The organism is Kosakonia sp. PSU_27, assembly GCF_039409795.1.
Taxonomy (GTDB): Bacteria; Pseudomonadota; Gammaproteobacteria; order Enterobacterales; family Enterobacteriaceae; genus Kosakonia.
Genome location: NZ_JBCIVK010000012.1, coordinates 1 through 55,452 on the forward strand (window position 1 = coordinate 1; position 55,452 = coordinate 55,452).

At 52.4% G+C, this 55,452-nt stretch carries 61 protein-coding genes, 1 other RNA gene and 1 pseudogene (1 of these 63 only partly in view); 30 read left to right on the forward strand and 33 right to left on the reverse strand.

Annotation, left to right across the window (positions count from 1 at the left end):
- Positions 1 to 21: 21 nt before the first annotated feature.
- The 8 genes from AAIG26_RS22315 to fliE form a co-directional block, all read right to left on the reverse strand.
- The gene (locus AAIG26_RS22315) at positions 22 to 429 is read right to left on the reverse strand and encodes a flagellar protein FlhE (RefSeq protein ID WP_343182141.1); all 408 of its coding nucleotides are present in this window, start codon (positions 427 to 429) and stop codon (positions 22 to 24) included.
- 85 nt (positions 430 to 514) lie between these two features.
- On the reverse strand, positions 515 to 2,617 hold the full coding sequence (gene flhA, locus AAIG26_RS22320) for a flagellar biosynthesis protein FlhA (protein ID WP_020454842.1): 2,103 nt from the start codon (positions 2,615 to 2,617) through the stop codon (positions 515 to 517).
- Positions 2,617 to 3,762 carry a flagellar biosynthesis protein FlhB gene (flhB, locus tag AAIG26_RS22325; protein WP_269231937.1) on the reverse strand — a complete coding sequence of 382 codons (1,146 nt, stop codon included), beginning with the start codon at positions 3,760 to 3,762 and terminating at the stop codon, positions 2,617 to 2,619. Before flhB ends, flhA begins: the two co-directional genes overlap by 1 nt.
- A 33-nt stretch (positions 3,763 to 3,795) precedes the next feature.
- Positions 3,796 to 4,455 carry a protein phosphatase CheZ gene (gene cheZ, locus AAIG26_RS22330; protein WP_343181513.1) on the reverse strand — a complete coding sequence of 220 codons (660 nt, stop codon included), beginning with the start codon at positions 4,453 to 4,455 and terminating at the stop codon, positions 3,796 to 3,798.
- Positions 4,456 to 4,458: 3 nt separating this feature from the next.
- Positions 4,459 to 4,848, reverse strand: coding sequence for a chemotaxis response regulator CheY (gene cheY, locus AAIG26_RS22335; RefSeq protein WP_020454839.1), 390 nt, complete (start codon positions 4,846 to 4,848; stop codon positions 4,459 to 4,461).
- Between the two features lie 41 nt (positions 4,849 to 4,889).
- The gene (locus AAIG26_RS22340; protein WP_044489461.1) at positions 4,890 to 5,936 is read right to left on the reverse strand and encodes a chemotaxis response regulator protein-glutamate methylesterase; all 1,047 of its coding nucleotides are present in this window, start codon (positions 5,934 to 5,936) and stop codon (positions 4,890 to 4,892) included.
- 5 nt (positions 5,937 to 5,941) lie between these two features.
- On the reverse strand, positions 5,942 to 6,769 hold the full coding sequence (locus tag AAIG26_RS22345) for a CheR family methyltransferase (protein ID WP_110093674.1): 828 nt from the start codon (positions 6,767 to 6,769) through the stop codon (positions 5,942 to 5,944).
- A 211-nt stretch (positions 6,770 to 6,980) separates the two neighbouring features.
- Positions 6,981 to 7,316 carry a flagellar hook-basal body complex protein FliE gene (gene fliE, locus AAIG26_RS22350; protein ID WP_020454836.1) on the reverse strand — a complete coding sequence of 112 codons (336 nt, stop codon included), beginning with the start codon at positions 7,314 to 7,316 and terminating at the stop codon, positions 6,981 to 6,983.
- A 241-nt stretch (positions 7,317 to 7,557) separates the two neighbouring features.
- On the opposite strand from fliE, the gene fliF reads away from it, so the two are divergent.
- The 14 genes from fliF (at position 7,558) to AAIG26_RS22420 (ending at position 18,995) form a co-directional block, all read left to right on the forward strand.
- A complete protein-coding gene (gene fliF / locus AAIG26_RS22355) occupies positions 7,558 to 9,261 on the forward strand; it encodes a flagellar basal-body MS-ring/collar protein FliF (RefSeq protein WP_343181514.1) in 1,704 nt (567 codons plus the stop codon).
- The gene (fliG, locus tag AAIG26_RS22360; RefSeq protein ID WP_020454834.1) at positions 9,258 to 10,244 is read left to right on the forward strand and encodes a flagellar motor switch protein FliG; all 987 of its coding nucleotides are present in this window, start codon (positions 9,258 to 9,260) and stop codon (positions 10,242 to 10,244) included. Before fliF ends, fliG begins: the two co-directional genes overlap by 4 nt.
- Complete coding sequence (locus AAIG26_RS22365) at positions 10,231 to 10,944, forward strand: flagellar assembly protein FliH (RefSeq protein WP_044489458.1); 714 nt, start codon at positions 10,231 to 10,233, stop codon at positions 10,942 to 10,944. The genes fliG and AAIG26_RS22365 overlap by 14 nt, the downstream gene beginning before the upstream one ends.
- On the forward strand, positions 10,941 to 12,308 hold the full coding sequence (gene fliI / locus AAIG26_RS22370; protein WP_343181515.1) for a flagellar protein export ATPase FliI: 1,368 nt from the start codon (positions 10,941 to 10,943) through the stop codon (positions 12,306 to 12,308). The genes AAIG26_RS22365 and fliI overlap by 4 nt, the downstream gene beginning before the upstream one ends.
- Positions 12,309 to 12,323: 15 nt before the next feature.
- Positions 12,324 to 12,767: a flagellar export protein FliJ gene (gene fliJ / locus AAIG26_RS22375; protein ID WP_343181516.1), complete on the forward strand. Its 444-nt coding sequence runs from the start codon at positions 12,324 to 12,326 to the stop codon at positions 12,765 to 12,767.
- Between the two features lies 1 nt (position 12,768).
- The gene (locus AAIG26_RS22380) at positions 12,769 to 14,028 is read left to right on the forward strand and encodes a flagellar hook-length control protein FliK (RefSeq protein ID WP_343181517.1); all 1,260 of its coding nucleotides are present in this window, start codon (positions 12,769 to 12,771) and stop codon (positions 14,026 to 14,028) included.
- 153 nt (positions 14,029 to 14,181) lie between these two features.
- A complete protein-coding gene (fliL, locus tag AAIG26_RS22385) occupies positions 14,182 to 14,685 on the forward strand; it encodes a flagellar basal body-associated protein FliL (RefSeq protein ID WP_020454829.1) in 504 nt (167 codons plus the stop codon).
- A gap of 5 nt (positions 14,686 to 14,690) precedes the next feature.
- Positions 14,691 to 15,695: a flagellar motor switch protein FliM gene (fliM, locus tag AAIG26_RS22390; protein WP_020454828.1), complete on the forward strand. Its 1,005-nt coding sequence runs from the start codon at positions 14,691 to 14,693 to the stop codon at positions 15,693 to 15,695.
- 7 nt (positions 15,696 to 15,702) lie between these two features.
- Positions 15,703 to 16,104 carry a flagellar motor switch protein FliN gene (gene fliN, locus AAIG26_RS22395; RefSeq protein ID WP_020454827.1) on the forward strand — a complete coding sequence of 134 codons (402 nt, stop codon included), beginning with the start codon at positions 15,703 to 15,705 and terminating at the stop codon, positions 16,102 to 16,104.
- Positions 16,104 to 16,508: a flagellar biosynthetic protein FliO gene (fliO, locus tag AAIG26_RS22400; protein ID WP_020454826.1), complete on the forward strand. Its 405-nt coding sequence runs from the start codon at positions 16,104 to 16,106 to the stop codon at positions 16,506 to 16,508. Before fliN ends, fliO begins: the two co-directional genes overlap by 1 nt.
- A 101-nt stretch (positions 16,509 to 16,609) precedes the next feature.
- Positions 16,610 to 17,266: a flagellar type III secretion system pore protein FliP gene (gene fliP / locus AAIG26_RS22405; RefSeq protein WP_238328398.1), complete on the forward strand. Its 657-nt coding sequence runs from the start codon at positions 16,610 to 16,612 to the stop codon at positions 17,264 to 17,266.
- Positions 17,267 to 17,276: 10 nt separating this feature from the next.
- A complete protein-coding gene (fliQ, locus tag AAIG26_RS22410) occupies positions 17,277 to 17,546 on the forward strand; it encodes a flagellar biosynthesis protein FliQ (RefSeq protein WP_044489457.1) in 270 nt (89 codons plus the stop codon).
- A gap of 2 nt (positions 17,547 to 17,548) precedes the next feature.
- Positions 17,549 to 18,328, forward strand: a complete 780-nt coding sequence (gene fliR / locus AAIG26_RS22415) for a flagellar biosynthetic protein FliR (protein WP_020454823.1) — start codon at positions 17,549 to 17,551, stop codon at positions 18,326 to 18,328.
- Positions 18,329 to 18,395: 67 nt separating this feature from the next.
- On the forward strand, positions 18,396 to 18,995 hold the full coding sequence (locus AAIG26_RS22420; RefSeq protein WP_020454822.1) for a LuxR C-terminal-related transcriptional regulator: 600 nt from the start codon (positions 18,396 to 18,398) through the stop codon (positions 18,993 to 18,995).
- A gap of 117 nt (positions 18,996 to 19,112) precedes the next feature.
- On the opposite strand, the gene flhC is transcribed toward AAIG26_RS22420, so the two are convergent.
- Both flhC and flhD read right to left on the reverse strand, forming a co-directional pair.
- Positions 19,113 to 19,670: a flagellar transcriptional regulator FlhC gene (gene flhC / locus AAIG26_RS22425; protein ID WP_052332815.1), complete on the reverse strand. Its 558-nt coding sequence runs from the start codon at positions 19,668 to 19,670 to the stop codon at positions 19,113 to 19,115.
- A gap of 14 nt (positions 19,671 to 19,684) precedes the next feature.
- Positions 19,685 to 20,032 carry a flagellar transcriptional regulator FlhD gene (flhD, locus tag AAIG26_RS22430; protein ID WP_020454820.1) on the reverse strand — a complete coding sequence of 116 codons (348 nt, stop codon included), beginning with the start codon at positions 20,030 to 20,032 and terminating at the stop codon, positions 19,685 to 19,687.
- Positions 20,033 to 21,288: 1,256 nt separating this feature from the next.
- Between flhD and AAIG26_RS22435 the strand changes: the two genes are divergently transcribed.
- Complete coding sequence (locus AAIG26_RS22435) at positions 21,289 to 24,405, forward strand: inverse autotransporter beta domain-containing protein (RefSeq protein ID WP_343181518.1); 3,117 nt, start codon at positions 21,289 to 21,291, stop codon at positions 24,403 to 24,405.
- A gap of 515 nt (positions 24,406 to 24,920) precedes the next feature.
- Here AAIG26_RS22435 and AAIG26_RS22440 read toward each other — a convergent pair.
- Genes AAIG26_RS22440 through AAIG26_RS22450 form a run of 3 tightly spaced genes read right to left on the reverse strand, consistent with a single transcriptional unit; the run spans position 24,921 to position 27,541 of the window.
- Complete coding sequence (locus tag AAIG26_RS22440; protein WP_343181519.1) at positions 24,921 to 25,940, reverse strand: hypothetical protein; 1,020 nt, start codon at positions 25,938 to 25,940, stop codon at positions 24,921 to 24,923.
- Positions 25,941 to 25,952: 12 nt separating this feature from the next.
- Positions 25,953 to 26,936 (reverse strand): tyrosine-type recombinase/integrase, encoded by a 984-nt coding sequence (locus AAIG26_RS22445; RefSeq protein ID WP_343181545.1) that lies wholly within the window; start codon positions 26,934 to 26,936, stop codon positions 25,953 to 25,955.
- A 35-nt stretch (positions 26,937 to 26,971) separates the two neighbouring features.
- The gene (locus tag AAIG26_RS22450) at positions 26,972 to 27,541 is read right to left on the reverse strand and encodes a phage repressor protein CI (protein WP_343181520.1); all 570 of its coding nucleotides are present in this window, start codon (positions 27,539 to 27,541) and stop codon (positions 26,972 to 26,974) included.
- Between the two features lie 151 nt (positions 27,542 to 27,692).
- On the opposite strand from AAIG26_RS22450, the gene AAIG26_RS22455 reads away from it, so the two are divergent.
- From AAIG26_RS22455 to AAIG26_RS22485, 7 genes and pseudogenes are all read left to right on the forward strand, one after another.
- Positions 27,693 to 27,881 carry a hypothetical protein gene (locus AAIG26_RS22455; RefSeq protein WP_343181521.1) on the forward strand — a complete coding sequence of 63 codons (189 nt, stop codon included), beginning with the start codon at positions 27,693 to 27,695 and terminating at the stop codon, positions 27,879 to 27,881.
- A 60-nt stretch (positions 27,882 to 27,941) separates the two neighbouring features.
- Positions 27,942 to 28,142: pseudogene (locus AAIG26_RS22460) on the forward strand (P2 family phage major capsid protein); the annotation flags it as partial.
- 3 nt (positions 28,143 to 28,145) lie between these two features.
- Positions 28,146 to 28,847, forward strand: coding sequence for a phage terminase small subunit (gpM, locus tag AAIG26_RS22465; protein ID WP_343181522.1), 702 nt, complete (start codon positions 28,146 to 28,148; stop codon positions 28,845 to 28,847).
- Between the two features lie 96 nt (positions 28,848 to 28,943).
- Positions 28,944 to 29,396: a head completion/stabilization protein gene (locus tag AAIG26_RS22470; protein ID WP_271458968.1), complete on the forward strand. Its 453-nt coding sequence runs from the start codon at positions 28,944 to 28,946 to the stop codon at positions 29,394 to 29,396.
- Entirely contained in the window at positions 29,393 to 31,441 is a 2,049-nt protein-coding gene (locus AAIG26_RS22475; protein ID WP_343181523.1) for a phage tail protein, read from the forward strand. Before AAIG26_RS22470 ends, AAIG26_RS22475 begins: the two co-directional genes overlap by 4 nt.
- A 28-nt stretch (positions 31,442 to 31,469) precedes the next feature.
- Positions 31,470 to 31,796: a hypothetical protein gene (locus tag AAIG26_RS22480; protein ID WP_343181524.1), complete on the forward strand. Its 327-nt coding sequence runs from the start codon at positions 31,470 to 31,472 to the stop codon at positions 31,794 to 31,796.
- 324 nt (positions 31,797 to 32,120) lie between these two features.
- Positions 32,121 to 32,828: a hypothetical protein gene (locus tag AAIG26_RS22485; protein ID WP_343181525.1), complete on the forward strand. Its 708-nt coding sequence runs from the start codon at positions 32,121 to 32,123 to the stop codon at positions 32,826 to 32,828.
- Positions 32,829 to 33,069: 241 nt separating this feature from the next.
- On the opposite strand, the gene ssrA is transcribed toward AAIG26_RS22485, so the two are convergent.
- Positions 33,070 to 33,433: a transfer-messenger RNA gene (gene ssrA, locus AAIG26_RS22490) on the reverse strand.
- A gap of 438 nt (positions 33,434 to 33,871) precedes the next feature.
- Complete coding sequence (gene smpB / locus AAIG26_RS22495; RefSeq protein WP_017459912.1) at positions 33,872 to 34,354, reverse strand: SsrA-binding protein SmpB; 483 nt, start codon at positions 34,352 to 34,354, stop codon at positions 33,872 to 33,874.
- A gap of 158 nt (positions 34,355 to 34,512) precedes the next feature.
- Here smpB and AAIG26_RS22500 point away from each other — a divergent pair, with 158 nt between their 5' ends.
- Entirely contained in the window at positions 34,513 to 34,950 is a 438-nt protein-coding gene (locus tag AAIG26_RS22500; RefSeq protein WP_197539470.1) for a type II toxin-antitoxin system RatA family toxin, read from the forward strand.
- Positions 34,940 to 35,233, forward strand: coding sequence for an RnfH family protein (locus AAIG26_RS22505; RefSeq protein WP_045513749.1), 294 nt, complete (start codon positions 34,940 to 34,942; stop codon positions 35,231 to 35,233). Before AAIG26_RS22500 ends, AAIG26_RS22505 begins: the two co-directional genes overlap by 11 nt.
- A gap of 136 nt (positions 35,234 to 35,369) precedes the next feature.
- On the opposite strand, the gene bamE is transcribed toward AAIG26_RS22505, so the two are convergent.
- The 3 genes from bamE to nadK form a co-directional block, all read right to left on the reverse strand.
- Positions 35,370 to 35,711 carry an outer membrane protein assembly factor BamE gene (gene bamE, locus AAIG26_RS22510; RefSeq protein WP_017459915.1) on the reverse strand — a complete coding sequence of 114 codons (342 nt, stop codon included), beginning with the start codon at positions 35,709 to 35,711 and terminating at the stop codon, positions 35,370 to 35,372.
- A gap of 147 nt (positions 35,712 to 35,858) precedes the next feature.
- A complete protein-coding gene (gene recN, locus AAIG26_RS22515; protein WP_343181526.1) occupies positions 35,859 to 37,520 on the reverse strand; it encodes a DNA repair protein RecN in 1,662 nt (553 codons plus the stop codon).
- Positions 37,521 to 37,607: 87 nt separating this feature from the next.
- Positions 37,608 to 38,486 (reverse strand): NAD(+) kinase, encoded by an 879-nt coding sequence (gene nadK, locus AAIG26_RS22520; RefSeq protein WP_020454803.1) that lies wholly within the window; start codon positions 38,484 to 38,486, stop codon positions 37,608 to 37,610.
- Between the two features lie 123 nt (positions 38,487 to 38,609).
- Between nadK and grpE the strand changes: the two genes are divergently transcribed.
- Positions 38,610 to 39,206, forward strand: coding sequence for a nucleotide exchange factor GrpE (gene grpE / locus AAIG26_RS22525; RefSeq protein WP_147271691.1), 597 nt, complete (start codon positions 38,610 to 38,612; stop codon positions 39,204 to 39,206).
- 46 nt (positions 39,207 to 39,252) lie between these two features.
- On the opposite strand, the gene AAIG26_RS22530 is transcribed toward grpE, so the two are convergent.
- Positions 39,253 to 40,539, reverse strand: a complete 1,287-nt coding sequence (locus AAIG26_RS22530) for an HlyC/CorC family transporter (protein WP_025263874.1) — start codon at positions 40,537 to 40,539, stop codon at positions 39,253 to 39,255.
- A 17-nt stretch (positions 40,540 to 40,556) separates the two neighbouring features.
- Positions 40,557 to 41,345, reverse strand: a complete 789-nt coding sequence (locus tag AAIG26_RS22535) for an inner membrane protein YpjD (protein ID WP_020454801.1) — start codon at positions 41,343 to 41,345, stop codon at positions 40,557 to 40,559.
- Positions 41,346 to 41,511: 166 nt separating this feature from the next.
- Here AAIG26_RS22535 and ffh point away from each other — a divergent pair, with 166 nt between their 5' ends.
- The 5 genes from ffh to rplS all read left to right on the forward strand — a co-directional run bounded on the left by ffh (position 41,512) and on the right by rplS (position 45,133).
- Positions 41,512 to 42,873: a signal recognition particle protein gene (gene ffh, locus AAIG26_RS22540; protein WP_017459922.1), complete on the forward strand. Its 1,362-nt coding sequence runs from the start codon at positions 41,512 to 41,514 to the stop codon at positions 42,871 to 42,873.
- A gap of 257 nt (positions 42,874 to 43,130) precedes the next feature.
- Positions 43,131 to 43,379 carry a 30S ribosomal protein S16 gene (rpsP, locus tag AAIG26_RS22545; RefSeq protein ID WP_017459923.1) on the forward strand — a complete coding sequence of 83 codons (249 nt, stop codon included), beginning with the start codon at positions 43,131 to 43,133 and terminating at the stop codon, positions 43,377 to 43,379.
- 18 nt (positions 43,380 to 43,397) lie between these two features.
- Positions 43,398 to 43,946 carry a ribosome maturation factor RimM gene (rimM, locus tag AAIG26_RS22550; protein WP_343181528.1) on the forward strand — a complete coding sequence of 183 codons (549 nt, stop codon included), beginning with the start codon at positions 43,398 to 43,400 and terminating at the stop codon, positions 43,944 to 43,946.
- Between the two features lie 30 nt (positions 43,947 to 43,976).
- The gene (gene trmD / locus AAIG26_RS22555; protein WP_020454799.1) at positions 43,977 to 44,744 is read left to right on the forward strand and encodes a tRNA (guanosine(37)-N1)-methyltransferase TrmD; all 768 of its coding nucleotides are present in this window, start codon (positions 43,977 to 43,979) and stop codon (positions 44,742 to 44,744) included.
- Between the two features lie 41 nt (positions 44,745 to 44,785).
- Positions 44,786 to 45,133, forward strand: coding sequence for a 50S ribosomal protein L19 (gene rplS / locus AAIG26_RS22560; RefSeq protein ID WP_004104634.1), 348 nt, complete (start codon positions 44,786 to 44,788; stop codon positions 45,131 to 45,133).
- 427 nt (positions 45,134 to 45,560) lie between these two features.
- Here rplS and AAIG26_RS22565 read toward each other — a convergent pair whose 3' ends face one another.
- From AAIG26_RS22565 to AAIG26_RS22625, 13 genes are all read right to left on the reverse strand, one after another.
- Positions 45,561 to 45,755, reverse strand: a complete 195-nt coding sequence (locus AAIG26_RS22565; RefSeq protein WP_020454798.1) for an ogr/Delta-like zinc finger family protein — start codon at positions 45,753 to 45,755, stop codon at positions 45,561 to 45,563.
- A gap of 78 nt (positions 45,756 to 45,833) precedes the next feature.
- Positions 45,834 to 46,970 (reverse strand): contractile injection system protein, VgrG/Pvc8 family, encoded by a 1,137-nt coding sequence (locus AAIG26_RS22570; RefSeq protein ID WP_313627431.1) that lies wholly within the window; start codon positions 46,968 to 46,970, stop codon positions 45,834 to 45,836.
- Positions 46,970 to 47,428: a phage tail protein gene (locus AAIG26_RS22575; protein WP_343181530.1), complete on the reverse strand. Its 459-nt coding sequence runs from the start codon at positions 47,426 to 47,428 to the stop codon at positions 46,970 to 46,972. Before AAIG26_RS22575 ends, AAIG26_RS22570 begins: the two co-directional genes overlap by 1 nt.
- Before the next feature lie 14 nt (positions 47,429 to 47,442).
- Complete coding sequence (locus AAIG26_RS22580) at positions 47,443 to 49,215, reverse strand: phage tail tape measure protein (RefSeq protein ID WP_343181532.1); 1,773 nt, start codon at positions 49,213 to 49,215, stop codon at positions 47,443 to 47,445.
- Positions 49,208 to 49,327 carry a GpE family phage tail protein gene (locus AAIG26_RS22585; RefSeq protein ID WP_017459930.1) on the reverse strand — a complete coding sequence of 40 codons (120 nt, stop codon included), beginning with the start codon at positions 49,325 to 49,327 and terminating at the stop codon, positions 49,208 to 49,210. The genes AAIG26_RS22580 and AAIG26_RS22585 overlap by 8 nt, the downstream gene beginning before the upstream one ends.
- 32 nt (positions 49,328 to 49,359) lie before the next feature.
- Entirely contained in the window at positions 49,360 to 49,641 is a 282-nt protein-coding gene (locus AAIG26_RS22590) for a phage tail assembly protein (RefSeq protein WP_020454794.1), read from the reverse strand.
- A 60-nt stretch (positions 49,642 to 49,701) separates the two neighbouring features.
- Positions 49,702 to 50,220 (reverse strand): phage major tail tube protein, encoded by a 519-nt coding sequence (locus AAIG26_RS22595; RefSeq protein WP_020454793.1) that lies wholly within the window; start codon positions 50,218 to 50,220, stop codon positions 49,702 to 49,704.
- Between the two features lie 12 nt (positions 50,221 to 50,232).
- Entirely contained in the window at positions 50,233 to 51,414 is a 1,182-nt protein-coding gene (locus AAIG26_RS22600; protein ID WP_343181533.1) for a phage tail sheath protein, read from the reverse strand.
- Between the two features lie 324 nt (positions 51,415 to 51,738).
- Positions 51,739 to 52,179 (reverse strand): tail fiber assembly protein, encoded by a 441-nt coding sequence (locus AAIG26_RS22605; RefSeq protein ID WP_343181534.1) that lies wholly within the window; start codon positions 52,177 to 52,179, stop codon positions 51,739 to 51,741.
- Between the two features lies 1 nt (position 52,180).
- Complete coding sequence (locus tag AAIG26_RS22610; RefSeq protein WP_343181535.1) at positions 52,181 to 53,131, reverse strand: phage tail protein; 951 nt, start codon at positions 53,129 to 53,131, stop codon at positions 52,181 to 52,183.
- A 131-nt stretch (positions 53,132 to 53,262) separates the two neighbouring features.
- Positions 53,263 to 53,859 carry a tail fiber assembly protein gene (locus tag AAIG26_RS22615; protein WP_343181536.1) on the reverse strand — a complete coding sequence of 199 codons (597 nt, stop codon included), beginning with the start codon at positions 53,857 to 53,859 and terminating at the stop codon, positions 53,263 to 53,265.
- Entirely contained in the window at positions 53,859 to 54,950 is a 1,092-nt protein-coding gene (locus tag AAIG26_RS22620; protein ID WP_343181537.1) for a phage tail protein, read from the reverse strand. Before AAIG26_RS22620 ends, AAIG26_RS22615 begins: the two co-directional genes overlap by 1 nt.
- A gap of 155 nt (positions 54,951 to 55,105) precedes the next feature.
- Positions 55,106 to 55,452: the 3' portion of a phage tail protein I gene (locus tag AAIG26_RS22625; protein WP_269232004.1), read on the reverse strand. The gene runs 262 nt beyond the window's last position; the window shows 347 of its 609 coding nt (coding positions 263-609); its start codon lies off the right edge, out of view — the gene reads right to left on this strand; it ends in the stop codon at positions 55,106 to 55,108.

Here is a 55,452-nt window from a genome sequence, read left to right on the forward strand (position 1 = left end):
ATAGCCTTTCGTTTTTTCTGATTAGCGATAATTTACGGTTAACTGATTACGTACAACGTTGAGCGCCGGCCTTAGCTGGCCGGGGCTGTTGACGGAGTAGATAAAGCGGAACTCTCCGTTCGCCGCCAGCGGCACATCAATGCGCCGCTCGCCGCTCAGGGCAGGCAGCGGAATGCATTTATCGATGCGGCAAAGTTTAATGACCAGCCCCGGCGGGGGAGGGGAGAGCAGCGTAATACGCCATGAAATACGCACCGCTTGCGCCGAAGGAGAAAGGGATTCGGGGGAGAACAGCGGGCGTCCACGCAGTAACTGCTTACCGGTAGTGACGCTGCCGCCAGCGGATGAGGCGCTCCAGGCGCCTGTTGTTTGGGCGGACGCCGCAGGGGATGCCTGCAGCGCCAGAAGAAGTAATACCACTGATTTCATTAGTTTTTGCCAGTTGCAGCCGTCGTTTGTGCGGACGCCGCAGGGGATACCTGCAGCGCCGGAAGAAGTCATACCCGGGATTTCATTAATGGGTGCCAATGACCGCCGTCATTTGCACGGTCTTGTTATTGCTGATTTCCAGCGTCGACAATACCGCCAGCTGCGGGAACGCACGACGCAGGAAACGTGACACCATGGTGCGCAGCGCCGGGTTAACCAGCAGCACCGGCGAAACGCCGAGCGACTGCTGTTCGGTAATGGCGCGGTCGGCCTGACGCATCAGGTTTTCGGCAATACCCGGCTCAATCGCGCTACCGCTTTGCAGGGACTGGATCAGCAGTTTTTCCAGCGACGTATCCAGACCGATCACTTTGATGTCATCGTCATTGCGGAACCACTGCGCGGTGATCGCGCGGCCCAGGCGAATACGCACCTGCGAGGTCAGCTCATCCGGATCGTTTTGCACCGGCGCATATTCCGCCAGCGTATCGATGATGGTTCGCATATCGCGGATAGAAACGCGTTCAGAGAGCAGGTTCTGCAACACTTTGTGGAACAGCGTCACCGAAATCACCCCAGGAATTAAATCTTCCACCAGCTTCGGCATCTCTTTGGTGATGCGGTCGAGCAACTGCTGGGTCTCCTGGCGGCTGAACAATTCATCCGTATACAGCGTGATCAAGTGGTTCAGGTGTGTGGCGATAACCGAGCTTGGGTCAACCACGGTAAAGCCCTGGATTTGCGCCTGTTCACGTAATACTTCATCAATCCAGCAGGCGGGCAGGCCAAAGGCCGGATCGACACACGGCGTACCGGGCAGCTCACCTTCGGCATAACCCGGGTTGATGGCCATCCAGCGTTCCGGCTCCATGGTGCCGCTGCCGATTTCCACGCCTTTAAGCAGAATGCGGTAGTCACCAGGCGCCAGATCGAGGTTGTCGCGAATATGGATCGCCGGTGGCAAAAAGCCCATCTCCTGCGCGAATTTCTTACGGATACCGCGCACGCGCACCAGCAGTTGCCCGTCCTGGTCACTATCAACCAGCGGGATCAGGCGATAGCCCACTTCCAGACCCAGCACATCTTCCATTTCAACATCTGCCCATGAGGCTTCCGCCGAGGCCTGCTCGTTGGCGGCCAGCGCGCTGGCGCTGTCTTTATCTTCGGTCACGGCGCTGCGACGGCCCGGGTTTTTCATTTCGCGACCGCGCAGCCACCAGGCAAGCCCCAGCAGGATGGCAGTGAACATCAGGAATACCAGGTTCGGCATCCCCGGGATCAGCCCCAGCAGACCAATTACCCCGCCGGAAAGCAGCATCACGCGCGGGTTGTTGAACAGCTGGCCGACCATCTGTTCCCCGATGTCTTCATCATTGGAAACACGGGTCACAATCACACCGGCGGCGGTGGAGATGATCAGCGCCGGGATCTGCGCGACAAGACCATCACCGATGGTCAGCAGGGTGTAGGTTTCGCCCGCTTCCGCCACGCTTAAGCCGTGCTGCATTACACCGATGATCAAACCGCCGACGACGTTAATCGCCATGATCAGCAACCCGGCGATGGCGTCACCACGCACGAATTTACTGGCACCGTCCATCGAGCCGTAAAAATCAGACTCCTGGGTCACTTCGCTACGGCGGCGTTTTGCCTCCGCTTCACCAATCAGCCCGGCGTTAAGATCGGCATCAATCGCCATCTGCTTACCTGGCATCCCGTCCAGCACAAAACGCGCGCCCACTTCGGCGATACGTCCGGCACCTTTGGTGATAACCATAAAGTTGATGATGATAAGAATGGCGAACACCACGATACCGATAGCGAAGTTGCCGCCGACCAGGAAGTGGCCGAAGGCTTCAACCACCCGGCCCGCTGCGGCGGCACCGGTGTGGCCTTCCATCAGAATGATACGCGTGGAGGCAATGTTCAGCGCGAGGCGCAGCAGGGTCGAAAACAGCAACACCGTCGGGAACGCGGAAAACTCAAGGGTTTTCTGCGTAAACATCGCCACCATCAATATCATCAGCGACAGCACGATATTAAAGGTGAACAGGGTATCCAGCAGAAATGCCGGCAGCGGCAGTACCATCATTGCCAGAATCAGCATGATCAGCACCGGGCCTGCCATGATTTGCCACTGTGTCTCTTTAAACGCGGGTAAGCGTAATTTGCTGGCGATATTAGCCATCAGTTTGAACTCTCATGTACAAAATCCATCGACTCAGGAACCGCGAGATCCCTGGGCTGCTTCGGCGGAACGCCGCCGTTGTTGCGCCACCGACGCAGGCCATAAACCCAGGCCAACACTTCTGCGACGGCGCTATAAAGCTCGCCTGGGATCTGTTCGCCAATCTCACAATGGCGATAGAGCGCACGGGCAAGCGGTGGTGCTTCGAGCATCGGGATGCGGTGTTGCGCCCCCAGCTCGCGAATTTTTAAGGCAATATCGCCGGCACCTTTGGCCAGCACGACCGGCGCGCTCATCCCGCCTTCTTTATAAGAGAGGGCGACAGAGTAGTGCGTCGGGTTGTTGACGATGACATCCGCTTGCGGGATATCGCTCATCATTCGGTTTTGCGCCGCCGCACGCTGCATCTGTTTAATGCGGCTCTTAATGTGCGGATCGCCTTCACTCTGTTTAAATTCGTCGCGGATCTCCTGACGGCTCATCCGCAGCTTTTTCAGGTTGCTGGTTATCTGATAAAAAACGTCATAACCCACTACCGGTAACAGGAAAAAAATCACCATCATCAGGCAATCCAGCGTCATGCTCATGGCATGCGCGATGGCCATCGGCAGTGCTTCGTTAACTAACTGAATGAAATGCGCTTTATTTTTGTAGATGTAGAGTGCGAAGGCGCACGCGACCAGCACGACCTTCAGGCACCCTTTGAGCATTTCTGATAACACCTGGGCGGAAAACAGACGTTTGAACCCCGAAAGCGGCGAGATCCGCTTCAGATCGAGCTTCAGCGATTTACCGCTCAGGTTGACGCCGCCCAGCAACATCGGCGATACGATCCCGGTGACAAACAATCCCAGCAAAATGGGCAGCAGCGCGTTGCTCATCATCTCCAGCAAATAGCGGGTCTGATGAAACATCGACTGTTCATCCATTACCGACAGCCGGTTGAGTACCAGGCCGGTTCGCAATAACTCCAGCAGTTGCCGGGCAAACTGCGAACCGCCAGAGAGCATAAACGCCCACCCGGCCAGCAACATCAGCAGCGAACTCAGCTCTTTCGAGCGGGGGATCTGCCCCTCTTCACGCGCTTTCTGTTTTCGCTGGGGTGTGGGTTCTTCTGTTTTTTCTACATCACTCTCTTCTGACATGATTTGCTCAGCGGCGCGGCGAACCGCGCACCGTTAGAACCCCAGACTGTCGAGCAGGTCGTCGACCTGATCTTGCGACGCCACAACACCCGCTTTGCTGCTGTCAATTTGCGGGCCATTGACCAGCATGGCGGCTGTTTTTGCTTCCGCTTCCGCCTCTTTCTCCTGCTGGAGTGATTCCGGCACGTAAGCCAGCAGCACCTGAATCAGCTCTTTCTCGACCATTTCGATAAGTAGCATCATGCGGCGGATCACCTGGCCGGTAAGATCCTGAAAATCCTGTGCCATCATGATTTCCATCAGATGCTCGTTGGTCTGGCGGGACATCATCGGCGCCTGAACGAGGAACTGGCGGGTATCCGTGACCAGCTCTTTGGCGACCGGCAATTCCACCGGATCGGCGAACCAGGCATCCCAGCGGGCGGAGAGATCTTCCGCCTGCGCGCTAATTGCCTCCTGCTGCGGGCGCGCTTCTTCCACACAGGTCAGAACGCGTTCAGCCGCCTGCGCCGTTTTCGCTACCACGTAGTTCAGGCGTTCACGCGTATCGGGGATCGCCTCTGCCGCTTCAACAATGGTGCGGTCCAGTCCTAAGTCGACCAGGCTGTCGCGCAGCAGTCGTGTCAGTTGTCCGACACGGGAGAAGATGCTTTTAAAGTCGTCTTCTGGCTGCGTATTTTCTAAGCCGCTCATCGGTTACCACCCGATTTTTTCAAAGATTTTGTTGAGCTTTTCTTCCAGCGTTGCGGCGGTGAAAGGTTTCACCACATAACCGCTGGCACCCGCCTGCGCGGCCGCGATGATGTTCTCTTTCTTGGCCTCTGCGGTAACCATCAGCACGGGCATTTTGTTTAAATTCGCGTCGGCGCGGATTTCCGTCAGCAGCTGTAAGCCATCCATGTTCGGCATGTTCCAGTCGCTGATAACGAAATCGAACGCGTCTGCACGCAGTTTGTTCAGCGCGTCCAGGCCATCTTCGGCTTCTTCAACACGGTTAAAGCCAAGGTCTTTCAACAGATTGCGAACGATGCGGCGCATGGTGGCGAAATCGTCAACAACGAGAAAGCGTAAGTTTTTGTCTGCCATTCTTTTTTTCCTGAATAAGAGAGAACGAAGTAGGTGAAAAATTAAATCCTGCGCGCCTGACCGGCAGAACGCTGAAGGATGTGCTGACCAATTTGTTCCAGATCGACGGTTTCACAGGCGGCGTTGTGCGCAATCGCTTCGCGCGGCATGCCGAAGACCACGCAAGTGCGTTCACTCTGCGCGATGGTCCACGCTCCTGCCTGGCGCATGGCCAGCAGCCCGGCGGCACCGTCGCTGCCCATCCCTGTCAAAATGACGCCGATGGCGTTTTTCCCGGCGCTTCGCGCGACGGAATGGAACAGCGCGTCCACCGAGGGGCGGTGGCGGTTAACCGGCAAATCATCACTCAGCGCGACGTGATAGTTCGCCCCGCTGCGCGTCAGCTCCATATGAAAAGCACCGGGCGCAATGTAGACGTGACCAGGCAGTACGCGCTCGCCGTGTTCCGCCTCTTTCACCGACATCTGGCACAGATGGTCCAGCCGGTTGGCAAAGGAGCGGGTAAAACCAGGCGGCATATGCTGGGCGATAACAATGGCCGGGCTTGTCGCCGGCAGCGGTTGCAACAAGTGGCGCAGCGCTTCGGTGCCACCCGTGGAAGAGCCAATGGCGATAATCTTTTCGCTGCCCACCAGCGGCGCTCTCATCACGCGGGGTGGTGCCACTTTCGTTTCGCTGCGCCGGATACGCGCTTTCGCCGCCATGCGGATTTTGTCGGCAATCATGTCGCTGTATTGCGCCATGCCTTCTTTTAAGCCCATCTGCGGTTTGGTGATAAAGTCCACCGCGCCAAGCTCCAGCGCGCTGAGCGTAATATCGGAGCCTTTGCTGGTGAGAGATGACAACATCACCACCGGCATCGGGCGCAGGCGCATCAGCCTTTCCAGAAACTCCAGCCCGTCCATACGCGGCATTTCCACGTCCAGCGTCAGCACATCCGGGTTGTGTTGTTTAATCAGATCGCGCGCGACAATCGGGTCCAGCGCCGTGGCGACCATTTCCATATCCGGCTGCTCGTTAACGATGTGCGTCATGATTTTGCGGATCAGTGACGAATCATCAATGCATAACACCTTGATTTTTCTCATTTACATTAATCTCCAAGGCGATAGACAGACTGCCCGAGCAGACGAAACGGGCTGGTTAAATTTTGAAAATGTTCCGAGTGGCCAACAAACAGCAGCCCGCCGGGTTTCAGTATTTTCGCGAAGCGCTGCAGCAGCTTCTCCTGGGTGTTCTGATCGAAATAAATCATCACGTTACGGCAAAAAATGGCATCGAAAGGCGCGGGAATATCCCACTGCGCATCAATCAGATTGAGCTGGCGAAACTGTACGGTGCTGCGAAGTTCGCTTTTGATTTTCACTCTGTTTTGATGCTCGCCCGTCCCGCGCAAAAACCAGGTGCGTTTTTGCTGTTCGGTCAGGTTGTCGATATCACTTAACCGGTAAACCCCGAGGCTGGCTTTCTCCAGTACATCGGTATCAATATCGGTGGCCAGCACGCGCGGGCCGGTAATGCTGCGCCCCAGCGTCTCTTCCAGCGTCATGGCGATTGACCACGGCTCTTCGCCGGTCGAAGCCGCCGCGCACCAGACGTTGTAGCTGCCGTTTCTGGACTGGGCATGCCGGGCCAGCGTCGGGAAGTGATACGCCTCGCGGAAAAAAGAGGTCAGGTTGGTGGTCAGGGCATTCACAAATACCTGCCACTCGTCACTGCCTGGATTCGCCACCAGCCGATCGGTGTAATCCTCAAAACTTTTTAAATTCAGCTCCCGCAGACGACGGGAGAGGCGGTTATAAACCATGTCGCGTTTTTGCGCGGTAAGGACAATACCGGCGCGCTGGTATATCAATTTGCTGATTTTTTCTATTTCACTCTCGGTCAGCACGATGGGTGCTTGTGGAGCGTGCGGAGTCATGGAACGCATATTTTTCTGACAATCAATAATAATGTTGACGGTAATTCACTGGTTTATTGCGCACACACGTATTCGCAAATGATGAGTCACTCATCACCCGATAAATACGTGTGTGCTGTTAAATCTTAATAAGAAATATCCAGGATGATTCGGGTGTGAAAAATAGCAACCATATTTCCGGGGTAATCGGCATTAAGATAATACTTAGCGGTTATACCGGCATATTCATAATATCTTGATATGCATTTACTAATTTGTTGCGTACCTGAATACCAAGATTTAATGCCAGCGATGATTTTTGCATTGAAACCATCACATCGTTTAAGCCAATACCTTCGACACCGGCCAGATAAGCCTGTGACTGGGTTTTAGCGGTGGTCTGCATTTGGCTAATATTGTTAATACTGTTAAATAAAATATCAGAGAATTGTGACTTATTCTCGACATTACGGTTCGAAGTAAAGGGGTTCAGCGCGGATGCGTCTGAGACTTTTCTGGCCTGGGACTGAATCTGATCCAGTACCCCGCCTATTGCATTCATAGACATAGAAAACAACCTTAGTAGTAATTAGCCGTAAGCTTATCATGTGGCTCGAAAAACGACATAACCTGAATAGCTGACACAAATTTCACCTTTTTACCACTTAGAAAATGGCCTGTTTTGTAGATAATACGTAACCAGGAATTCCCCTGGGAAATACTTTGCATTTACTTATTTCATACCAAATGAGGCGAGCCGTAATGCTTTTTAATTTTTATTGCGGCGATCACTTTTACAGGATATTGGCATGACTGCCACGACCCAAAGCAGTAACAAGAAAGGCATTGTCGATATTAAGGCACTGCTTGATAATATCCGGCTTAATCCCCGGATGATATTTTTCATTGCCGCCGCAGCTGCTATTTCCATTGTAATTGCACTGCTGTTCTGGGCTAAAGAACCTGACTACCGCGTTCTGTACAGCAATATTAGCGAGCAGGATGGCGGGGCGATCGTCACGCAACTGAAACAGATGCAGATACCGTACCGCTTTGCGGAGATCGACGGTTCTATTCAGATACCCGCTGAGCAGGTGTATGAAGTGCGTCTCAAGCTGGCCCAGCAGGGGCTGCCGAAAGGTGGCGCAGTGGGCTTTGAACTGCTTGATCAGGAAAAATTTGGCATCAGCCAGTTTAACGAACAAGTGAACTTCCAGCGTGCGCTGGAGGGCGAGCTTTCGCGCACCATCGAAACGCTTGGTCCGGTCAGCGCGGCGCGTGTGCATTTGGCAATGCCGAAGCCGTCCCTGTTTTTGCAAGATCAGAAACAACCTTCCGCGTCGGTGACGCTGACGTTGATCAGTGGCAGAACGCTGGATGCCGGGCAGGTGAGTGCGATTTCTTACATGATCTCCAGCGCCGTGCCGGGTCTGAGCGCCGATCGCGTGACGATTGTCGATCAAAGCGGACACCTGATGACGCAGAGCGGCGAGCAGGCGACGCAGACCACGCAGCTGAAATACACGCGCAAAATTGAAGCGGAATACCAGAATCGCATTCAGGCCATCCTGGCACCGATTGTCGGCGCGCAAAACGTCAGAACGCAGGTGACCGCGCAGGTTGACTTCACGCAGCACGAACAAACGGCCGAGCAGTACCAGCCCAACAGCCGCCCGGAAGATATGGCGATCCGCAGCCGCCAGAGCAGCAATGCCGAGCAGGGCGGTAAGAGTGCGGTAGGTGGCGTACCTGGTGCGTTAAGCAACCAGCCGCCTGCACCGGTTTCGGCGCCGATTGAGCAACCGGCAGCGCAGCAAGCCAATGGGCAAGGCGCAACCAATGCCAACGCCAACGCCAATACGAACGCAACCGCGACGCCTGCCACACCGGCGACGCCATACAACAAGCAGAGCGATGAAACCACCAACTATGAAGTGGACAAAACGCTCACGCATATCAAGCGCAGCACCGGTACGGTGGAACGCCTCTCTGTTGCGGTGGTGGTGAACTATGTGGCTGGCGCAGACGGTAAAACCGCCGCGCTCAGCAAAGATAAGCTCGACCAGATCAACGCGCTGGTGAAAGAGGTGATGGGCTACTCCGACAAACGCGGCGATACGCTGAATGTCGTGAACACCCCGTTCAGCACTGAGGCCGACGAACCGCCGGTTCCGCTGTGGAAACAGCCTGAAGTCATCAAACTGATGATGTCTGGTGCCCGTTATCTGTTTGTAGTGTTGATCGCCTGGATCCTGTGGCGTAAAGCGGTACAGCCGTTCTGGACGCGCCATCAGGAGATGCTGTTACAGCGTATGGAAATGGAAAAAGAGGCCCGCCAGGCCGAGCTGGAAGAGCAAATCCGTAAGCGTCAGAGCGCGGAAATGGCGAAAGCACAGCAGCGCGTTGAGGCGGAACAAGGCGCGCAGCAGCTGCGTGAAATGGCCGATCAGGAGCCGCAGGTTATCGCGCTGGTTCTTCGTCAATGGTTGAATAAGGAACAGAAGTCGTCATGAACGCCGCCCAGAAAAGCGCCATAGTCATGCTGACGCTCGGTGACGAGCGTGCAGCCGAAGTGTTTAAGCACTTGAATACCCATGAAGTTACGTTAATCAGTAGCGCCATGGTCCACATCGGTAGTTATACCCACGATCAGCTGGGCACGGTGATGAAAGAGTTCCGCCGTGATTCGGGTGAGTTTGCCGTGCTGGATGTGAATACCAACGAATACCTGCGCAGCGCGCTGGTGAAAGCGTTGGGTGAAGAGCGGGCGAATTCGCTGCTGGAAGATCTGCTGGATGCCAACGATGAGCGTAACGGTATTGAGACGCTCAACTTTATGGAACCGCAGATGGTCTTTGACCTCATCCGCGATGAGCATCCGCAGATTATCGCTACCATCCTTGTGCATCTGAAACGCAGCCAGGCAGCCGATCTGCTGGCGAAATTCGATGAGCGCGAACGTAACGACATCATGCTGCGTATCGCCACCTTCGGCGGCGTGCAGCCGGTGGCGTTGCAGGAACTGACCGAAGTGCTGAACAACTTGCTGCACGGTCAGAACATCAAGCGCAACAAGATGGGCGGTGTACGTCCGGCGGCGGAGATCCTCAACATGATGAAATCTCACCAGGAAGACGCGGCTATCGAAGCGGTGCGCGAATACGACCAGGAGCTGGCGCAGAAGATCATCGACGAGATGTTCCTGTTCGAAAACCTTGTCGAAATGGAAGACCGCAGCATCCAGCGTATTTTGCAGGAAGTGGATAACGAATCGCTGCTGGTGGCACTCAAAGGCGTGGACGACGCGTTGCGCGATAAGTTCTTCCGCAATATGTCCAAACGTCAGGCCGATATTATGCGTGACGATCTGAATTCCCGTGGCCCGGTTCGTATGTCGCAAGTCGAAAACGAACAAAAAGCGATCCTGTTGATTGTCCGTCGTCTGGCGGAAACTGGCGAAATCGTGTTGGGTGGAGGCGACGATGTCTACGTCTAAGCACCAGTGGAAGTCCTGGCAGCCAGAAAATCTCCTTCAGGAGTCATTCGGTCAGGAGAGCGAGTTGCGCGAGGCTGTACCGGCAGGCGATCCGGCGACGGAAGCGGCGATGCAGGTAGAGTTGTCGCGTCTGCGCAAACAGGCCGAACAAAAAGGCTTTGCCCAGGGGCAGGCGCAAGGGCTGGAAGCAGGAAAAAAACAGGGCTACGAAGAGGGTTTTGCGCAAGGCCGGGAAGAGGGCGCAGCGCAGGGCGCGGCGGAATACCGCCAGCAACAGCAGAAGCAGACCGATGAGTTCGCCCAACTGTTTGATAACGTCAGGATAACGCTCGATAGCCTCGACAGCGTGATGCCTGCGCGTCTGGTGCAGGTCGCCCTGATGGCGGCGCGCAGTTTGTTGGGCGAAAGCGTGGTGTCAACCTCGACCAACGCCTGGCTGATGACGCGCATTCAGCAACTGCTGCATGAAGACACGTTGCAGCAAGGCAATGTGCAGCTGTGGGTCAGCGCCGAAGAGTCTGCCGCTGTGCAGGAGATGCTGGGCTCGGTGCTGGAAGCCCGTGGCTGGGAATTGCGTACCGATGCGCAAATGCTGCCGGGCGGTTGTCGGTTAACCACCGACGGCGGCGAGCTGGACGCGACCACGGAAACCCGCTGGAACGAGCTGTGTAATCTGAGTCGTGAGGGCTTCGCGCTATGACCACCCGGCTAAAAAAGTGGCTTGATGGCATTGACCTGCGCGAGCACAAAATGGCGGAACTGCCGCCGTTTCGCCGCTATGGTCGGCTGACGCGCGCGACCGGTCTGGTGATGGAAGCGGTCGGTCTGAAATTGCCGATCGGCACGCTGTGCATTGTCGAACGCGAGACCGAAACGGGCATTCAGCGCGTAGAGAGCGAAGTGGTGGGGTTCAATGCCGAAACCCTCTATTTGATGCCGCTGGAAAACGTCGAAGGCGTACTGCCTGGCGCCAGAGTGTATGCCTTTGGTAACAACGTTAAAGGCAAACTGCTGCCGCTGGGACCGGAATTGCTGGGGCGCGTGCTGGATGCCAGCGCGCGTCCGCTCGATGGCCTGCCGCCGCCGGGGTCGACCGATCGCGGGCCGCTGTTTACCGCGCCGTTTAACCCGCTGCAGCGCGATCCCATCAAAAACGTGCTCGACGTGGGTGTTCGCGCGATCAATGGCTTACTGACCGTTGGCCGCGGCCAGCGTATGGGGCTGTTCGCCGGTTCCGGCGTCGGTAAAAGCGTACTGCTGGGCATGATGGCACGTTTCACCAAAGCGGATGTCATCGTCGTCGGGTTGATTGGTGAGCGTGGCCGTGAGGTGAAGGATTTTATCGAGAACATTCTCGGTAAAGAGGGGCTTAAACGTTCAGTCGTTATCGCCGCACCGGCGGATGTATCGCCGATTCTGCGTATGCAGGGCGCGGTCTACTGCACGCGTATCGCCGAAGATTTTCGCGATCGCGGCCTCGATGTGCTGCTGATTATGGACTCCTTAACCCGTTACGCGATGGCGCAGCGTGAAATTGCGCTCGCCATCGGTGAACCGCCCGCGACCAAAGGCTATCCGCCTTCGGTTTTCGCCAAGCTGCCTGCGCTGGTGGAACGTGCCGGTAACGGCATCAAAGGCGGCGGTTCGATCACCGCGTTTTATACCGTGTTGACGGAAGGGGATGATCAGCAGGATCCGATTGCCGACTCGGCGCGTGCGATCCTCGACGGTCATATTGTGCTCTCGCGCAGGCTGGCGGAATCGGGACACTACCCGGCGATTGATATCGAAGCCTCGATAAGCCGTGCGATGACCGAGCTTATCGAACCGGCGCATTACAAAAAAGTGCAGCGTTTTAAACAGATGCTCTCCTCTTACCAGCGTAACCGCGATCTGGTGAGCGTAGGCGCGTATGCGGCGGGCAGCGATCCGTTGCTGGATCAGGCGATTAGCCTGTACCCCAGCATGGAGCGTTATCTCCACCAGGGAATTCATGAATCCTGTGATTATCCGACCTCCTGCGCGGAGCTTTCCGCGCTGTTTCCGGATGCCGGTGCGAACTGATGCGGATAGTGCGTAATGGCCAGCCATAACCCAATGGATGTACTGCGTGAACTGGCGGAAAAGAAGCTCAATGACACGACGGTACGGCTCGGTAGCGCTCGTCAGGCGCATGTCCAGGAGACTTCCCGGCTGGAGCAGTTGCGCACGTACTCGCAAGAATACCGCCAGCAAATGCAAACAACGCTGACGCAAAGCCGCGTTTCAATTATGGCGCTACAGACACAGCAGCGATTTTTAACCTCTCTGGAAGGGGGGGTTGAGCAACAGGTCAGGCGGGTTTCCGCCAGCCAGTTTGCCGTGGATAACGTGCAGGACGCCTGGAAAAAAGATAAGCAGCGGCTGAATGCTTTTGAAGCGCTGAAAAACCGTGCTGAAGCCCAGCGATTGTTAAAAGAGAACCGGCTGGAACAAAAGCTGATGGATGAGTTTGCCCGTCGCGCCAGCCAAAGGAACATATAAGATGATTATCAGACCTTCTACCCCTACTCCCGCGAGCGATAGCGGACGCCAGACGGCATCCACCTCATCCGCGCAGGAAGAGGGCGAGTTTTCTTCCGCGCTGAAAAAAAAGCTGGCGGCAGAACAACCCGCAAAAACCGACAAAACAGCGCCTGCGCAGGAAGGCACTAAAAAGCCTGCGGATAAAAAAGAGGAGCCGTCAGGCGACACCCGTCCGGCGCAGCCTGCGACGCTGGCTATCGATCCGCTGGCGCAAGTGGCGCAGACAATCGCGTTGCCAGCGGAGGTGACCACCGCGGATGCGCTGCTTGCCCAGGGCGAACAGACCGCGCAACCGGCACTGGCGGATCTGGCGACGTTACCGCAGAACGCGACTGAACCTGCAGTTGCTGCAACCGCAACCCCGGTAAACGCCCTTACACCGGGCGAAGTGGCGACTGAGGTTCAGCCCGCAGATCCGTTAGCGCAGGCGACTTTCGCCGCCGCTCCCGCTGAGAACGTGCAGACGCCAGTGACCGCCGCCCCGGAGCGCGCACCCGCGACCGGCAAAGGGCAGGGGATAACGGCGGCGCTTCACACGGCGACACCGCTTGCGCAGAAAAACGTTGAAGGCAGCGACTCCTCTTTGCCAGCAACGGACACCGCGCAGCTTAGCGGCAATGGGCAAACCCAGGCCGCACCGGCCAGCGAAAGTTTCGCCACGGCGTTGCATGCGGTGAAAGCGGGTGAACCGCTACCGCAACTGAGCGTGATTTCTCACGCCGCACCCGTTAGCGCACCGTCAACAACGGCAGCATTAGCCTCTCCGGCGATGGCGACCGGCACCTTACAGGCGGAGGTTGGCACGCCTGCGTGGCAGCAATCGCTGGGGCAGCAAATTGCGGTGTTCACCCGTAATGGCGTTCACCATGCGGAACTGCGCCTGCATCCTGAGGACTTAGGCGCGTTGCAAATCAGCCTGCGCGTGAATAACGATCAGGCCCAGGTTCATTTCGTCTCTGAGAGCCATCAGGTGCGTTCAGCGCTGGAATCGGCGATACCGAACCTGCGCACCATGCTGGAAGAGTCCGGCATTTCGCTCGGACAGAGCAGCGTGGGTGCAGAAACCTCCTCCTCGGCGGGGGAGATGACATCGGGCAATGCTTCCGGGCAAGGAAAGTCTGATCCAGAACAAGGTGAAGCGGCAATTTCGCGAGAAGAAGAACGTCCTGTCCTCTCCCGGGTCATGCACTATTCCCGTGGAATCAATACGTTCGCTTAATACGAATACGCTAAATGGCAAGGTGCTGACAGTAATTTCAGTTTATCAAGGAATTGTCCTGCATGGGTGCTGTATTAAAATAATCGCATCCAGCAGGTTATCTGCCTTAAGTATGATTCCTGATTTATTTTTAATTACAGAGTTATTCATCAAATGCCGAAGAAGAAACAAGCCGCCCAGAGTGGGAAAAAAAGCCCGCTGTTGGCGTTACTCATTTTGTTAATTCTTGTTGGTATGTGCGCTGGTGGCGCTTATGCCTATATGGAAATTAACAAACTTAAAACGCAAGTTGCTAATGGGAGCGATGGTAAAAAACCTGCCGAAGAAGTTGAGCAGGCAGAGCCGGTTTATTTGGATCTGGATACCTTTACTGTCAGTCTGAAACCAGATGCTCAGGAAAACGATCGCATTCTGTATATTGGCCTGACGTTAAAAGTTAAAGATACCGCAGCGAAAGCGATGCTGGAAAAACATCTTCCTGAAGTTCGCAGTAATTTGTTAGTGCTTTTTTCCCAACAAACAGCGGCTGAATTAGTCGACGATAAGGCGAAAGAAACGTTGGCATTAAAAACAAAAGACGCGGTTAACGCATCGCTTGCTGGCCAGCCTCAACCGATGGTGACAAACGTCCTGTTTAATGCATTCATTTTACGGTAACTATTATGTCGGACAGCATTTTATCACAGGACGAGATCGATAATCTTTTGAATGGCGGCTCCGGCGGCGAAGAGAAAATTAGTGCGGAAACGGCGCCGTCGTCAGCAGAAGATAATATTAAACCTTATGATCCTAATACCCAGCGTCGGGTTATTCGCGAACGTTTATATTCTCTGGAGATTATTAATGAACGTTTTGCGCGACAGTTTCGTATCGGCTTGTTTAACATTTTGCGTCGTAGCCCGGACGTCACCGCCGGAAACATTAAAATTCAGCCGTACCATGAGTTTGCCCGCAACCTGCCGGTGATGACGAGTCTGAATCTGATTAACATGCATCCGCTGCGCGGCACGGCGCTGTTCGTCTTTTCGCCCAACCTGGTGTTTACCGCGGTGGATAACCTTTTTGGCGGTGACGGGCGTTTCCCGACAAAAGCCGATGGACGCGAATTTACGCCTACAGAACAGCGCATTATCCAGCGGATGTTGTCGATGGCGCGCGAAGCATATGATTATGCCTGGACATCTATTTATAAGATCAAAACAGAATTTGTCCGTTCTGAATTGCAGGTGAAGTTTACCAATATCACGTCGTCACCGAATGATATTGTGGTGACCACACCGTTTCAGGTGGATATTGGTTCGCATAGCGGTGAATTACAAATTTGTATTCCGTTCAGCATTATCGAACCGGTTCGCGAGTTGTTGACTAACCCGCCGCTGGAAAACTCGCAGCACGAAAATAACCAGTGGCGCAGCGCGCTCGCTTCGCAAATGCGGGATACGGAACTGGAACTGGTGGTGAAATTCGCTGAGATTTCTACCCGCTTGTCCAGAATTATGAGCCTGAAACCTGACGATATTATTCCATTGGAAAAACCTGAAGAGATTGGCGGGTTTGTTAACGATGTGCCAGTGATGTCGGGTAAATATGGCTGCGCCAATAATCAGTATGCCATTCAGGTGGAAAATTTGATGAATTCTACATTATTAGCCTTAAAGAAGGAGTGACCAACGAATGAGTGATATGGAACTTGAATCGGGGTCAAATAAATCCTCGCTTAACGACCTTTGGGGCGACGCGATGAGCGAACAATTGAACGACAATAACGCCGAGTTGCATGCGGCGGCGAAAGACGATGTGATGGTTAATTTTTCTGAAGATTTAAATTTGGTGCTCGATATTCCGGTCAAAATGACCGTCGAACTGGGGCGCACAAAAATGACGATCAAAGAGTTATTAAGACTTAGCCCAGGTGCCATTGTTTCTCTGGACGGATTAGCCGGTGAGCCGCTGGATATTTTAATTAACGGTTACTTAATCGCCCAGGGTGAAGTGGTGGTCGTTTCGGATAAATTCGGCATTCGTATTACCGATATTATTACGCCTTCAGAGCGTATGCACCGCCTGAGCAGATAATGAATACCCCAACGCTTAATACTGTTCAGCCCGTTGCTGGCGGGCCTGCCGTGGCTCCGGTCTCTATTGGCAATGTCGTCGGCGCGCTAGCGCTGGTGCTGTTGCTGATTGTGGCGGTGGCCTGGATCTGCCGTCGCACTGGCGTCGCTTCACGAATGGTAAAGGGAAATAACATTCTGTCGGTAAAACACACCCAGTCCCTCGGCGCGAGACAGCGTCTGGTGGTTGTCGAAGTGGATGACAAGTGGCTGCTGCTGGGCGTTACGCAGGAAAACATTACTAACCTGATGACGATGGAGAAAAAAGCGGACGCTGAGCCGGTTCAGGTCGCGCCGTTTGCTGCCAGTTTTCAGGCGGCGTTAGTGAATTGCATTACCCGGCATAAAGGTGAGGGCAAAAAATGAAACGCAACACGCGCCTGCTGCCGGGACTGTTTGGCTTTGGGATCACGCTTGCCGGGATTTTCTTCCCCGCCGGTCTGAGCTGGGCGGCCAGTACCGACATCATGCTTAGCCATTCGGCGAATGGCGAGAGCTGGTCACTGCCGGTACAAACGCTGGTTTTGATGACATCGCTGACGTTTTTGCCCGCGATATTGCTGATGATGACGGGTTTTACCCGCATTGTGATTGTGCTCGGGCTGCTGCGAAACGCCCTTGGCACCGCCAGTACACCACCTAACCAGGTGCTGCTGGGACTGGCGCTGTTTCTCACTTTTTTCGTGATGTCACCGGTGTTGAACCGGGTTTACGACGAAGCGTGGGTGCCGCTCTCGCAGGACAAGATTTCTATGGAAGTCGCGTTGCAAAAAGGGTCGCAACCCTTGCGCGCCTTCATGCTTAAACAGACCCGCGAAGGGGATCTGGCGCTCTTTTCCCGTATCGCCAAAGCGGAGCAGTTTAATACGGCCGACGATGTGCCGATGAGCATTCTGGTTCCTGCGTTTGTGACCAGCGAACTGAAAACCGGTTTCCAGATCGGCTTTACGATGTTTATTCCTTTTTTGATTATCGACCTGGTAGTGGCAAGTGTGCTGATGGCGCTGGGGATGATGATGGTGCCTCCGGCAACGATTTCCCTGCCTTTTAAGCTGATGCTGTTTGTACTGGTGGATGGCTGGCAGCTGGTTATCGGCTCCCTGGCGCAGAGCTTTTTTAGTTAGAGAGAAGAAGATGACCCCTGAAAGTGTCATGTCGCTTGGCTTCCAGGCGACGAAAGTCGGGCTGTTTATTGCCACACCGTTATTGTTAGCCGCGCTGGCCGCGGGTTTGATTGTCAGTATTTTGCAGGCATCGACGCAGATCAACGAAATGACCCTCTCATTCATTCCGAAGATCCTCACCATCGTGGTGGTGCTGATCGCCTGCGGGCCGTGGATGTTGTCAACGCTGGTTGACTATATGCGCGGTCTGTACAGTAGCCTGCCCTATATCATTCGTTAACGATGCTTACGCTCTCGCTGGTTACGCTTTATGACCAGGTGAACCAGTATTTCTGGCCGTGCCTGCGCATGCTCGCCCTGTTCGGCGCGGCACCGATCTTCAGTGAAAAACAGCTAAGCGCGCGGTTGAAAGTCGCGCTGGCGTTGATCACTGCTTTTCTTGTCGCTCCGCAACTGCCGCAGAGCAACATCGCGATCGCCTCGCTCGACGGTTTCTGGGCCTGCTGCCAGCAGCTGATTATTGGCATTGCCATCGGGCTTGCGGTACAGCTGATTTTCGTAGCGGTGCGCCACGCCGGTGAGATTATCGGTATGCAGATGGGCCTCTCCTTCGCCATGGTTTATGACCCCAGCGGCGGCCCGAGTATGCCGGTCGTTTCGCGGCTGCTGAACCTTTTTGTCACGCTGCTGTTTCTGACCTTCAATGGCCATCTTTATATGCTCGAAGTGGTGGCGAATAGCTTTCAGGCTTTCCCGATTAGCGCCGCGCCGCTCGGTCATGAAGGGTTTATGGCGATGGTCAAAGCAGGCAGCCTGATCTTTCGCTACGGCTTAATGCTTGGCCTGCCGGTTATCACCTTATTGCTGTGCCTCAACCTGACAATGGGGTTGCTCAACCGCCTGACACCGCAGCTTTCGATTTTTGTGGTCGGTTTTCCGCTTTCTTTAACTGTCGGCATGGTAGCCATGTCGCTGGTGATGTACACGCTTGCACCCTTCTTTGAAAACATGATGGCGGGCATTTTTGACCATCTGTTTGTGATCCTGACGGGATTCAAATAACGCCAGAAGAGTCGTTTTTAATCATCGTGATTCGTCACGGGATGTGACGCTGAGTAGGTAAAGGACTATGAGTGAAAAAAATGTAGTTAGTATCGCTAACGTTCTGATTTACAGCGAAGATATATTTTCGGCGCAGGGATTAACCACGCTGATTAAGTTCTATCGCCCGAGCTTGCGCATCAGCCATATCGCAAGCCCACAAGAGGCGTATGCAGCAAACAGCAATAAAGTGCGTTTTGTGGTTGCGGTGGCCACGCAGGCCACCAATCTGATGTCGTTGATGAACACCATGCAGTATTTGCGCGACGCGAAGCCGGATTTGCCGTGCCTGGTGCTGAGCGACGCTCTGGACCCTGTTTTGCCCGCCCTGATGCCGGATGTTCCGACGCTGTGTCTGAATACGCCTATCCGCCACATTTATGAGTCAATCAGCCGTTTGCTGTCACGCAAAGGGGCGGCATCGCCGCAATATTCTGCGCTACCGCTGTTAACACAGCGCCAGCGCGAGGTGCTTTGTCTGCTGGCCTCCGGTGCCAGCGCGCAGGATGTTTCTGCTGAGCTTGGGATCAGCCTGAAAACCGCCTACGTACACCGGCGCGATATTCTGATGCGGCTTAACATTAGCCCGAATTATTATCGTGGTGTTTTTTCCGGCCGCTTGTCATAACGGGCGTAAATAACAGAAAGGCAACAGCCTCGCCAGCTCAACGTTATGCTGAGCAGGCGAGGCTGCTATTGGCGGTGTGAAGATGATTTTGCCCGCTGTCGGGGCAAAATCATGCCATTACTGCAATGTGGTGGGTGCACCAGCCGCGAAGTTGAGCAGCGGGCTACGCTTCAGCGCGCGTGACGGTGGCACGCAAAGGCTGCAGGTAAAACCGTTGAACATGTGCTCCGGCGTGGTGATAAAACTGCCGCCACAACAATCGCACTGTGTCTGCTTGAGCATGCCGCCGTCGATAAAGCGCAACAGCGTCCATGCGCGGGTTAACCCCAGCACCGGTTCTTCATTTTCTTCAGCCAAACCGTGTTCCATATAGAGACGGTAGGCTTTCAGCATCACTTCAACAGAGCGGCCAGGTTCGACCTTCTGCAGGTAAAGATAAATATTATAAAAAATGGATGAGTGAATATTCTGCTCCCACGCCATATACCAGTCGGCGGAAAAAGGCAGCATCCCTTTCGCCGGGGAATCCCCTTTCAGCTCTTTATAGAGCTTTAACAGTTTCCTGCGGCTAAGGCTGGTTTCACTCTCCAGCACCTGCATTCTGGCGCCGAAATTAATCAACTGCATGGCAATATGCGTATCTTTAATTTCCGACATAATGCTTTTTTCGTGCAACATTGAGTCTTCCATTACGCCGCCTCGCTGTCATCATGATTGAGCGTGTTAAGCAGATTGCTCGACAAAATAATGCCGGTATGCAAACGCTGAAGCGCATCAATACGCGAGTCTTTGGTCAGGCAGTTGATCATCACATCATCATCAATACGCAACCGGCTAATCAGCTGGCCTGAAGAGGACAGTTTAATCAGTTGCGGCAGTGACAAGCTGCGTAAGGTTTCCATCGTGGTTTCGTTTAAACCGAGGCGGAAACCGGCTGCAATTTTATCTTCACGGATCAGACGCTGTGCCAGTAATAAATAGGACAGGTTCAGATCCTGGATAGATTGCATTTGTTCGTCAAAGTTTTGTTCGTTCATAAAGTTGCTCCCGCAAAAAACAGGCGATGCGCTGTCTTTCGCTGTTATTTAAAAATTAAATATGCGAGCAACCACTTTATTTCGATATTAATTAAAAATACTAAAAGGTAAATCTTTTAACAGCTTTAATATAATTGTGCAGGTGATTGTATTATGTTCCTGCTTAAATCTTTGTTTCCAGGACTTTTCCTGACAACGGAAATAAGTTTACACAAAAGGATTCATGCGAACAATGGAAATAATGCGGAAAAAATAGGCGGTTTGTAAAGTTGTGTTTTTGTTACTAATTTAACTTTAGCAATTACAGTCGGTTAGATAATTTTTAAAAAAATCGATAACTTTAATTACAAAATGCGTAAAAACCCTTTGCGAAAAATTATCCTTTTCAGTCATGCTTTATCTTCTTGAATTTTATCTATAAATAATACCGGTGTGCGTAAATGATAATGGTTTTTTTCTAACGTTAATTTATTACATCATTTTAACAAGCAAGCCGGTAAATGTCACATATAGGAAAAATCACAACGCTTATTTAAAGAGTTGAACAAAGTCGATGCAAATAGATTTGCGCTGTATAAGTTTTTCCTTATGCAGGTATATAGACGGGGCTGCCACAAACGCTGCCTCGCGCATGGGCGTGTTGCACAGGCTACCCTCTACGACCGTCCGGGTAGCAGGAAGGGTAAAAGTCGTGCCCGGGATATCTTGTGCCGAAAGTTTGCGTTTCGGGGGGGCGTAAGAGGAGGGGCAGAAGCGGTAATGTTAATGTCAATAAAACGAATGATTCGCATCATTAAGAAACGGATGAGGTTGCTGCTGCCCTTCTCATTACCATTAATAAATGGATGGCAACGAGAGGAAAACTAATTTTATTACACAGAAAAGAATTAATGATAAACACCTTTTTAGCCTCTCGTTAATTAATAACGCGAAAAGCGCGCAGTTCTGTCTGCATTTAAAGGGATTGAAATTGAGAATTGACTGAGGCCTCATTAAGTATGTAAATTAAAGTAAAGCAGGAGGTCGTAATACATTATTATTTTATTATCGTAAGAACACAGATGGGCCTTGGAATTAGATAGTGAAAACAAAGGGTTAAAGGGTTGCGGTTTGAGTAGGTAGGGAGATAATTAATCTTATTGCAGTGCTTCTTTCTTTTTTGTTTATATATTCTCTATTGAGGAATAACTTTTGCCATTTTAGAATGGTTTCGGAATTTTCTTTTTGTTGCTTAATTTTCTTGTCTGGTTGAATGCATGATTTCGAAATTTAAATCGCGATATTTTGTTGCGAATATCGGCTTTTCTCCTGGGCTGAGTCTGTTGGCATGGCTTAATATTGCGATTCAGATAACTTTTCCGCTCGCGGTTGCATTTACGCCGGTAATTGCCGGGGCTGAATTGCAATCTCAAACCGTTTCGTCTATCAAGACCCAGACCTACACACTGGGTGCAGGAGAAACGGCCCGCTCTGTTGCTAAGAAATATAACCTCACCCTGGAGGAGCTTCGCCAGCTCAACCAGTTCCACACGTTTGCGCGAGGCCTGAACAATGTGCAGCCGGGAGATGAACTGGAGGTTCCGGCCGTGGCGGTGAAGGGCGGGGCTAAACCACGCGCTTTCGCGTCCCAGCGTGCGACAGTTTCCGGTAACGACGCGAATGACGCCGCGCTGAAAATGGCGGGTTATTCCTCCCAGGTTGGACGCTTCTTTGCCAACGGTTCGAATAGCGAGGCCGCGACGTCAATGGCGCGTGGTATGGCGACCTCTGCAGCGGGCGGAGAAGTTCAGCGTTGGCTGAACCAATTCGGTACCGCCCGTGTACAACTCGACACGGATAAGAACTTTTCCTTAAAGAACTCACAGTTTGAATTGCTTGTGCCGCTGTATGACCGGGGTGACAAAATGGTCTTCACCCAGGGCAGTGTGCACCGTACTGATGATCGTCTCCAGGCTAACCTGGGGGCGGGGCTTCGTTATTTCGCGCCGGGGTATATGCTGGGCGCAAACGTCTTCGGTGACTACGATCTTTCCCGCGAACATGCGCGTATGGGCGTGGGCGCTGAATACTGGCGTGACTTTATGAAGCTGAGCGCCAATGGGTATATGCGGCTGACCGGATGGAAAGATTCCAAAGATCTGGCCGATTACCAGGAGCGTCCGGCGAATGGCTGGGATGTGCGTGCCCAGGCCTGGTTGCCTTCTCTGCCGCAACTGGGCGGAAAGCTGACCTATGAGCAATATTATGGCCAGGAGGTTGCCCTGTTCGGGGTGAACCATCGCCAGCGCGACCCGCATGCGATTACCGCCGGCATCACTTATACGCCGGTTCCTCTCGTGACGTTAGGGGCTGAGCAACGGCAGGGGACATCGGGGGAAAGCGACACCCGATTCAGCCTGAATGTGAACTATCAGCTTGGTGTGCCGTGGCAAAAACAGCTGAACCCGGAAGCTGTCGCCGCGATGCGCAGCCTGCAGGGAAGCCGGTATGATTTTGTTGAGCGTAACAACAATATTGTTCTTGAATACCGGAAAAAAGAGATTATCAGGCTGCATCTTGCAGAACGGGTTACAGGGAATGGCGGTGAGCAAAAATCGCTCGGTGTTTCAGTGAAAAGCACGCATGGGCTTTCGCATATTGAATGGGATGCGTCGACACTTACTGCCGCTGGCGGAAAAATAGCGCAAAACGGCGCAGATTACATGGTCGTACTACCGCGCTATCAATATTCCGCGCAGGCGGTAAATACCTATACCGTGAGTGGCGTTGCTGTGGACACGAAGGGGAACCGTTCCGATCGCCAGGAGACGCAGGTGACGGTACTTGCCTCTGTGGTGAATAACAAAACGAGCACCTTCACGCCTGCAAATAGCTCGCTGGCGGCAGACGGCGTCAGCGAACAGGTATTGACGCTGACATTGAAGGATGACACCAACCAGCTTGTTGATCTCGATCCACGGGATATTGTGCTCAACCATAACACGCTGAAAAGCGCCACTGTTTCTGCGTTAACCCGCAAGCAGGCGGGCGTATATCTCGTCACCGTGAAAGCGGGGAAAGATACGGAAACGGTCACGTTAGAGCCGACAGCAAAAGGCATTTCACTGCCTTCCGCGACGGTTGCATTCAATGCCACACTGCTTGATGCCCAGCAGTCACTGTTTACTGTGAATCCAAATACCATCAAGGCGGATAACACTGAGGTGTCGACATTCACGCTGGCGGCGAAAGATCTGCAAGGCAAGGTGATGAGCGGTATTCAGGGTAACCTGTCACTGTTGGTAAAAGACAGCAACGGTAACACGCCGTCTGCAACGCAGGTCACTCTTACTTCGCTGACTGAAAGCGCGACGCCGGGTACCTATACGGCAAGACTGTCGGGAACGAAGGCGGGTGTTTACACCATTATCCCGGCGTATGACAACACCAGTCTCAGTAGCCTGCGCGCAACGGTAACACTGACACCGGGCAGTCCGAACCCGATACGGTCGGCCATTGCAACGGATATGACACGCTACATGTCCAGTATGACAATCCGGGTGACGGTCGCACTGCAAGATAGCTACCAGAACGTGATAACGGGTGCGACCGGGTTGCTAACCGCGCAGAATGTTCAGGTTCCGAATGCCAGCTTAAATGGGAACTGGAGTGATAACCAGGACGGAACTTACACGGCGACCTACACGGCAGGGGCTGTTAGCTCGGGAAACAAGGCGACGTTGCAACTGAGCGGGTGGAGCCAGGCTATCGAGTCGGCAGGCTATGCGATTAACCCGATTCCGTTCTTGCAGAATATCTCTGTTAATGGGGCGACATTCCAGAAAGGAGACGGCTTCCCGACGACGGGCTTTACCGGCGCGACATTCACTTTAAATATCGGCAATGGCGCTCCCTTAGATTTCAACTGGTCGTCGGATGCCACTTGGGTCGATGTTGACATCAATGCTGTGGTGAGCTTCAAGGGGACAGGCGATGGGCGCAAAGTCACCATTACTGGTACACCAAAAAGCGGCATCGGGCCAGATATCACCTACAGTTTCACGCTGCGCAATTGGTTTATTACTGATAGACAACAAGTGTTATGGGTAGATGCTGGCCCCTATTGCAGTGCGCAGGGGTACAGTCAGTCGACCGCAGCCCAGGTGTCGCAAAACTCTGGTTTCGTCCCCACCGGGGTTCGTACGCTGGGGGCATTGTGGAACGAGTGGGGATCTTTAGGCGGCACCTCTGCGTTCCCCGACGATGCTTACTGGCTGGCAGATGCAACGCCAAGCGATCCCAATTATCACTACTCGCTGGACAAGTGGGGTGGCAACCTTTACGAGGGTTCTGGTGGGACGCTAAGCCCAACCATGTGCACTAAGGCCCTCTAACGCTGCCTGAGCTGTTATGAGCGTTATTGTTCCCTCGCCCCTTTATTCTTTAAGGGGCGGGGGATACATGGCTGAGATGCAGACTCACCAAAGTCATTGATCATATTGCTTTTCTGTTTACCGGATAGTGTCTGATCACCACGCTATGCCAACATTTGCTGTTGTACGACATTTCCCGGCAAGCTGAAGCGGCGCAGCTGGCTACCCCTTGATTCCAAAGTTTTTTATTCTCGCTATTAATCAAAACAGGAATATTTTATGGGGTGCCTGCAAGGTTCGGATTTAATTAGTTGGCTTCTGACTTCGCGGGACAAATTCAAGGCACAAAAAAGCCCGCAGGGCTTGCGCCGTGCGGGCTCTTAGGACTTCATCGGATGACTCTGGTAATCACCGAGCTGGCGGGAGTTGAACCCGCGTCCGAAATTCCTACACTCTTTTATTTGCTCAATTAACTCAACTACTTAACATGAAAATCATAATGTTAAATGCAAATGGTTAGCAAAGAAGAACAATGGTTAAGAAGGTATGTGGACCAAATGTGGATCATTCCTGCCAAGGGAACCAGGACCAACTTTCACTTTTGGAGCGGATATAACGTAATATCCGCTTGGAACTCTTGTCCATACTGATGGGATGTTATTTTTGTTTATTATAAAATCGTTAAACTCTTTAATCTTCTTAATGAATTCATCTCTGACCGGTAGCCCTACTGCGTTATGAATTTCAACATAACATGAAAAGTAAACGTGCATTGCTTGTTGTAATTCAGAATGGCTAGGAAACTTTGTTATAATACTTATGAGATAATCTTTATAGTGCCATGAGTACTCTACTCTCCTTTTCTCTTTAAGGGCGGACAGATGATATATTTTATGAATTCCTTCTAGGTGTTTTTCAATAATGTTATGCTTTCTTAATTGTCCTATTGGTGAGGGGTTGGGAAAGTCTGTTAACAATTTGTTAATTTTTAGAAATTTTTTTTCTGATTCTTCTAATAAGAGTCTTGATGGAATATGAATGTCACTAAATATTGACGAGTTTGGAAAAAACAAACCATATATTTTATAACTATTCTCGAATTCTAATTTTTCTTGAGTTTGATCCGCCACTTTCAACGACATGAATGGTACATTCTGAAAAACATCGATAGTGTTTTTTCTATGGTTATAAAAACCATCTATTCTGTTCTTTTTTTCAGCTTCTTTAATTTGTTTGTCAGTCTGTATTGTTCGATGAATGTTGTTTACTACTACTCCAAAAGGAATTGATAGTGAAAGTAAGGCAAGGGGCAGTTTGCTAATATTTAAAAAGGTATTGAATCCATCTTCATTCAATTGAAAGGAGTAATTTACCCATATTATCAAACCAAAGGCAATAAAAGAGAAAAGAGGTATAGTTATAGCAGCAATAAATAACGGTTGGTGCGTTAGTGGTTCTGAATTCATTCTTAACGCATTTTTGATACGGAGATGATTTAAATGCCATGCAATATATATAAAGTATATTGTTAAAATGGTTAGTTGAAAATTATCCATGATTATTTCCAGTCAAGATGTTATTTGTGTAAGAGGGTTCTTTGTCACGGCATCTTCCAGATGCTTCGGGGCAAAGTGAGCATAGATCATCGTCATTTTTATATCGGCGTGGCCAAGGATTTCTTTTAAAACAAGTATATTTCCACCGTTCATCATAAAATGACTTGCAAATGTATGTCTTAAGACGTGTGTGCATTGGCCATCAGGTAAAATAATGCCCGCTTTGTTAACTACTCTCTCGAACGTTTTTCTACATGGTGTGAATATCTTTCCACGTTTCTTGGGAATTTCATCGTATAATTCCTTTGCTATGGGAACAGACCTGACCTTCTTGTTTTTAGTATTTTTATAGGTTATGCGAAATGGTGTAATCTGAGATCCTTCAAGGTTCTCTGCCTCACTCCACCGTGCCCCAGTTGCTAGGCATATCTTTGCTATTGTTAACACACTGGTACTATTAGATTGGCTTAGGGAATCTAGCAAGATTTTTATTTCGTTTGGATAAAGAAATGAAACCATGCTTTCATCTATTTTAAATGTGGGAATGCCTGCTAAAGGATTTTGATAAGACCAATGACCTAATTTTTTCAGCATTCCGAAAACTGCTGAAAGATTACGTTGCTCATGGTTTACCGTCCTAGGTTTTACAACCATGCACCGTCCTTTAATGTCTGGAATCTCTCCTTTTAGTCTCCCTTCACGGTATCGACTAAAGTCAGCTGCAGTGATCTGTGATGCAATAGGATTTCCCATGCCCGCACAAATGGCTTGTAATTTAGACATCATTCTTTTGGAATCAGTCAATGTCCTGCCATAAAGATCGTGCCATTGGTCGATTATTTCAGATAATCTTCTGTTATCTTGTTTTTCACCAATCCACGGTTTATCTTCCATTTCGTTTGAAATGTATTTTTCGTAGGCTAGTGCTTCACCTTTCGTTTTAAATTTTTTGCGGATTCGTTTTCCCTTTACGCCGTTCGGGCGTAGATCACAAATCCATTCTCAATCATCTGTCTTTCTGACGGCCATTTTTATTCAACCATATACTTTGCAACGACTTTTCCAATAATCAATACATCCGATACTTCACAATCAATAGGGTACTTCCCCCAATCAATACGGAGTTTATTTCCAGGTAATAGTGTTATCCCTTTTATGCTCTTTGCTCCTGAATACTCAATCAAAAAATCTCCATCTGTTGCCTGGTAAGCAGCTACATCAACAAAGTAGCTTACTTTTCCGTCAGTAATTATTTGTAGCTCTCCTTTGTGGTCTGGCAAGAGCGCTTTGTCATACATGAATGACGAGCGGCGTAACAGCTCTGCGCCTTCGATCTTGTAGGCTGGAATTCTGCTCAAATCACTGGCTTGTTCGAATCTGACTCCTTCCCCTGTTGTTAGCCAGTGAATAGATGCTCCTGTTTCTAAGGCGCAAAGCAAAACCAAATCGGCAGGGAAATTATCTCTCATGATCCTTGTGCTAAGGGCACTGGCAGACATGCCGAGATAGTTTGCGAGTTGTAGTCGCGATGTGTACCCGTAGGCTTCGCAAATTCGTTCGACGGCTTCACGAGCGCCAGTTTTGATGTTGTAGGTTGTCATGTTTGTAGTTCGCAATAGTTGACAAACGACAAAATCACGAATAGTCTTCGCATTGTTTCGTATGTAGACAATTCATATTGTCGTATGTAGTTTGTTAACATTAATTGTCACTAGTTGCCACTGGTGACAAATGAAAACAGGATTTTGCCTTATGAAAACATCGATCGCAACATATACTGAAAGTCGTTGGGTTCCTCTTAAAATCTTCTGTGAACGTGTAGATATAAAACTTCGTACCGGACGCTATTGGGTTCAGTCCGGGAAATTGAGAATAAAACCTAAAGATAAGCCGAAAGAGCATGTTTTCGTTGATTGGTATGCCTGGAATGAAGGCAAGTAGTTGTCTCGTTTCGTGAACATCTATTCAAGCTATCAATAACGGAAAGGTTAATCATGTACGATTACACCGCTTAGCAACCTGCACATCTACACCCAGCGCAACACGCGCCAGCGTAAAGCGGAATTTGTTGAAGACCGTAAGCAGTACGAAAACAAATACCTGCGTAACGAAGGCTATGCGGTTGAAGAGCCGGAGCTGTACGCCGCGATTGATGAAAGCGCGGTAACAATCGGCACCGTCACAGAGCAACCGGAGGGCTGATAAATGGCACTTTCACCCGCGCAACGGCATAGCCAGCGCATCGCCACGGAACAGCGTCTGAAACAAAGCCAGGCGGTGGACAGCAGTGAAAGCATGCATGTGCTGATCAATGCCCTGGAAAAGGATGTGGCGCAGGCCCGCAGCATTCAGTTTATTCCTGATCGCGTTGCTTTTAAGCGTGATGTGCTGCTGCCGCGCTGGATGCCTACCGTGGAAGCCTATCTGGCCAGCGGGCAAAACTACGCCAACCCGATACTGGCCTGGTGCGTGATCTGGCTGTTTGACGTAGGCGAGCTGGAAAAGGCGCTGGATTGGGCTGATATCGCAATCAGCCAGCAGCAGGCCACGCCGGAGCGGCTGCGCAGCAATTTTCCTACGTTTGTGGCCGATACGATGCTGGCCTGGGCGGAGGAATCTGCCGGACGCGGGGAAAGTATTGAGCCGTATTTCTCGCGCACCTTTGACCGCGTGGCAAACACCTGGCGGCTGCATGAGCAGATCACCGCTAAGTGGTTCAAATTCGCCGGGCTGGAGCTGCTGCGCGGGGAAGATGGGCGGAAAACGGCTGCTGGGGTGGACGATGTGGAAACGCTGGAAAAAGCCGATCAACTGCTGGCTATTGCTGAAAAGCATTATTTCAAAATTAGCGTGAAAACCGCCCGGCAGACCATTGCCGCACGTCTGCGCAAATTGACGCAGGGTTAACGACTACCGCAAGCCAGGTGGGCGCGGTGGAGGGCAGCGCACAGACCGTGCATCTGCGCCGTGGAAACCGGCCAGCCCGCCTTTTTCGGGGGATTTATGTTTAGTGGCAAGCCGCTGGATTACCAGGATGAACCGCTGACGAATAACGGCTTTTGGCCAGACCTGAATCTAAAGGATTTTCAGGCGCAGCGGGCGCTGCCGGTTGATATTGATGCCGCCACGGTCGCACAGGCACTACTTGCTGCCGCTGTGGAGGTGAATGCGGAGCTGGAGAACGTGGAAGCCAGCTGGCGCGCGAAGGGGTACACCCTGGCGGCAGATGTGCCAGGGGTAACAATGGCCGGGATGAATGGCCTGTGCGCGCAGTATACCAAAGCGGTTTTTGCCAGGGGAAAAGCGGATTTAATGGGCGAATTTGCCACCGTGGGGCGGCGTGACAGCCATCCTGGGCAGGAAAGCCAGGAAACACGCGCCGGGCTGCTGGCGGAATCCTCGGTGGTGATCCGTCGCATGAAAGGGCTTAAACGGGCAACGGTGAAAAAGGTATGAGCGAGACACAAACGCAGCTTGAAAGCCTGACCGCGTTTTTTCGGCAGAACGTGCCAGTGCGCGCTATGCAGCGCTTTGACAGTGTGCTGGATGAAATGGAGTTCATACCGGCCGCCAAGGATTTGGGGCTGGAACAGTACCGCCTCGCGGTCATTCGTTATGACGCGGTGCTGAGTTGGGAGCGTTTCCCGTATCGGCTGTGCGCGCCGCAGTTGCTGATGGCGCTGATGGCCGTGTGGCTGAACGAGGCCGATCGTGACCTGTTTGATGATGTCGGGATAACGGAAACCGATCCGCAGTGGGATGTCACGGTGGAGGACGAAGAAACGGCCACTATCGTGCTGACCGTGCCAATGGTGGAAGAGCTGGTGATCCGTGAGGACGAAAACGGCGTTATTCCTTGGGAGGGTATTGCCGATGCAAAACTGGTGCTGGAGCTGAACAACTGCGGCCGCGGGTTTATCACGGCACAGACCACCCAGGACTATACCGGCAAGCTGGTGCGCCTCGATGTGGGTTACACCGATCTGATCCTGCGCTGGTTTACCGGCTATGTTGAGCGCTCGCAACCGGCAGAAAACGGTTTTCAGCGTCTGTTTGTGCGTGAGCTGGTCGGCGTGTTTGAAAAGTCGTGGCCATGCTCGTTTCAGCATCCAACTTTGCGCAGGGTGGCCAGCTGGCTGGAAGAAAATAGCGGCATTACGGTGAGCGTGCCAGATGCTGAATATGCAGATAAACCGATCCCCCATTTCACCCACAGCGGCAGCGGCTACCAGCTTTTGAGCAATCTGGGCAACGCCTTTGGTATCACGGATTACATCTGGTATCAGCTGCCGGATGGCGGTTTGTATGTTGGCGGCGCGGAGTTGTCATTATTCGCCGGTAAAGCCGTGGATATCCCGGCAGAGTTCAGCCAGGGCGCGGCCGGAGGTAATACCATGACACTGCCGGTTGTTCAGAGTCTGCGGCCGGGCGTGGAAATGAACGGCGAGCGCGTGACGCGTATCCAGCTGAATAACGACACGATGGATGTTACCTGGACGCCGCGCAACAAAGCCACGGGGGAACCGCTGCAAAAAAGCCCGCTGCAGCGCCAGGTTGAAAGTCAGTATCCGGAGCTGGCTGCAGGTCTGCACCTGCCGAAATTCGCCAGGGTGCTGGCACCAACGGAAGCGGTAAGCAGTGGTAATTTTGCCGATCCGTTCCGCCCGCGTTACGCGGTGAACGTGCAGCTGCTCGATGCAGACGGAAATCCGGATAAGCAGACACCGGTTTATAATGCTGTGCCGTTGCCTGTGCCTATGGCCGGTAATGATTCGGGTATGTATCAGTTCCCGCCAGAAGGGACGCTGGTTGAAGTGGGATTTACCGGAGGCCGGGCAGATAAGCCGTTTATTCGCCAGACCATGCCGGAAGGGAACAGCCTGCCGGATGTGAAACCGGGGGAGCAGCTGCAGCAGCAGCGTGCGGAAGTATCGCAGCGCGTCACGCAGGCGGGTGATTGGGTTCGGCAGACTGACCAGGCGATCAGTGAAACTTCACTGGCCAGGAATATCAAAGCCGATACAGAATCGCGCGAGCTGGTAAGCCGTGACACCACAATTAAGGCGACGGACAACACCACGGTTCTGGGCGCGGCCGCGTTGATGGCTGGCGCTATTGTGCAAATCAGTACCGGCAATTACAGCCAGGCGGTGAAGGGTAACTGGCTGGCCAATGTCAGCGGCAATGCTGAAATGAAGATTGCTGGCGATCAGGTTGTGAATGTTGCCGGCAGTCTGACAGAGCAGATTGGGGCGATTCGCAAAAGCGTGGCGGCAGTGGAGCAGCAGATTATTGCGCCTGTGGTCTGGATTGGTTCCGGCAGTGTGAACATCGCCCAGCTGATGCTTGATACTCTGGATGTCGTGGCGCAGCTGGCAGAACAAACGGCCAGCCATACCCACAGCAATACAGGCGCGCCGGAGAACGCCAGCGCCATACGTGCAGCCAGTCAGGAGGCTGAACAGCTTAACGGCAAGTATTCGCCAGTCATTGGCCAGTAGTCCAAAGCACTAAACGAAAGCCCGCGTAATGCGGGTTTTTTTATGCCCGCCATACAGCCCACAGAACGCAACCTGCCGCACTCACAAGCTAAAACAACCCACCGGGACACCTGAAATAGATCATGTGCACAGTGCTGTGCTGGCTGCGCCTGAACGTCACAAAATAAATCTTTCCATGACGAAAACGGCGCTACACCGCACCCGCCTGCGGTTTTTGGATCGTAAAAATTTTTCAGTGGGGTTTTTCTTCAAAACATATCGCCAGCCCGCGCCAGTGCTGGCGGCTTTGCGGAGAATTGAAACTGAAAAGATTGAAAAGAATTTCAGTATTTTTCAGTGTTATGGATCTGGTTAGTTGTTTGGGTTGTTTTAACTAATTGAAAAATATGAGATAAATTTTTTTGGGGTGAGGTTGTAAGGGATGTCAGTAATTGGAAAAAGTTGGGGGTGGGCATGTACAAGCTGATTTGACAAAGCCTACAAGGTGACGAGGCTGAAATGTTGTACTGAAATTTTTACATTGAGACATTCATAAATAGTTTCGCTTACATTCATAAGATGAGTATTTTTATCATTAAACAGAATTTGGCTCACTAATTTTGGGGCTTGCTAGTTGGGCTATCTGTTTCGCATGAAAGTATGCCTAGTTAAACATTCCGAGGTGAAGGTGTTAAACAATATGAGTGAATTTGAGCATTTTGTTAAGTACGAAGCGGTAAATATAAATTTGACATCTCCAGCTATAGAAAAGGGCTATTGGGGAAGAGATCTGCTGGAAACAGTCACTATTGGCGATGATAACCCAGACCAAATTTTTCACGCGGTAGGTATGGCATTGTCTCAATGGGAAACTCTGGAAAATGAAATGTTTAATCTATATCTGATTTTTTGTGAATCGGATAATCCCGCAACTATCAATGCGTTAAGGCGTGCCTTTGGAACAATCGAAAGTAGTGATGGTCGCAGAAAGGCATTAGCTGAGGCTGCGAGTGTCTATTTCGGAGATCATAACTACCCAAATGGAATTGCAAAACCCTATAGGCTTTTATTTGAATCACATAAAAAAGCAAGTGATAGACGTAATGAAATTGCTCATGGAGTAGTATATAACGTTATGATAAACAATGAGATTAAGGGTAATTTTCTTTTTCCGGCTTCATATAACTCAGGACGTAACTCACCCTATATCAATAGCTCAATTGGAGAGAGTGGAGGCCAATTTAAGACCGAGATGTATAGGTACACATCGAGCCAAATCTATACGATTGCTCGAAAATTTGGCGAGTTGACTGCTTTTACAACAAAATGTTTCAGTGCCGCTGGGAAAATTGAGGGGGCATTAAAACTGGAATTGGCACAGTCTGTCCAGAAAACTATTGAGGTGTAGGTATATCGTCCTAACCTATTATTTTATTTAACTAAAGTTTTTTAATGCATTCGCCTAATGGCTTCATCAGCGATGGTGTATAGGTCTTGGCCAGAGCGGTGCAACTCTGTAAGCAGAGCTTTTAGTGCCAGTTCGGTTTGATATTTTGTGGTCATTTAATTCAATCCTTTAAGTGGATGGACGTAAAGTGGACATTGGTAAAAAAAAAGGGCTACGTTTTCACGTAACCCTTTGTTTTATTTGGTGGAGCTGGCGGGAGTTGAACCCGCGTCCGAAATTCCTACATCCTCGGTACTACATGCTTAGTCCAGTCTTTAATTTCGCTTGCCGGCTGCGGACGGACACGCCACTAACAAACTAGCCTGATTAGTTTTAACGCTTCAACCCCAGGCAGGGCATCCACGCGATCTCTTTTGGGTTTGACCTCTCTTGATCCCCGTCCTAAGAGCGGAGGCTAGGGAGAGAGGGCTCTAAGCAGGTTATTAAGCTGCTAAAGCGTAGTTTTCGTCGTTTGCGACTATTTTTTTGCGGCTTTTTACGAGGCCAACCGCCCCTCGGCATGCACCTTGGGTTTCGCGAATCCCGTCGAATCCAGAATCAGCCCCAAAAGTGTGACGCTGAGTATAACAGATTTATGACGTGCCATTCCAGTCCATATCACAATGACTTTTGTCGAGGGAAATGCGGTTAGTATGTGTCCACGCGTAACAGCAACTGCGGCATACGATCATGCCGTATTTTTTATTGCTGTATGCAAAACAAAGCGTTCACGCCAGATGGCTAACGTAGTTGAGCGTATGGAATTGACCCGATCGCCTGTTTTTGAGCATTCCAGAGGAGTGGTTTACGCGCGTACAAGAAGCGCTGAACTGACCAACCGTACAGGAAAATCTTTCCTGGTCTGCCGGAGATAATTGCCAATCTGGGGATCAAAGCGGTGCTGGATTATCTATAAAACATCGAGCAAACTGAATGAGGCGCTGAGTGAGGGTTGATAAATGTTCGATGCCCTCTCCCGGCGTGAGAGGGCGATGCGGGCGCAATTAACGCCCGGCGTTTTTCATAATGCGAGCTTTATCCAGCTGCCATTCGCGCTCTTTCAAATCGGTGCGCTTGTCGTGCTGTTTCTTACCTTTCGCCACGCCGATTTTCACTTTGCACCAGGCATTTTTCCAGTACAACGACAGCGCCACCACGGTGTAACCTTCGCGGTTGATACGTCCATACAGTGAATCGAGTTCGCGCTGATTAAGCAGCAGTTTACGTGTTCGAGTCGGATCGCAAACATAGTGGCTGGAGGCTACGGTCAGTGGCGTAAAGTTTGCGCCAAACAGAAAGGCTTCGCCGTCTTTCAGAATAACGTAGCTGTCACCGATGTTTGCTTTACCGGCGCGTAAGGATTTTACTTCCCAGCCTTGCAGTGCCAGCCCGGCCTCAAATTCCTCTTCGATAAAGTATTCATGGCGGGCGCGCTTATTCAGCGCAATGGTGGCTGAACCTGGTTTGTATGCTTTTTTCTTCGTCATAGTGTCGTGAAGCCATCCGGTAATCTGATATCTGAAACTGACCTCATTGCGTCCTGTGAGGTTTAGCCGGTTATCTTAGCATGAGTTCGGGCATTGCGTTTTCCTTTCATCCTGGGGAAATGGTATTATTTGACGATTGTGTGAACGCGGAAAACGATATGCCTCAGATTAGCCGTACTGCGCTGGTGCCTTACAGCGCGGAACAAATGTACAAGTTAGTGAATGATGTAAAATCCTACCCGCAGTTTTTGCCTGGCTGTACTGGCAGCCGGGTGCTGGAATCCGGGCCGACGCAAATGACCGCGGCGGTGGATGTTTCCAAAGCCGGGATCAGCAAAACGTTTACCACGCGTAATACGCTGGACACTAATCAAAGCATTTTGATGCATCTGGTCGATGGCCCATTCAAGTCGTTGATCGGTGGGTGGAAATTCACGCCGCTAAGTGCTGATGCCTGCCGGGTAGAATTTCAACTTGATTTTGAATTTACCAATAAGCTGATTGAACTGGCGTTTGGCCGCATCTTTAAAGAACTGGCGGCAAACATGGTGCAGGCGTTTACCCACCGGGCGAAAGAGGTTTACCGTGCCGGGTAATATCGCGGTAGAAGTGGCTTACGCACTGCCGGAGAAACAGTATCTTCAACGGGTTACGCTTGAAGAGGGCGCAACCGTTGAGCAGGCGATACGCGCTTCAGGTTTGCTCGAGCTGCGTGATGATATTGACCTGAAGGTGAATAAAGTAGGGATTTATAGCCGCCCGGTGAAATTGCACGATGCCGTGCACGACGGCGATCGCGTAGAGATTTACCGCCCGCTGATTGCCGATCCGAAAGAGCTGCGCCGCCAGCGCGCTGAGAAGTCGGCTAAGAAAGCGTAAGCTGATAGCATGGGTTTTGTTACCGGCGCCGGTAAGTAAGAATCCGAACACGACGGGAAAAGAGCCGACATAAATGGCTCATACAAACTCAAACAAAAAAGGTGCTCATTGAGCACCTTTTTACATTTCTGCAACCTTAGCCTTTGGTCAGCGCAGGTTTGTTATCCATATTGGTCAATACGCCATTGCTGCTGAAAGTCAGCGTTAGGGTTTGCTGGGAAACGTCTTCATGACCCGGCTGCTGGCGGAACACGTAGAACCAGGTGTTACTGCCAAATGGGTCGGTCATCATCGGCGTACCCAGTGCATAAGCAACCTGCTGTTGCGTCATACCTACGCGGATTTTAGAAACATCATTTGGCGTCAGGTAGTTCCCCTGATTGATATCAGGACGGTAAACCACGCGTTCTACGGTAGAGCAACCTGCGGTCAACATCAGAAGAACCGCTGCGGCAGCAGTCAGCATTTTACAGCGCATAGTGATTTGATTCCTTTTCGGCCCGAACAATACGTGGCTCATATGTAATATGCCGATGATAATAGACCTTTCGCCAGTTTAAAACCTTTGCCGGCGGGTCTGTTGTCGATTTTGTCGAGAACTCTGACCGTCATATTACAAAAAAGTTTACGCTGCCAGCAGCTCTTTGGCGTTCGCCAGCGCGTTGCGGGTCACTTCACTACCGCCAAGGAGGCGCGCCAGCTCCTGCAAACGGGCACGTTTATCCAGCGGCTGCATATGCGTTTCGGTCATTGCGCCATCCGTTTCTTTGCTGACAAAGAAGTGATGATGGCCACAACCGGCAACCTGCGGCAGGTGCGTTACGCACATTACCTGCGTGGATTCACCCAACTGGCGCAACAGCTTACCTACACCCACGGCTGTCGGGCCGCTGATGCCAACGTCGACTTCATCGAAAATCAGCGCCGGGGTTTCCATTTTCCGTGCGGCGATCACCTGGATAGCCAGCGCAATGCGCGACAGTTCACCACCGGAGGCGACTTTGGCGATTGATTGCAGCGGCTGGCCGGGGTTGGTTGTCACACGAAATTCGATGCGATCGGCACCTTCAGCTGTCAGCGAATGGGCATCAAACGCCACATCAATGGTAAAGACGCCGTGCGGCATGGAGAGCGCATGCATGCTTTCAGTAATTAATTCGCCGAGTTCCTGCGCATATTTCACGCGCTGCTCATGCAACTGCTGGGCGGTCACCAGCGCAAGCTGGTGATGATGTGTGACAGCCAGCGCCAGGGTTTCCTGGGAATCAGCCTGATCGTCGAGCAGTTGCTGTTCATCAAGCAATGACTGGTGAAACTGAGGTAGCTCTTCCGGGCTGATGTGATGTTTGCGCGCCAGCGAAATCTGTCGTGAGATACGCTGTTCCAGTTCGTACAGACGGTTTGGATCGAGATCTAAGCGGTCGCAGTAGTGGCGCAGCTCATCGCTGGCTTCGCTAATCTGAATAGCAGCTTCTTCGAGCATATCCAGCACGCCGGAAAGACGTGCGTCCATACCTGCCAGTTCGCCAAGCAGTTGGCGGGCGGTATAGAGCTGGCTTTGCAGATTGGCCTCTTCACCGTCTGCCAGCACGTTCAGTGCATGCTGGCTGGTAGACAGTAACTGACCGCTATTGGCGAGGCGTTTGTACTCTTCATCAATCTGCTCGAACTCGCCTGGCTGCGGGTTAAATTCATTTAGCTCTTTCAATTGGTAGTGCAAAAGCTCTGCGCGGGCGGCGCGCTCCTGGCTTTGCTGTTGATGCTGGGCCAGCTCGCGGCAGCTTTGATGCCAGGCACGGTAGTGTTCGTTCATTTGCTGAGTTAGCGCATACTCACCGGCGTAGCCATCGAGCAGGTTTTTCTGCTGCTCGGGCTTAATAAGAAGCTGATGCGCGTGCTGACCATGGATCTGAATGAGTAACTGGCCCAGCTCGCGCAACTGGGAAAGCGGCACCGCCGTGCCGTTGATAAAACCACGGGAGCGCCCGTCGCTGCTGATCACACGGCGAAGTAAACACTCACGCCCATCTTCTAACTGGTTCTCTTCGAGCCAGCGTTGGGCGGCGGGAGTATCTTTTAGTGCGAAGCGGGCGCACAGGTCGGCGCGCGGCGCGCCTGCGCGTACCATGTCGGCTTCCGCACGGCCGCCCAGGCATAGCCCGAGCGCATCAATGGCAATCGATTTACCCGCCCCGGTTTCGCCGGTAATAGCTGTCATCCCGCTGTGAAAATCAATCTCGAGCTCACGAACGATAGCAAAATTACTGATGGTCAGTTGTGCCAACATGGTTGCTTTCCTGTATGAAAAACCATAACTGTGTTTTCGTACAGTATAATCTGGTTTTATATACAGTAAAGTGTTGTGCGATGATTTTCAGAACAATTTTTTCGACCAGCCGAGCTTAGAGCTTAACGTATTGAAATAACTGTAATCTTTAGGGTGAATAAGATTGAGGTGATAGTCGCAGCGGCGGATAAGTACATCTTCGCCTTCCTGAATCGGCAGTGCGATTTGGCTGTCGCAACTCACCTCCAGATCGCTGCGACGATGGGAAAAGCGCAGGCGAATAGTGCTGCTGCTGTTTATCACCAGCGGGCGCGCAGACAACGTGTGCGGAAACATCGGTACCAGCGTGATGGCATCCAGCGATGGCGTCAGAATCGGCCCGCCGGCGGAGAGTGAATAGGCGGTGGAACCGGTAGGGGTTGAGATAATCAGCCCATCCGAACGCTGGGAAAAGGCGAAAACTTCGTCGATATAGACTTCAAATTCAATCATATGGGCAACTTTGCCCGGGTGGAGTACCACTTCGTTGATCGCGGTGCTGATACGTTTCTGGCACTCTTGCTGGCAGACCTGCACTTCCAGCAAAAAACGTTTTTCAGCGATATAATGACCTTCCAGCACGTCGGCCAGCTGTTGCTGCGCGTTGTCGGGATCGAGATCGGTGAGAAAACCGAGGTTGCCGCGGTTAATCCCAATAACCTTGATATCATAGCGCGCCAGCGTGCGCGCCGCGCCCAGCATATTACCGTCGCCGCCGACAACCACCGCGAGATCGGCTTGTTGACCGATTTCTGCCAGCGTGCCGGTTTTCACATTATTGAGCTGCAATTCCTGGGCAATCTGTTGTTCGACAATGACGTCATAACCTTTGGCGCTTAACCAGCGATATAACATTTCATGTGTGGTCAGTGCGGTAGGGTGCCGTGGATGCCCGACAATACCAATACACTTGAAATGATGGGTCATTTTCTGGAGGTCCTTGTGGCGAATGAAATGATGACAATCTGTCACGTTCCCTTGAATCCCGGAAACTGATCCCCATAATAATGCAGGTTAGCGAGATGAATGCAAAAAAACGCGGAGAAATTCATGAGTAGTAAAGAACAGAAAACGCCTGACGGGCAAGCCCCGGAAGAAATTATCATGGAACAGCACGACGAAGTTGAGGCAGTTGTTGAGTCTGACGATTCTGCTGGGCAGGTGGATCCGCGCGATGAGAAAATTGCGAACCTTGAAGCGCAGTTAGCTGAAGCGGAAAGCCGCGAGCGCGAAACTGTTTTACGCGTTAAAGCGGAAATGGAAAACCTGCGTCGCCGTACCGAACAGGATATCGAGAAAGCGCATAAATTCGCGCTGGAGAAGTTCGTCAATGAACTGCTGCCGGTTATCGATAGCCTGGATCGCGCACTGGAAGTGGCGGACAAAAACAACGCCGAGATGGCACCGATGGTTGAAGGCATTGAACTGACGCTGAAAAACATGCTGGATGTGGTGAAGAAGTTCGGCGTGGAAGTGATTGCTGAAACCGACGTTCCGCTGGATCCAAACGTGCATCAGGCGATTGCCATGGTGGAATCTGAAGAGATTGCCGCTGGTAAAGTGCTGGGCGTGATGCAAAAAGGTTACACCTTAAACGGCCGCACTATTCGCGCAGCGATGGTGACCGTTGCTAAAGCGAAGGCGTAACTTTTTTTAGATAAACCCTCTCCGTCCGGAGAGGGTTTTTTTTCGCTTATTCGGCGACGCTTTCCCGCAGTGCTTTCACCGGGATCACCTGAACCTGCTTAATCATATTGTCCTGCACGTCGAGAATATCGATGTCGTACTGCTCGATACGGACACGCGTACCCACCGCCGGGATCTCTTCCAGCGCCTCCAGCAGCATGCCGTTAATGGTGCGGGCTTCGTCTTCCGGTAAGCGCCAGTTAAAGGCTTTATTCAGCTCGCGCACGTTGGCGCTGCCGTCGATGATCACCGAGCCGTCATTTTGCGGCGTGGCTTCATCCGCCAGCGCAGGTGACATGGAGGTGGTAAAGTCGCCGACAATCTCTTCCAGAATATCTTCGACCGTCACCAGCCCCTGAATATCGCCATACTCATCGACCACCAGGCCGACTTTCTTTTTATTGCGCTGGAATTTCACCAGTTGCACGCTCAGCGGCGTACCTTCCGGGACATAGTAGATTTCGTCGGCGGCGCGCAGCATCACTTCTTTGGTGAACTCGTTTTTTTCCGTCATTAACCGGTAGGCTTCACGCACGCGCAGCATGCTGATGGCGTCGTCCAGCGAATCACGGTAGAGCACAATGCGGCCGTGCGGCGAGTGGGTGAGCTGGCGAACAATGGCTTTCCAGTCGTCGTTGATATCAATGCCGACAATTTCGTTGCGCGGCACCATGATGTCGTTAACGCTGACTTTTTCCAGATCGAGAATCGACAGCAACATGTCCTGGTTGCGGCGGGAAATTTGCGAGCGCGATTCGTTCACAATGGTGCGCAGCTCATCTTTGCTGAGCGCGCCGCTGACCACCACATCCGCTTTAATACCCACCATGCGCATCAGCACGCGCGTCACGCCGTTCAGCAACCACACCAGCGGCATCATGATGACTTGCAGCGGCGCGAGCAGGAAGCTACTGGGGAAGGCCACTTTTTCCGGGTAGAGCGCGGCGATGGTTTTTGGCAACACTTCGGCGAACACCAGCACCACAAAGGTCAGCACACCGGTGGCGATAGCGACGCCAGCATTGCCATACAGGCGCATGCCAACAATGGTGCCAATTGCCGACGCCAGAATATTGACGAGGTTGTTACCAATCAGCACCAGGCTTATCAGGCGGTCGGGTTTACGCAACAGCTTTTCTACGCGTTTTGCCGCGCGGTTGCCCTGCTTGGCTAAGTGGCGCAAGCGGTAACGGTTGAGTGTCATCATTCCGGTTTCGGAACCGGAAAAGTAGGCCGAAACCACGACCATGATGATTAGCGTAATAATCAGCGTCGTGGTGGAAATGTGTTCCAGGGGGAACTCCTTTGTGATTAGCTCGCGAACTGCTGCAGAATGCGGCTGCCAAAATAGGCCAGCGTTAAAATCCCCGCGCCTGCAACGTTGAACCAGACGACCCTGCGGCCGCGCCAGCCCTCATGGTAATGGCCCCACAGCAGAACAATGTAGACAAACCAGGCGATGATTGAGAGCACCGCTTTGTCGATATTTTCCATGCTGAACAGGTTCTGCATAAAGAACAGGCCGGTGCATAGCGTCAGCGTCAGCAGCACAACGCCAACCTGAGTAATGTGGAACATTTTGCGCTCAATCACCATCAGCGGCGGCATTTCGTTACTGAACGCCAGCCGTTTATTCTTCAACTGATAGTCAATCCAGGCCAGTTGCAGCGCGTACATAGCCGCAATAATCAGTGTGGCATAGGCGAAAAGCGACAGGCCAATGTGCACCATCATGCCCGGCGTGGCTTCCAGGTGGGTAATGTACTCATTGGGTACAAAAACGGCGAAAGCGAGGTTGATTAACGCGAAGGTATAGACAATCGGCAGCAGCAGCCAGCCGCGATTTTTCGACGCCACAATGGTCATTACCGTACAGATCATCAGGCTGACCAGCGAACCGACATTCAGCAGGCTCAGGTTTTGCCCGCCATCATCCGGGAACAGGCGTTCTTTCAAGCCGAAACCGTGGCAAATAAGTGCGATTACCGCCGAAAGGATAGCCATTCTGCGCCAGCCGCTGTTTTTTTGCAGCAGGCTGGGAACGATCAGCGCAATGCTGATTGAGTAGGCGACAAGAGCGATCAGGGCAAAAACGGGCATAGGATGTCGGCAGTTGACTGAAGAAGAAAGAAAAGCAGTATAACGTTACGTGACGTTGGCTCCAACAGTTGCATCACATACAGGAGCAATGTCTTCATGTTATACTCCGGGAAATTTCTGTTATGCGTCGCGCTGGCGGCCATCGTATCACCTCAGGCGAGAGACAATGTTTGATAATTTAACCGATCGTTTGTCGCGCACCCTGCGCAATATCAGTGGCCGTGGACGCCTCACTGAAGACAACATCAAAGATACCCTGCGCGAAGTGCGTATGGCGCTGCTGGAAGCGGACGTTGCGCTGCCAGTGGTGCGTGATTTTATCAACCGCGTAAAAGAGAAAGCGGTTGGCCATGAAGTGAACAAGAGCCTGACGCCGGGCCAGGAGTTCGTCAAAATCGTGCGCAACGAACTGGTTGCGGCGATGGGCGAAGAGAACCAGAGCCTGAACCTTGCCGCGCAGCCGCCAGCGGTAGTGCTGATGGCAGGTCTGCAGGGGGCGGGTAAAACCACCAGCGTCGGTAAACTTGGTAAGTTCCTGCGCGAGAAGCACAAGAAGAAAGTGATGGTCGTTTCTGCCGACGTTTACCGTCCGGCGGCGATCAAACAGCTGGAAACGCTGGCGCAGCAGGTTGACGTCGATTTCTTCCCTTCTGACGTCGCGCAAAAGCCGGTCGACATCGTTAACGCCGCGCTGAAAGAGGCGAAGCTGAAATTCTACGACGTGCTGCTGGTGGATACCGCCGGTCGTCTGCATGTCGACGAAGCGATGATGGATGAGATCAAACAGGTTCACGCGGCGATTAAGCCGGTAGAAACCCTGTTTGTCGTCGACGCCATGACCGGTCAGGACGCCGCGAATACCGCGAAAGCCTTTAATGAAGCGCTGCCGCTGACCGGCGTGGTGCTGACGAAAGTGGACGGTGATGCGCGCGGCGGTGCGGCGCTCTCCATTCGCCATATCACCGGCAAGCCGATTAAATTCCTCGGTGTCGGCGAGAAAACGGAAGCGCTGGAGCCGTTCCACCCGGATCGTATCGCCTCACGAATCCTTGGCATGGGCGACGTGTTGTCGCTTATCGAAGATATCGAAAGCAAAGTTGACCGCGCGCAGGCTGAAAAGCTGGCGAATAAACTGAAGAAGGGCGACGGCTTCGATCTGACCGACTTCCTTGAGCAGTTGCGCCAGATGAAAAACATGGGCGGCATGGCGAGCCTGATGGGCAAGCTGCCGGGCATGGGGCAAATCCCGGACAACGTTAAAGCGCAAATGGACGACAAAGTGCTGGTGCGTATGGAAGCGATCATTAACTCCATGACGTTGAAAGAGCGCGCCAACCCGGACATCATCAAAGGTTCGCGTAAGCGCCGTATCGCCGCCGGCTGCGGTATGCAGGTGCAGGATGTGAACCGTCTGCTCAAACAATTCGACGACATGCAACGCATGATGAAGAAGATGAAGAAGGGCGGGATGGCGAAGATGATGCGCGGGATGAAGGGGATGATGCCGCCTGGTTTCCCGGGGCGCTAAAACAAGGGCATAAGGCTATCTTGTTTGCCATTTTAGCCCCGGGGTGTGCTCGAAATGCTCACGTACTCCGTGTACGCTCCGCTTTCTGTGCGCACGCCGGAACTAAACTGGCTGCACCGATATACGCCTTATATCCCTTGTTTACTTTATCCTGATTGCAATTTCCCCCAAAATCAGTAAAATTTTCGGGCTTTTAATATGACACCGGGCTCCGTTCCTCGATGGGGCCTGGTGTTTTATTCACACAAGAGGATGTTATGGTAACTATTCGTTTAGCACGTCACGGCGCTAAAAAGCGTCCGTTCTACCAGGTTGTTGTTACTGACAGCCGCAATGCACGCAACGGTCGCTTCATTGAGCGCGTTGGCTTCTTCAACCCGATCGCTTCCGAGAAAGAAGAAGGCACCCGCCTGGATCTGGATCGTATTCAGCACTGGGTTGGCCAGGGCGCTACCGTTTCCGATCGCGTTTCCGCGCTGATCAAAGCAGCACAGAAAGCAGCTTAATCTGTCACGGTGGTCATGATGAGCAAGCAACAAGCCGCACCGATCCCTGTTGAGCCAATTATCGTCGGCAAGCTGGGGTCTTCTTACGGAATTCGTGGTTGGCTCAGAGTGTTTTCCTCCACCGAAGACGCCGAAAGCATTTTTGACTATCAGCCCTGGTTTATCCAGAAGGCGGGTCAGTGGCAGAGCATTGAGCTGGAAAGCTGGCGCTACCACAATCAGGACATCGTCATCAAACTGAAAGGTGTTGATGACAGAGATGCCGCGAATCTGCTGACCAATTGTGAAATTGTCGTTGATTCCGCGCAGTTGCCGGAACTGGAAGAGGGTGACTACTACTGGAAAGACCTGATGGGCTGCCAGGTAGTGACTACTGAAGGTTACAGCCTCGGTAAAGTCGTCGATATGATGGAAACCGGGTCGAATGACGTTCTCGTCATCAAGGCAAACCTGAAAGATGCATTTGGTATCAAGGAGCGGCTGGTTCCGTTCCTCGATGGGCAGGTTATCAAGAAAGTCGATCTCACTACTCAAACCATTGAAGTAGATTGGGATCCTGGTTTTTAAACCTCCGGATATACGGTAAAAGACGGCGCTATGTGGATTGGCATAATTAGCCTGTTTCCTGAAATGTTCCGCGCGATTACCGACTACGGGGTAACTGGCCGGGCAGTAAAAAATGGCCTGCTGAGCATCCAGAGCTGGAGTCCGCGTGATTTCGCTCACGACCGGCACCGTACCGTGGACGATCGTCCTTACGGCGGCGGACCGGGGATGTTAATGATGGTGAACCCCCTACGGGACGCCATTCATGCAGCAAAAGCCGCGGCGGGCGAAGGCGCCAAAGTGATTTATCTGTCGCCTCAGGGGCGCAAGCTTGATCAAGCGGGCGTCAGCGAACTGGCAACGAATCAGAAACTGATTCTGGTGTGCGGTCGCTACGAAGGGATAGATGAGCGCGTAATTCAAACCGAGATTGACGAAGAATGGTCTATCGGCGATTACGTTCTCAGCGGTGGTGAGTTACCAGCGATGACGCTGATTGACTCGGTTTCCCGGTTTATTCCGGGGGTACTGGGGCATGAAGCTTCGGCAACGGAAGATTCTTTTGCCGATGGGTTGTTGGACTGCCCACACTATACCCGACCTGAAGTGTTAGAAGGGATGGAAGTACCGGCGGTGTTACTGTCGGGGAACCATGCCGAGATACGTCGCTGGCGTTTGAAGCAGTCGCTGGGCCGCACCTGGCTTAGAAGACCTGAACTTCTGGAAAACCTGGCTCTGACTGAAGAGCAAGCAAGGTTGCTGGCAGAGTTCCAACGGGAACACGCGCAACAGCAACAGAAACATGATGGGATGGCTTAAGCCACCCGAATATCAGTTTACCCAGGATAAGAGATTAAATTATGAGCAACATTATTAAGCAACTTGAACAAGAGCAGATGAAGCAGGACGTACCTTCCTTCCGTCCGGGTGACACCGTGGAAGTGAAAGTATGGGTTGTTGAAGGTTCCAAAAAACGTCTGCAGGCATTCGAGGGCGTGGTTATCGCTATTCGTAACCGCGGTCTGCACTCTGCATTCACTGTTCGTAAAATTTCCAACGGCGAAGGCGTTGAGCGTGTCTTCCAGACTCACTCTCCGGTAGTTGACAGCATCTCTGTCAAACGTCGTGGTGCCGTTCGTAAAGCTAAACTGTACTACCTGCGTGAGCGTACTGGTAAGTCTGCTCGTATCAAAGAGCGTCTTAACTAAGATAGCGCACACGCTACATCCAAAGCGTGTTATGAAACAAGGGGTTGGCGTAATGCCAGCCCCTTTTTTATACCCATCTGAAAACCACCTTCTTTAGACGTGTTCAGCGCCAGGTTTTGGCTTATTGCTTTGGGATTTAAATCGTTCACAGCAGGCAGCGAGCTTTATTAATGGTTTGATGGCGAGCTAAAAAAAGCATCCTGTAGATCCGCACACTAACAAATTCTGGTTTCGCATCCTTATCTGGATCGACATCTCTTCGGGCAGGCAGACGCATATTTAATTTAGGCTGAACCCAGGACGTTTCCTGTATCAGTGGTTTTTAAGCTCTGTGACCACCCATTGCCCACGTATTTTTTTCCATTACCTATTATCGATGCAGAAATAAAAAACCTGCTGGCGCAGGCTTTTGATTATTTTCGCCGGATTACTTCCCGGCGGGGGACGCACTCACTTGCAGTGCTGGCGGGCGGACAATGTAACGCGCCAGCGACTCATGGGTGACAAACGTACAACCACAGTGAATATTCTGGCACTGGTGATAGCGCTCTTTGGTTTCAGAACTGAGGTAGCGGCTGGAGCGCGCGTGCGCCGCTTGTTGGCATACCGGGCAATGCATCATGGTGGTTTCTCCCTCGTGTATATGCCAGTTATATTATCCTTTTAACTTGCAAATGCAAGTTAAAGAATGCATTTGACGCTATTCCTGCACTTCATATTTAACGCCATCAACCCGAACCTCCAGCTCCAGTTTGCTAATAAAACCATTGCTATCAATGCCATGTGTCACTTTTTTGATTACCCAGGGCGTGTTGTTGATCGCATCTTTAAAGCCTGAAACATACACAGGGCTTTCTGCTGAGATATCGGTGCGCCCCTGAGCGAGAGTGAGCGTAAATTTCGCCGCGTTGCGCTGGATATCTTGCCACTGTGCCTCTGCCGCCCGCATGGCTTCATCTTTAGAAGAGTATGTCGTCGGCAGGGTATAGATATTATCTTTTGATCCAGCGGTGTAATCGGTCGCTTCCTGTTTTTCATTGCTGGTTGTCGCGGTTTTGCGCGTCAGTTTTACCTGCTTCGTCTGCGCTTTTGGCGTTCTGGTATCTTGCCAGTGGGCAACCACACCGCTGTAAGCTACGCGATCGGCAAGGGTAAACTCGTGTGAGTCGCCATCGCTGCGGGTAATCGTCACCGAAGGAACAACCTTGCCGCCCCGAACGCACATGCCCGGAACAAGGAAAATCAGCGTACCTGATTTCACGGCGATTTCAGCACCGTTGCGAGTTGCCAGCCGGGTAAGAAAGCCAATGTCGGACTCATTAGACTGGTCGATATGGGCGATTTTGATATTTGCCAGCGCTGGCGCGACACTGGCGCTCAGTGAATTACGCCAGGCGATATCTTTGACAACTTCGCCAAGCGTTGTGTCATGCCATGACCACTCTTTTGGGCTATTCATATTGCCGCGAAAATCGACGCTGCGGCCGGTAACAACCACCTGATCCGGCGTACCTCGGTGTGTCACCTGATCGATGGTAAACGTGCCCATATTAGTGAGCAGTTCTCCCAGTCGACCAATGGCGACACTTACCTCATTACCGCGCTGCGGCATCTGGATTTTTCCGTCGGCATCATCCAGCGTTAGCGTTAGTGTATCGGCCTCAAACCCGCGATTATCGGTGACGGTCAACGCTATCAGGCGAGGCGCAATATCGTAGGTTATGTCTTTTACTTGCTGTTTTTGCGCTTGCTGCGGATCATGCTGTTTCTGCTTTAGCTTCAGCGTAAACAGGGGGACGCTTGTTCGCCCCAAATCCTGGGTGAGTACGTCAATCATCACATGTTCCCCAGTATCTTCGTCGGGTCCCTGAACAGTTGTTTCCCCTGGGCCTGAAGATCGCCCGCCAGGGCCTCCAGCGATTCATCAACGCGCGTAAGTTTGAGCGTGAAGGTGATTTTGCGCGGTGAACCGTTGCTGTAATACTCAGAACCATTTTCGGTGACGCTGCTTATTACATACATGCCGTAAATCATTCCGGTTCCGTCAATAAGCGGCCATGAGCGACCCTGATCGGCCATCAGACGTACCGCCGCAAGCGACAGCACACCGCCAGTGAGTTCCGGGTAGAGTGCACCCGTAATTTCGATGGTGTCCTCCCCAGGACCGATGTACTGAAACGCCGCGCGCTTGCCCACACGCGCGTTGTTCTTCCAGTTAAACGCTGAGGTACGGCTCATACTCTGAAATGGCAGCGTCTGCCGCATAAAAACAAAAAGCCCCAATGCCAGCATCATAATGCGAACTCTCCTTACGGGTTGAATTGGGATAACGCGTTGTTGCGCCGGTTATCGGCATCCTGGCGGAACAGATCCTGCAGGTAACGTTCGTTGCTGCTGCCCGGCGTGACATCGCCCTGCAGCGTGACGTTATATTCCGTACGGCTTTGGTCGAGGTAAGAGCTGCCGGTTGACGGGCGCGCCACCTGGTAAGCGTTATACCCCGGCTGCGAACTTGTGGGCTGGATATAGCTGGATACCCCTCCGGTAGCGGGTTGCTCGATCGATGGTTTGAGCGCCATTGCGGGTTTCTTATCGATAATGCCCAGCGTCTCCAGCAACCCCGTCGCGCTCTCGCTCAGTGAACGGAAAAGGGTTAGTGGCCAGGTGAATGCAGTAACCAGCACTTTACCGATAATCTGCCCGACGTTGCCGAATTGTGTGAGCGTCTCCTCGCTGGCCTTGATTGGCGTCAGCAGCGCGATAAAGGTCTCTTTTACCGTTTGCAGTGCACCGCCGATGGCATCGAAAACCGGCTGTAATGGCGAAAACATCTCTGCAATGGGGGCAAATGCCGCGACGATCCCCTCAATCACGCCGCTAAAAAAGGCGCTAATAGGCTCCCAGTATTTATAAATCAGCGCAGCGCCAGCGGCGATGGCCGCCACCACGGCAACAATTGGCCAGGTGAGTCCGCCGATAACCGCCATGATCCCGCCACAAACGGTGGTAAACACGCTGCCGAAGGTCGTGGCAATGGTGATAAGCGTGCTGATCCCCGTAAAGACGGGCGCAATCACGCTTGCGACAGTGCCGATTGCCCCTGCAACGCCGACGATCACCGTCGCTATCAGACCAAAGCTTTGCACCAGCCCCTGGTTATTTTGCACCCACTGCTGAAGCTGCCCGAGATAACCAGTCGCAGTCTGTACCAGCATGCGTAGCGACGACTCCTGGGTGGCGAAAATGTCCACGCTCAGGGATTGATAAGCCGCCTGCAGCGCCGCTAAATCCGTGCCAAGGTTACCTGCATTGTTTTGCGTCGCGGCCGCTGCATCGCCGCCGCTTTGTTGCTGGTTGGCGATCGGCTGAGCCCGGTTTCCGGCGCTCTGCTGGAGGCTGGCGACAGCGGTGCCCGCTGGCGCAGGCTGCACGGTAGGGCGCGCTTGCAGTGATGCTTCATAACCCGGTTGCAGCAATTTTTTGCCAAGGCTAAAACCGGTGTTTGCCACCGACATACTGGCCTTCCCAAGGCTGGCGACTTTTCCGCCCATCCCTGTGATGCTCTGCTGCGCATCCTGGATTTTCTTCTGCCGCTGCTGCCGGTTTTCCTGTTTCAGGCTCTGCTGTTGGGTTACCAACTGCGCCGAACTGTCGCTGATGCGGCTTTTCAGCCGCAGCTTTTCCGCCAGTGGCGCCGCAGCGTCAAGGCCGGATTCGGTAACCACGCTTTTCCGCCTGGCGACTTTCGCCGTCAGGTTGAGGCGCTGCAGATGCAGCTGGCTGACACGCTGTTGTGTGAACTGCAAAAGACTGGCGTGGCTGCGCGTCGGTGGGCCTTGTTCCGCCAGTTTTTGCGTACGCTGCTGCATCGTTTCCAGCCGCATATTGACTGAGGTAAGGGCTTTTCCCGCCCGCATTAAGCCATCCACCTGAGCGAGTTGACCATACAACCCGCTCAGGTTTTTCTCTGTTGCTTTTATGCTGTCAGACAGCGACACATTCGCCGTCTGCAGGGTTTGAAAGGGCCGCTTCGCTTGATCAACAGCAGCGAGCAGGGCCTCGATATTTACGCTGTTACTCATATGTGTTTCCGCTTCGCTGCAGCGCTTTTTCGCGCCAGGTGATGAGTTCGCTCAGACTCAGGGGGTAGAGCTCTGATGGCGGCCAGTGGAAGATCACCGCGATATCCGCCATCAGATCGTCAACCGACAGCCTGGCCGGAAAATTTACTGTCCCGAAGCTGGTGACAAAAAACCGACCACCTTGCCCGCCAGCGCCACCATATCGGCCAGATCCAGCGCGCCCACTTCCTGCTCGGTAAGTGAAGGGGAGGTGATGCGCGGCAGCACTTTAATCAGCGCGTCCACTTCGGCGTTTGCCACCGCGGCCAGGCTCAGGCCGCGCAGCGTACCGGCGTTCGGTTTCATCAGCGTAAGGGAATTGATCAACTGCTCGCCGCGTTTAATCGGGGTTTGCAGGGTAATGACGTTATCTGTTTCGTGGCTCATACGATCCTCGTTGCTTTTGCGGGGGGAAGACCCGGCCAGCCAGGCTGACCGGGTGGGGCATTACAGGCCGATATTGCGGCGGTGCTGTTCGAGACGGTCGACGCCGTTCACTTTTTCAACCATGTTGACGGTGTCGATCTCCACCAGCTCCTTGCCATCAATGGTCAGTTTGAAGTAGGTGCAAACCACGGAGATTTTGGATTCCGTATCTTCACCCGGCTTGTTTTCGCCAGTGTCGATCTCTTTCTGGCGACCACGCATCACCACTTCCACTGCCACCGTTTCCCCGGTGTCATCACGCTGATAAGAACCGGCGAAGCGGATCGGCACCGCGTCGGCGCTGGTGGCGCCATACAGTTCCCAGATAGCTTCATCCGGGAAGCCGCCCAGCGACCACTCCATTGACATCGCCTCTTCATCGAGACCCATATCAATCGGCGCGACGCCATTCATGCCAGCACCGCGGTAGTTTTCCAGCTTGCGGGTCAGCTTTGGCAGCGTGATGGATTTGGCGACACCCTGGTAGCTGTAGCCATTGAGGAACACGTTCATGTATTTCAGTTTTCGCGGCATTGCCATTTATCAGGCTCCTTAATTGCTGTTAACCGAGGAGACCAGGTTCGCCAGGTACTTATCGGTGATGCGCTGGCGTAAGGTCAGGTTTTCCAGTGGCGGGACCGGCGTATAGTCATAATCGATATACAGTTTCCCGGCTTTCAGGGTTTCGGCGTCGTTCGCGGATTCATCGAACCAGCAGGTCGCATCGACGATGTAACCGTTGCTTTTCAGCTCGCGGAATTTCGCGTTAATGCCATCAATGATGTCGCGGATAAGCGTCGCGGTAATCGGTTTGTCCACCGCCCACATATGCGCGTCGGCCATGGTGTCGGCAATAACCTGCGCGGTACGGGTATAGTTTTCAAACAGGAACAGCGGATCATCCGAGCAGGTGCGGTTGCCCCAGAAACGGAAGCCATCTTTACGAATCAGCGTGGTGACGCCAGCCTGATTCAGCAGATCCGCATCGGTGCCGGATTCCTGCAGATCCCAGAACACCGGGGTGCTGATGCCGGTCACGCCGTTAACGCCGACGTTAGACAGGGTTTTGTGCCAGCCAACAGACTGGTCGATATAAGCGCGCAGGCCGAGTGCGCGCGCCGTGTCGTACGCCGTGGCGCTGGCGTTAGCGACGGTATCCCAGGCGAGGAAGTCCGGCCAAATCACCATCAGCTCGCGCTGGCTGAAATTCTCGCGGTACTTAATAGCTTCCGAAATGGTTTTGCAGCCCCAGGCGCTGACGTAACCGAAGGCACGCAGCTTCTGGCAGATGGGGGCCAGCGCGGTTGCGACTTCCAGGGTGTCGTAACCCGGCACGCCAAGAATACGCGGTTTCACGCCGGTCACCGCTTCAGCGGTCAGCAGCGCTTTCAGACCGGTGTATTTCCCGTTTGCATCGGTAGTGCCGATGATATTGGAAATCGTCTGCGCCTGGGCATCGTCGCCGCTACCTTCCGCGACACGCACCACAACAATCACCGGTTTCGCCTGATCGGCAATCGCCTGTAAAGACGATGCCAGCGTACCTTTGGTGCCCGCTTTGGCGATGGCGCTTTGCACGTTGGTGATAAGCACCGGTTCATTCAGTGGAAAGGTTGCCACATCGGCGTCGCTGGCCGTACAAACCATGCCGACGATAGCAGTTGAGACAGTGGAAATGACGCGTGTGCCGTCGTTGATTTCGACGACCTGAACGCCATGATGGTAGTCACTCATCCGATTAACTCCGTGGTGTTGGGGTGAGTGCTATTTTCCAGACCGCAGCGCTAACGCGCTATTTGTCGGGGTTGGCGTGGGGATGAAACAACACGGTAGCCAAAAAAAAACGGGCTGGAGCCCGTTGGATGTTATTTGTTATTGCGGTTTTTCCGGCCAGGGGATATTCGTTATTGGTGCAGAAGGTGGGGGATATCCTGCATATCCTATTCACCACCGAATATTTTCTTGCATGTATACACCCCGATAATAATCACCCCGTAACTGCCTGGATAAAATGCATCAAAGCGGTGAAGGACGTTGTAACCTCCACTGCGTCTGATATCAACTGGCCTGAGCGCCTGGCAGGACAGGCCATTCAATATCGGGCGCTTTTGATGTGTCTATTCTCATCAATATCACCCGATATTTTTGCCATTCAATCAGTGCGGCGGATTCCTCCTCCGTTGCGATTCCTGCATCGACGGCGTCCTGTCGCCATGACGTTTCTGCGTCGGCAGTAGCGCGTAATGACGATTTTTTTTGTTCAGCTAAGGTAATTAACTGCTCTTTGGTAAATTCTGGCGAAGGGCGATCAATCCAGCAAAGCGCCCCCTCGCGATAATCAAGCATTTTACCTATAGGCTCCCTGCTACCGTTAAACGTAATGGCATCCTTGTCACTTATCTCGATCCCATCGGTTGGCCATGTCCCGGCTCGCTGATAATCTTCGTAAAAAACAGAGTTATAAATTACGTGTTCGTAAGGTGAGTAAACAGATTTCATATCAGTAACCTATTGCAATGTAGCCGACAGTAACGTTAATACCATTACCATTGATGTCTACGACGTTCATGTTTGCCGCTGTTCGGTCTGAGGCATTGGTTGCAACAAATGTCCGTACACCCAAAGTACTGTATACAACCCCCATCAAACACTGGCATAAGGTAGGAAAAGGAACAGGATAGGACTGTGTAAACCCACCACTAATCGTTTTTCCTGAACCAAACTGGACAATATGGCCTGTCGGGAGTCTGAATGAATTTGTATTTCCTGTGCTAAAACTCGACATATCGGGGATCTGATTTGCACTTGTCCCAACATCTCGTCTAGCACTTTCCTTTAAGCCAAGGTTGCTGAGAGACTCAGCAACGAGCCCCGCCGATTGTAGTTCTTTTAAGGCGTTACCAATCATCAGGTATTGATCATGAGGGTTCGCTGATGAAAGATGCTGTTTCATCAGCTCGTCGGAATAGGCTTTTACCTCGATAACCTTATCGTCGACATATTTGCGTGTCGCCAGCACCACCGACGGGTCGATTTTCAGCGTCACCGCCGCCGTTGACGAAACAATCAGCGCCATACGAATCGTCTGCGTGCGGCCGCTGCCTTCCTGTAACAACGGCTTGTACGTTTCCGGGCAGTTGGCAATGGCAATCAGCACGCCATCGTCATCAAAAAGCCCCATTTCGCGGATCCAGTAGCCCCCTTCGTTTTCCGGGATCACCTGTTCGGCAATGATCTGATTTGCGTTGGCCGCATCGACAGTGAGCGTGTTCACCGCACCGATGCGCTTCTGGTTAAGCAGTTGGGTTTGTGTGGCGTCGGGCGTGGGCAGGCTGCCATTACCGTCGCCGACGGCCATTTGCGTGATATGGATTTGCGTGCCAAGCGCGGTAGCTGCTGCCAGCTTCGCCGCACCTTGATTGGTCAGAATGGCATAATATTTCGCGGTCATGCGTTCACTCTCAGTTGTCGGAAACGTGGGCACTATTTTCCGGTGAGCACATCGGGCAGGGCTATCGGTTGGGGTTGGTTTATGGGCAGGACAACTATGAATGAAAAAAACGGGCCGTAGCCCGTCTGGTGTTATTGCGGTTGTTGCGGCCAGTTGATATTCGGTGCCGTTGCGGTATCCACCGCCTGGAGCAGCCTGATGTATTGCAACCAGGCAATCAGCCGGGCTTTATCGTCATCGCTGATGATGCCGAGCTGCAACTCGGTCTGCCACAGGCTGATGGTATTTTTGGCCTCACTCAGTAACTGCGTTTTTTTCTGTTCCGCCCCGCTGACAAGCGCTGTCTGCTGTGCGGTTGTATCGGTCACCCATTTGCTGCCGTCCCATTTATCATAAGCGGTCGCTGGTGCAAGTGGTGTAACGTCTGCCGGGTAATCACCCAGCTTATCCAGTTGCGTCTGCTTGCCGCTGGCGATGTCATAAACCGTTTCGCCGCGGTGATCGGCAACGTATTCCCAGCCACTCGAATCTGCCTTACGGCAAACCGCAAAGCCGTTTTTCAACGCAGGTGGCGCATCGATGGCCGCGTTTGCCGGAATACCAACGCCGACAGCCAGGTACTCCACCGAGGTCGAACGATATTCGCGCGTATCGGCTGCGAAGTTATAGACGGTTTGCTCTCCGGCAACGGTGGCAATCAGGTTCTGGTTCAGTGTCGCTTGCGTCATTATGCAGCCCTCACGATGTAGTTAAATGCGATGTTGCGTGGACGAGTTTCTGCGCCACCGGTATTTTCCATCCAGATATAGGTCCATGCCCGATTGCCGGTATAGATGGTAGTATCTGCGTTTTCACTATTTTCATCTGTGTAAGCAACAATTCTTACAGTCGGTGTACCGTATTCGTTAATGAACCGGTGGTTATGCGCTCTCAATTCATCGGCCTGCACCGAAAGCAGCGTTCGCCCGGCATCAACCCCGCGCCCAGCATCCCAGCCTCGAATAAACTCACCGCGCAGATCGGGAAGAACACCTGCTGGGTACGCCGCTGCTAGTTTTGGAAACTGCGCTTTATCAAATGCCGCACCATTACATTCAAACCACCCTAATGGCGGCGTCGCCTGCGGCCAGGCAACAACACCCCCTACGGGCAGGATATAGTTGTCATCATTCAGGACATCATGAACAAACTTTGTGTTGGCGATTTGCTGTCCATAGTTGCCGATGTGCGTATCCGGGACGGTAGGCACACCGCTAAATACCGGGCTGGCAAGCGGTGCATATTGTGTATGTGGGTTAGCAGCGGCGACATGCTGTTTCAGCAGATCGTCTGAATAGGCCTTTACTTCGATAACTTTACCATCAACGTATTTACGTGTTGCCAGCACCACCGACGGGTCAATCTTCAGCGTTACAGCTGCGGTCGATGAAACAATCAGCGCCATGCGAATCGTCTGCGTGCGTCCGCTGCCTTCCTGCAACAACGGCTTGTAGGTTTCCGGGCAGTTGGCGATGGCAATCAGCACGCCGTCATCGTCGTAAAGGCCAATTTCGCGGATCCAGAAACCGCCTTCGTTTTCCGGGATCACCTGTTCGGCAATGATCTGATTGGTGTTATTCGGATCAACGGACAGGCGGTTCAGCGGGGCAATTCGCTTCTGATTAATCAGTTGAGTTTGCGCCGCATCGGGCGTGGGCAGTACGCCGTTGGCATCGCCGAGCGCCATCTGCGTAAGGTTAAGCTTTGTGCCAAGCGACGCGGCGTTCGCCAGCTTCGCGGCCCCCTGATTGGTCAGAATGGCAAAGAATTTTGCAGTCATGCGTTAACTCTCAGGTTGTTGGGTGATGAATCAGTACAGAAGACATTTTCCGTTCAGCGACAGGCGAACGCTATCAGGCGGGGTTGGCTGCCCGCTGGCACAACGAGGCGGGTAAAAAAAACGGGCCGCAGCCCGTTTGGTGTGATGTTACGTGGTTAAGTGATGATGACATCATCAACCAGATGAACCGCTGAAGCCGGATAATATGCACCGCCAACAACAATCTCTTCCGGCATGTAAGGGTAAACGGTCAGCTCTTCACCCAGATAGCAACCGGCGCCGACATAAAACTCGCCGCTGCTGCTCAGGCTAATGTTTAACCCGGTCAGGTGGCGGCTCGCCGGTTTGGCATCATTAATCAGCCGCTCCAGCTCAAGGTACATCTCCTCGGTAATGCCATTCTCCTGCACGCCAATCACCAGTTTAAAGGTGCCCGGCTCGGCGTTGTCCTCCCACCATTCGCGCAGCTCAATCAGAAAACCGAGCGGCTCAACCACCCGGC

Coding starts and splice junctions, on each gene's coding strand:
- AAIG26_RS22315 (WP_343182141.1), bottom strand. CDS start 429: ATGAAATCAGTGGTATTACTTCTTCTGGCGCTGCAGGCATCCCCTGCG.
- flhA (WP_020454842.1), bottom strand. CDS start 2,617: ATGGCTAATATCGCCAGCAAATTACGCTTACCCGCGTTTAAAGAGACA.
- flhB (WP_269231937.1), bottom strand. CDS start 3,762: ATGTCAGAAGAGAGTGATGTAGAAAAAACAGAAGAACCCACACCCCAG.
- cheZ (WP_343181513.1), bottom strand. CDS start 4,455: ATGAGCGGCTTAGAAAATACGCAGCCAGAAGACGACTTTAAAAGCATC.
- cheY (WP_020454839.1), bottom strand. CDS start 4,848: ATGGCAGACAAAAACTTACGCTTTCTCGTTGTTGACGATTTCGCCACC.
- AAIG26_RS22340 (WP_044489461.1), bottom strand. CDS start 5,936: ATGAGAAAAATCAAGGTGTTATGCATTGATGATTCGTCACTGATCCGC.
- AAIG26_RS22345 (WP_110093674.1), bottom strand. CDS start 6,769: ATGACTCCGCACGCTCCACAAGCACCCATCGTGCTGACCGAGAGTGAA.
- fliE (WP_020454836.1), bottom strand. CDS start 7,316: ATGTCTATGAATGCAATAGGCGGGGTACTGGATCAGATTCAGTCCCAG.
- fliF (WP_343181514.1), top strand. CDS start 7,558: ATGACTGCCACGACCCAAAGCAGTAACAAGAAAGGCATTGTCGATATT.
- fliG (WP_020454834.1), top strand. CDS start 9,258: ATGAACGCCGCCCAGAAAAGCGCCATAGTCATGCTGACGCTCGGTGAC.
- AAIG26_RS22365 (WP_044489458.1), top strand. CDS start 10,231: ATGTCTACGTCTAAGCACCAGTGGAAGTCCTGGCAGCCAGAAAATCTC.
- fliI (WP_343181515.1), top strand. CDS start 10,941: ATGACCACCCGGCTAAAAAAGTGGCTTGATGGCATTGACCTGCGCGAG.
- fliJ (WP_343181516.1), top strand. CDS start 12,324: ATGGCCAGCCATAACCCAATGGATGTACTGCGTGAACTGGCGGAAAAG.
- AAIG26_RS22380 (WP_343181517.1), top strand. CDS start 12,769: ATGATTATCAGACCTTCTACCCCTACTCCCGCGAGCGATAGCGGACGC.
- fliL (WP_020454829.1), top strand. CDS start 14,182: ATGCCGAAGAAGAAACAAGCCGCCCAGAGTGGGAAAAAAAGCCCGCTG.
- fliM (WP_020454828.1), top strand. CDS start 14,691: ATGTCGGACAGCATTTTATCACAGGACGAGATCGATAATCTTTTGAAT.
- fliN (WP_020454827.1), top strand. CDS start 15,703: ATGAGTGATATGGAACTTGAATCGGGGTCAAATAAATCCTCGCTTAAC.
- fliO (WP_020454826.1), top strand. CDS start 16,104: ATGAATACCCCAACGCTTAATACTGTTCAGCCCGTTGCTGGCGGGCCT.
- fliP (WP_238328398.1), top strand. CDS start 16,610: ATGCTTAGCCATTCGGCGAATGGCGAGAGCTGGTCACTGCCGGTACAA.
- fliQ (WP_044489457.1), top strand. CDS start 17,277: ATGACCCCTGAAAGTGTCATGTCGCTTGGCTTCCAGGCGACGAAAGTC.
- fliR (WP_020454823.1), top strand. CDS start 17,549: ATGCTTACGCTCTCGCTGGTTACGCTTTATGACCAGGTGAACCAGTAT.
- AAIG26_RS22420 (WP_020454822.1), top strand. CDS start 18,396: ATGAGTGAAAAAAATGTAGTTAGTATCGCTAACGTTCTGATTTACAGC.
- flhD (WP_020454820.1), bottom strand. CDS start 20,032: ATGAACGAACAAAACTTTGACGAACAAATGCAATCTATCCAGGATCTG.
- AAIG26_RS22435 (WP_343181518.1), top strand. CDS start 21,289: ATGATTTCGAAATTTAAATCGCGATATTTTGTTGCGAATATCGGCTTT.
- AAIG26_RS22440 (WP_343181519.1), bottom strand. CDS start 25,940: ATGGATAATTTTCAACTAACCATTTTAACAATATACTTTATATATATT.
- AAIG26_RS22450 (WP_343181520.1), bottom strand. CDS start 27,541: ATGACAACCTACAACATCAAAACTGGCGCTCGTGAAGCCGTCGAACGA.
- AAIG26_RS22455 (WP_343181521.1), top strand. CDS start 27,693: ATGAAAACATCGATCGCAACATATACTGAAAGTCGTTGGGTTCCTCTT.
- gpM (WP_343181522.1), top strand. CDS start 28,146: ATGGCACTTTCACCCGCGCAACGGCATAGCCAGCGCATCGCCACGGAA.
- AAIG26_RS22470 (WP_271458968.1), top strand. CDS start 28,944: ATGTTTAGTGGCAAGCCGCTGGATTACCAGGATGAACCGCTGACGAAT.
- AAIG26_RS22475 (WP_343181523.1), top strand. CDS start 29,393: ATGAGCGAGACACAAACGCAGCTTGAAAGCCTGACCGCGTTTTTTCGG.
- AAIG26_RS22480 (WP_343181524.1), top strand. CDS start 31,470: ATGCGGGTTTTTTTATGCCCGCCATACAGCCCACAGAACGCAACCTGC.
- AAIG26_RS22485 (WP_343181525.1), top strand. CDS start 32,121: ATGAGTGAATTTGAGCATTTTGTTAAGTACGAAGCGGTAAATATAAAT.
- smpB (WP_017459912.1), bottom strand. CDS start 34,354: ATGACGAAGAAAAAAGCATACAAACCAGGTTCAGCCACCATTGCGCTG.
- AAIG26_RS22500 (WP_197539470.1), top strand. CDS start 34,513: ATGCCTCAGATTAGCCGTACTGCGCTGGTGCCTTACAGCGCGGAACAA.
- bamE (WP_017459915.1), bottom strand. CDS start 35,711: ATGCGCTGTAAAATGCTGACTGCTGCCGCAGCGGTTCTTCTGATGTTG.
- recN (WP_343181526.1), bottom strand. CDS start 37,520: ATGTTGGCACAACTGACCATCAGTAATTTTGCTATCGTTCGTGAGCTC.
- nadK (WP_020454803.1), bottom strand. CDS start 38,486: ATGACCCATCATTTCAAGTGTATTGGTATTGTCGGGCATCCACGGCAC.
- grpE (WP_147271691.1), top strand. CDS start 38,610: ATGAGTAGTAAAGAACAGAAAACGCCTGACGGGCAAGCCCCGGAAGAA.
- AAIG26_RS22535 (WP_020454801.1), bottom strand. CDS start 41,345: ATGCCCGTTTTTGCCCTGATCGCTCTTGTCGCCTACTCAATCAGCATT.
- ffh (WP_017459922.1), top strand. CDS start 41,512: ATGTTTGATAATTTAACCGATCGTTTGTCGCGCACCCTGCGCAATATC.
- rpsP (WP_017459923.1), top strand. CDS start 43,131: ATGGTAACTATTCGTTTAGCACGTCACGGCGCTAAAAAGCGTCCGTTC.
- rimM (WP_343181528.1), top strand. CDS start 43,398: ATGAGCAAGCAACAAGCCGCACCGATCCCTGTTGAGCCAATTATCGTC.
- trmD (WP_020454799.1), top strand. CDS start 43,977: ATGTGGATTGGCATAATTAGCCTGTTTCCTGAAATGTTCCGCGCGATT.
- rplS (WP_004104634.1), top strand. CDS start 44,786: ATGAGCAACATTATTAAGCAACTTGAACAAGAGCAGATGAAGCAGGAC.
- AAIG26_RS22565 (WP_020454798.1), bottom strand. CDS start 45,755: ATGATGCATTGCCCGGTATGCCAACAAGCGGCGCACGCGCGCTCCAGC.
- AAIG26_RS22570 (WP_313627431.1), bottom strand. CDS start 46,970: ATGATTGACGTACTCACCCAGGATTTGGGGCGAACAAGCGTCCCCCTG.
- AAIG26_RS22575 (WP_343181530.1), bottom strand. CDS start 47,428: ATGATGCTGGCATTGGGGCTTTTTGTTTTTATGCGGCAGACGCTGCCA.
- AAIG26_RS22580 (WP_343181532.1), bottom strand. CDS start 49,215: ATGAGTAACAGCGTAAATATCGAGGCCCTGCTCGCTGCTGTTGATCAA.
- AAIG26_RS22585 (WP_017459930.1), bottom strand. CDS start 49,327: ATGGCGGATATCGCGGTGATCTTCCACTGGCCGCCATCAGAGCTCTAC.
- AAIG26_RS22590 (WP_020454794.1), bottom strand. CDS start 49,641: ATGAGCCACGAAACAGATAACGTCATTACCCTGCAAACCCCGATTAAA.
- AAIG26_RS22595 (WP_020454793.1), bottom strand. CDS start 50,220: ATGGCAATGCCGCGAAAACTGAAATACATGAACGTGTTCCTCAATGGC.
- AAIG26_RS22600 (WP_343181533.1), bottom strand. CDS start 51,414: ATGAGTGACTACCATCATGGCGTTCAGGTCGTCGAAATCAACGACGGC.
- AAIG26_RS22605 (WP_343181534.1), bottom strand. CDS start 52,179: ATGAAATCTGTTTACTCACCTTACGAACACGTAATTTATAACTCTGTT.
- AAIG26_RS22610 (WP_343181535.1), bottom strand. CDS start 53,131: ATGACCGCGAAATATTATGCCATTCTGACCAATCAAGGTGCGGCGAAG.
- AAIG26_RS22615 (WP_343181536.1), bottom strand. CDS start 53,859: ATGACGCAAGCGACACTGAACCAGAACCTGATTGCCACCGTTGCCGGA.
- AAIG26_RS22620 (WP_343181537.1), bottom strand. CDS start 54,950: ATGACTGCAAAATTCTTTGCCATTCTGACCAATCAGGGGGCCGCGAAG.